Consider the following 57,671-nt stretch of genomic DNA (forward strand, 5'->3'; position numbering starts at 1 on the left):
TTGTGGCGGTCGAACACCTGATCGAAATCGAAAGTCATGCGGGGTCTCGTGAAGGCGGGATTGGATATGGCGCCATCATAATCGCCTGGCGGGTTGTTCGCGATATCAATGCCCAATTCACCGCAAATCCCCTGTGGGAGCGGGCTTGCTCGCGAGGACGTAGTGTCAGTCGACATCGATGTTGCCTGATGCACCGCTTTCGCGAGCAAGCCCGCTCCCACAGGGGTTCCGTGTCCACAGGGGATGCGCCGACAAAGGGCCGACGGTCGGTTTTCATCCCGGTTTCGACAGGCTTGACTATCGTTCAAGTGTCGGCAGCGCGTCTGCCGCGCCCGTGATTGTCCAGAAAAATCCGGCAAAGCACCGGATCTCCACCTGATCAGGAGTGCACGATGGACCTCAGCCGTCGTCAGTTCTTCAAGGTCGCAGGTATCGGCCTTGCAGGCTCGAGCCTTGGCGCGTTGGGCATGGCCCCCACGGCTGCCTTCGCCGAGCAGGTGCGCCATTTCAAGCTCGCCCATACCCATGAAACCCGCAACACCTGCCCGTATTGCTCGGTCGGTTGCGGGTTGATCATGTACAGCCAGGGCGATGCGGCGAAAAATGTCGCGCAAAGCATCATTCACATCGAAGGTGACGCCGACCACCCGGTCAACCGCGGCACCCTTTGCCCCAAAGGCGCAGGCCTGCTGGACTTCATTCACAGTCCGGGCCGGCTGCAATACCCGCAGGTGCGAAAACCCGGCAGCAACGAGTGGACGCGCATCGGCTGGGATGAAGCGCTGGATCGCGTTGCCGACCTGATGAAGGCCGACCGCGACGCCAACTTCATCGAGAAGAATGCCCAGGGCCAGACGGTCAACCGCTGGCTGACCACGGGGTTCCTCGCGGCATCGGCGGCGTCCAACGAAGCGGGTTACATCACCCACAAGGTCATTCGCAGTCTCGGCATGCTGGGGTTCGATAACCAGGCGCGTGTCTGACACGGCCCGACGGTGGCAAGTCTTGCCCCGACGTACGGCCGTGGTGCCATGACCAATACCTGGACCGATATCGCCAATGCGAATCTGGTTCTGGTGATGGGTGGCAACTCAGCGGAAGCGCACCCTTGCGGTTTCAAATGGGTGACCGAAGCCAAGGCGCACAACAAGGCGCGGCTGATCGTGGTCGATCCGCGTTTCACCCGGACCGCCTCGGTGGCCGACTATTACGCGCCGATCCGCACCGGTACCGACATCGCCTTCATGGGCGGGTTGATCAACTACCTGCTGACCGAGGACAAGATCCAGCACGATTACGTGCGCAACTACACTGACGTGTCGTTCATCGTCAAAGCCGGCTATGGCTTCGAGGATGGCATCTTCAGCGGGTATGACGCGGCCAAGCGCGCCTACACCGACAAGTCTGGCTGGGGTTACGAGCTGGGCGAGGACGGCTTCGCCAAAGTCGACCCGACCCTGCAGGATCCGCGCTGCGTGTTCCAGTTGATGAAGCAGCATTACAGCCGCTACACCATGGAACTGGCGAGCCAGATCTGCGGCATGCCGGTCGACGCAATGAAGAAAATCTGGGAAGAGATCGCCACCTGCTCGCAACCGGGCAAGACCATGACGATCCTCTATGCCCTGGGCTGGACCCAGCACTCGATCGGCTCACAGATCATCCGCAGCGCGGCCATGGTGCAGTTGCTGCTGGGCAACGTCGGCATGCCCGGCGGTGGCGTGAACGCCTTGCGCGGACACTCCAACATCCAGGGGCTGACTGACCTGGGCCTGTTGTCCAACTCGTTGCCGGGTTACCTGACCCTGCCGCTGGACGCCGAGCAGGATTACAAGGCCTACATCGTCAAGCGCACCCAGGTGCCGCTGCGTCCGGGGCAGCTGTCCTACTGGCAGAACTACGGCAAGTTCCACGTCAGCCTGATGAAAGCCTGGTACGGCGCCAACGCCACGGCCGAGAACAACTGGGCTTACGACTACCTGCCCAAGCTCGACATCCCCAACTACGACATCCTCAAGGTCTTCGACCTGATGGGCCAGGGCAAGGTCAACGGTTACATGTGCCAGGGCTTCAACCCCATCGCCGCGCTGCCCGACAAGAACCGGGTGATGGCGGCGCTGGCCAAGCTGAAGTGGCTGGTGGTGATGGACCCGCTGGCCACGGAAACCTCGGAGTTCTGGCAGAAGGTCGGGCCGTACAACGATGTGAACACCGCCAATATTCAAACCGAAGTGATTCGCCTGCCCACCACCTGCTTTGCCGAGGAAGACGGCTCGCTGGTCAATAGCAGCCGCTGGCTGCAATGGCACTGGAAAGGCGCCGATGGTCCTGGCGAAGCCCGCACCGACGTGCAGATCATGACGCAACTGTTCCTGCGCCTGCGCCAGCGTTATCAGGCCAACGGGGGCAAATTCCCCGATCCGCTGCTCAAACTGTCGTGGCCGTACAAGATCCCCGAAGAGCCTTCGCCCGAAGAGATCGCCAAGGAGATCAACGGCTACGCCACCACCGACTTCACCGATGCCACGGGTGCGGCAATCAAGGGCAATTCGCAACTGGCCGCCTTCAGCCAGCTCAAGGACGACGGCAGCACAGCATCCGGCTGCTGGATTTTCTGCGGCAGCTGGACCGAAACCGGCAACCAGATGGCCCGCCGGGACAACAATGACCCGTACGGCATGCACCAGCATCAAGGTTGGGCCTGGGCCTGGCCGGCCAACCGGCGGATTCTCTACAACCGCGCCTCGGCCGACCCGCAGGGCAAGCCCTGGGACGAGAAAAAACGCCTGGTGTGGTGGAACGGCAAGGCCTGGGGCGGCACCGACGTGCCGGACTACAAGGCCGACGTGGCGCCGGAAGCGGGGATGAACCCGTTCATCATGAACCCCGAGGGGGTGGCGCGGTTCTTTGCCGTCGACAAGATGAACGAGGGGCCATTCCCCGAGCACTATGAACCGTTCGAGACGCCGATCGGCATCAACCCGCTGCATCCGCAGAACAAGAAAGCCACCAGCAACCCGGCGGCGCGGATCTTCGAGTCGGTGTGGGATTCCCTCGGTGTGGCCAAGGACTATCCGTACGCGGCCACCAGCTATCGGCTGACCGAGCATTTCCACTTCTGGAGCAAGCATTGCCGGCTCAACGCGATTGCCCAGCCCGAGCAGTTCGTCGAAATCGGCGAGGTGCTGGCCAAGGAAAAAGGCATCGTCGCCGGAGACCGGGTGCGGGTCAGCAGCAAGCGCGGCTTCATCGAAGCGGTGGCGGTGGTGACCAAGCGGATCCGGCCGTTGCAAGTCAACAACCAGGTGGTGCACCAGATCGGCATCCCGCTGCACTGGGGCTTCACCGGCCTGACGCGTCACGGTTACCTGACCAACACCCTGGTGCCGTTCCTCGGCGATGGCAACACCCAGACCCCGGAATCCAAGTCATTCCTGGTCAACGTGGAGAAAATCTGAATGGCCAGCCAAGACATCATTGCCCGCTCGGCCACCACCACCGTGCCGTCTTCGGTGCGCAATCTGGAGGAAGTGGCGAAGCTGATCGACACCACCAAATGCATTGGCTGCAAGGCCTGTCAGGTGGCCTGTTCGGAATGGAACGAACTGCGCGACGAGGTGGGGCACAACCACGGCACCTACGACAATCCGCAGGACCTGACGGCGCAAACCTGGACGTTGATGCGCTTCACCGAGCACGAAACCGACGCCGGCAACCTGGAATGGCTGATCCGCAAGGACGGCTGCATGCACTGCGCCGAACCCGGTTGCCTGGCCGCGTGCCCCAGCCCCGGGGCGATCATCAAGCACGCCAACGGCATCGTCGATTTCAATCAGGACCATTGCATCGGTTGCGGCTACTGCATCACCGGTTGCCCATTCAACATCCCGCGCATTTCGCAGAAGGACCACAAGGCCTACAAATGCACGCTGTGTTCGGACCGGGTGGCCGTGGGGCTGGAGCCGGCCTGTGTGAAAACCTGCCCGACCGGCGCCATCGTGTTCGGCTCCAAGGAAGACATGAAGGAACACGCCGCCGAGCGCATCGTCGACCTCAAGAGCCGCGGTTTCGACAACGCCGGGCTGTATGACCCCGCAGGCGTCGGCGGCACTCACGTGATGTACGTGCTGCACCATGCCGACACGCCGAAGCTCTACGCCGGGCTGGCAGCCGACCCGACCATCAGCCCGCTGGTGGGCCTGTGGAAAGGTGTGAGCAAACCCTTGGCGCTGCTGGCCATGGGCGCGGCGGTGCTGGCCGGGTTCTTTCACTACGTGCGGGTGGGGCCGCAGATTGTCGAGGAAGACGAACTGCCCCATGGCCCGGATCCGTCGGTGCATGAAGTCGATCCTTCGGTGCATACCTATGATCCCCAGCGGGAGAAACGGCCATGATCCGCAAAGAGATCCTTCGCTACACCGCCAACCAGCGCACCAATCACTGGCTGGTGGCGATTCTGTTCTTCATGGCCGGGCTGTCGGGGCTGGCGCTGTTTCATCCGGCGCTGTTCTGGCTGAGCAACCTGTTCGGCGGTGGGCCCTGGACGCGCATCCTGCATCCGTTCATGGGCGTGCTGATGTTCCTGCTCTTTCTCGGCCTGGTTTTCCGTTTCTGGCGCGCCAACTACTTCATCGCCAACGATCGCCTGTGGCTCAAGCGCATCGACCGGGTGATGAAAAACGAAGAGGAAGGCGTGCCTGCCATCGGCAAATACAACCCGGGGCAGAAACTGCTGTTCTGGACTTTACTGCTGTGCATGCTGGTGTTGCTGTTCAGTGGTCTGGTGATCTGGCGGGCATATTTCAGCGCGTACTTCGGCATCACGGCGATTCGCTGGGCGATGCTGCTGCATGCGCTGGCGGGCTTCGTGCTGATCCTGAGCATCATCGTGCACATTTACGCGGGCATCTGGATCAAGGGTTCGGTGAGCGCAATGATGCACGGCTGGGTCAGTCGCGCCTGGGCCAAAAAGCACCACGAACTGTGGTATCGCGAGGTGACCGGCGACAACACCCGAGACAAGACTCCCCAGCGACCGATCACGAAAAAGGGCTGACATTTGCCAACCATTCTCGAACCCGGACAAATCGAAGCAGCGGCCGGTTCGCCGCCGTTTCTGCACCTGCCGCCGCACAACCTGTTCACCCTGCGCGCCGAGCGCCTCGACCAGCTGGCCGAAGGGCATCCGCTGGCCGATTACCTGCGCCTGCTGGCCGGGTTGTGCCGGGCGCAACAGCAGGTGATGGACAATCCGCCGTCCAGCGAACCGCTCGATCGCCAGCGCATCGAGTTGTGCCTGGAGCACGGCCTGCCGCCGTTCGCCGCCGACAGCCTGAGCCGTGAAGACGATTGGCAAGCGTTTCTCGATGCGCTGTTGCAGTGCTATGTCGTTCCCGACCAGCCTGCAGTGGTCGAGGCGTTGGACACGCTGCGTCAGGCCAGCACCGGACAACGCCGGGTGTGGGCGGTGGCGTTGCTCAGCGGGCAATATTCCATGGTGCCGGCGGCGCTGGTGCCGTTCCTTGGCGCGGCCCTGCAAAGCGCCTGGAGCCATTGGCTGCTGAGCACGCCGGATCTGCATTTGACGGCGGGCGCCAGCCTCAGCCAGTGCCCGGCCTGTGGATCGCCCGCCATGGCCGGGGTGATTCGTCATCGCGGCAAACACAACGGCCTGCGTTATCTGGTCTGCTCGTTGTGTGCCTGTGAGTGGCACGTGGTGCGGGTCAAGTGCGTGTATTGCGAGCAGAGCAAGGGCCTTGAGTACTTGAGCCTTGAGGATGATCGTCACGCCGCCAACCAGGCACCGTTGCGAGCGGAAATCTGTCCGGGCTGCAACGTCTACCTCAAGCTTGTGTACCTGGAGAACGATGCCCATGCCGAAGCCCTGTCGGCGGACCTCGCCAGCCTGATGCTGGACATGCGCCTGGCCCAGGACGGTTATCAGCGGCTGGCGCCCAATCTGTTGCTGGCGCCGGGAGACGAATGAGCACAGGGTCTACACTCTGGCGCGACGGTCATTCGTATTCTGGAGCGCCTGATGCCCGCAAACCTTGCCAGCCAAACCCCGCGTCTGCCTTCCATCGACAGTCTGCTTCGTCACCCGGCGTGCCAGCCTTTGGCCGAGCGTTATGGGCGCGAAGCCTTGCTCGCCGCGCTGCGGCAACTGCTCGATGAATTGCGCGAAAGCGTGCAACGGGGGCAGGTGCAAGCCGTCGAAGTCAGCCCCGAGGTGTTGTCAGGAAGGGTAGGCGAGCGGTTGGCTTTCCAGCACCGCAGCCACGTACGGCGTGTGTTCAACCTCACCGGCACCGTGCTGCACACCAACCTGGGCCGCGCCCTGCTGCCGGAAGAAGCCATTGAGGCCGTGCAAATGGCGGCGCGGTATCCGCTGAACCTGGAGTTCGATCTGCACAGCGGCAAGCGCGGTGACCGCGACGATCTGATCGAAGGCTTGATCCGCGAGCTGACCGGCGCCGAGGCGGTGACCGTGGTCAACAACAATGCCGCCGCCGTGCTGCTGACCCTCAACAGCCTGGGAGCGCGCAAGGAAGGCATCATTTCCCGGGGCGAGCTGATCGAAATCGGCGGGGCGTTTCGTATACCCGACATCATGGCCCGCGCCGGGGTGAAGCTGCACGAGGTCGGGACCACCAATCGCACCCATGCCAAGGATTACGAAGCAGCCATTGGCCCGCGCAGCGGTCTGGTGATGCGGGTGCATGCGAGCAACTACAACATTCAGGGGTTCACCACTAGTGTGCCTACGGCGGAGTTGGCGCAACTGGCGCATGACCATGGCTTGCCGCTGCTTGAGGATCTTGGCAGCGGCAGCCTGCTGGATCTCACGCGTTGGGGGTTGCCTGCTGAGCCTACGGTTCGCCAGGCCCTGCTGGATGGCGCGGACATCGTGACTTTCAGTGGCGACAAGTTGCTTGGCGGGCCCCAGGCCGGGTTGATTGTCGGGCGCAAGGAACTGATCGCGAAGATCAAGAAGAACCCGCTGAAACGCGCGCTGCGGGTCGACAAGCTGACCTTGGCCGCGCTTGAGGCGGTGCTGGGGCTGTATCGCAATCCGGATCTTCTGGCCGAGCGTCTACCAAGCTTGCGCCTGTTGACGCGGCCTCAGGAGGAAATCCTCGCTCAGGCGGAGCGTCTGCAACCGTCGCTGGCGCGGGTGCTGGGCGCGGCCTGGAGCGTCAGCGCAATGCCGGCGCTGGGGATGATTGGCAGCGGCAGCCAGCCGGTGGCGCGGTTGCCGAGTGCGGCGCTGTGTTTACGGCCATTGACTTCGAAACGTCTGCGCGGGCGTTGTCTGCTGGGGCTGGAAGAGGCGCTGCGTGGTTTGCCGATCCCGGTGCTGGGGCGCATCGATGACGACGCCTTGTGGCTGGACTTGCGCCAGCTGGACGACGAGGCGGCGTGGCTGGCGCAGCTGGATCAACTGCAAGGGGAGGAGCGGGCAGGGTGATTGTCGGCACTGCAGGGCACATCGACCACGGCAAGACCGCGTTGCTCCAGGCCCTGACCGGGCAGGCCGGAGACCGGCGCCGGGAAGAACGCGAGCGGGGCATGACCATCGATCTTGGCTACCTATATGCCGAGTTGGCCCCGGGTGCGGGACTCACGGGGTTTATCGACGTTCCGGGTCACGAGCGCTTCACCCACAACATGCTGGCCGGGGCGCAGGGCATTGATCTGGTGTTGCTGGTGGTTGCGGCCGATGACGGTGTGATGCCGCAGACTCGCGAGCATCTGGCGATTGTCGAGTTGCTGGGTATTCCACGGGCGTTGGTGGCTATCAGCAAATGCGACCGGGTGGAGCCGTCCAGGGTGCAGCAAGTGCGGGAGCAGATCAGCGCATTGTTGGCACCCGGTCCCCATGCCGACGCGCCTTTGATGGCCTTGTCGAGCCTGACCGGGGAGGGCGTCGACGCCTTGCGTCAGGCCTTGCTGGCGGCTCAGCGTGAGGTGCGGCAACGCAGTCTCGACGGCGGCTTTCGCCTATGGATCGACCGGGCCTTCAGTGTGGCGGGGGCGGGGATAGTGGTCACCGGTACGGCGCTGTCGGGGCAGGTGGCGGTGGGCGATACGCTGCAGCTTGGGCCGTCGGGCAAAACCGTGCGGATCAGAGGACTGCACGCGCAGAATCAGGCTGCGCAAACCGCCATGGCCGGGCAGCGTGTGGCGTTGAATATCAGTGGCGAACGGCTGGCGCTGGAACAGATTCATCGGGGGCAGTGGCTGGCTTCAGAATGGCTGTATGCGCCGACTCAACGGCTGGACATCGATCTGCAACTGCTGGCCAGCGAATCCCGCGCCTTCGAGCACTTTCAACCCGTACACGTGCATGTCGGCACCCAGGGCGTGATCGGTCGCGTGGCCTTGCTGGAGGGCGCGAGCGTGGCGCCGGGCGAGCGCATGTTCGCGCAGTTGCTGCTCAATGGACCGGTGCAGATGGTCAAGGGTGATCCGCTGATCCTGCGTGACCAGAGCGCGCAGCGCACCCTGGGCGGTGGCCGGGTGCTCGACCCGTTCGCGCCGACCCGACAACGTCGCAGTCCGGAGCGGCTGGCGCAATTGCTCGCTCTGAGCAGCAACTTCGACATCGAAGCGATATTGCCGGCGCTGCTGGCCAACAGCGACACCGGGCTCGATCCGCAGCGCCTGGAGCGTCAGTTCAACCGTCCTCGTGCCAGTTGGACGCTGCCTGACAGCGTGCGGCTGATCGAGACGCGCACGGGCCCGGTGCTATTCGACTCGCTACGTTGGCAGGCTCTGAAAGACGAGGTGCTGGAACATCTGGCGCGTTTTCATGAGCAGGAACCGGATCAGGTGGGGCCGGATCGTGATCGCTTGCGGCGCTTCAGCGGTACGGCGCTGGAGCGTGCGACCTTCCTGTGTCTGCTCGATGAGATGCTGGGCGCTGGCCTGATTGCCGCGAGCGGGCCGTGGTTGCATCTGCCAGAGCATCAAGTGCGCCTGAGTGACGAGGAAGAGTCCCTGTGGCAGCGCTTGCAACCGCAGTTCGATGCGGCCGGTTTCAACCCGCCGTGGGTGCGTGACCTGGGGCATGACGAAGCCACGGTGCGGGCGTTGTTGCGCAAGATGGCGCGGTTGGGGTTGCTGCATCAGGTGGTGCGTGACCTGTTCTACACCGATACGGTGATTCGGCGATTGGCGGCTATGCTGTTGCAACTGGCCGAGGATGACCCGGTGATCCAGGTCACCACGTTTCGCGATGCGCTGGGGGTGGGGCGCAAACGCAGCATCCAGATTCTGGAATACTTCGATCGGCTGGGCCTGACCCGGCGCATGGGCGACCGCCGCCAGATTCGCCCGGACAACGCACTGGCGCGGCGAACGGACTGATTTCAAGGAAGGTAATCGCGCCCGGTGGCGCGGCCGGGCTTCAAACCCGGTTGGGGACGGCATCCGTTCCCGGGCAGGTTCGACTCCGGCTACCTTCCGCCAATTTCCCAGGAACACACCGCAGCTCCTGCACAGGGCGCGAGCGCGAGATTTATTCGAACTTTTTCGCGAGCCCGCAACACGCCGTCTATGCTGGGCAAACCGACTCTCTATCTTTGGATTGATGCCAGGAGACTGCGATGTTGCCCACTCAACTCTCAGAGAAAACCTGGTCCCGCGGGCTGCTCGATGTACTGATCCGCGCCGGGCTGATCGTGGTGCTGGTGCTGTTCTGCTTTGAAATCTTCAGCCCGTTCCGCGACCTGATGTTGTGGTCGGTGATTCTGGCGATCACGCTCTATCCATTGCAGAAAAGGCTGATGGGCCCGATGGGGCAGAAGGAAGGTCGTATTGCGACGCTGATCATCCTGATCTCCATCATCATCCTGATGGTACCGATCTACCTGCTGGGCACGTCGATCGCCGACTCTGTCGATGGCGCCATGACCGTGGTTCGCAACCAAGGCATCCACATTCCACCGCCGCCTGATTCCATCGCCGAAGTGCCATTGGTGGGCAAACCGATCTCGGCAATCTGGCTGCAGGCAGCCACCGACCTGCCGGGCCTGACCGAGAAATACATCCCGCAAATCAAGGGCGTCAGCATGACCCTGCTGGGCAAACTCGCCGGGGTCGGCATGGGCTTCCTGACCTTTATTTTCGCGCTGATCATCGCCGGGATCTTCATGGCCCACGGTGAAGGTGGCAGCCGCGCCGCGGTGCAGATCGCCTCGCGGGTCAGCGGCCCGGAAAGAGGACCGAAAATCGCCGCCCTGTGCACCGCAACCATCCGCGCGGTGGCGCTCGGGGTGGTGGGCATCGCCTTCATCCAGATGCTGCTGGTCGGCCTGGGCTTCGTGTTCAAGGGCATTCCCGGCGCGGGGCTGCTGGCGCTGGCGGTGTTGCTGCTGGGCATCATGCAATTGCCGGTGACGCTGATAACGCTGCCGGTGATCGCCTACGTATTTGCCACAGAAGGCGCCAACACGGCGACCATCGTCTTCGCCATCTACGTGTTCGTGGCAGGGCTGGTGGACAACGTGCTCAAGCCGCTGATGCTGGGGCGTGGCGTCGATGTGCCGATGCCGGTGGTGTTGATCGGCGCCCTGGGCGGCATGGTCACCAGCGGCATCATCGGCCTGTTCATCGGCCCGGTGATACTCGCTCTGGGCTATCAACTGTTCTGGCAGTGGGTGCAGGACCGGCCGCCGGAGGAGAGTGCGCTCTGATCGACTTCAAGGGGCGTCACGGCCAGCGCCGTGCGCCCTGAACCTCAGCTGATCGGCTCGGCGGTGCAACTCGTCTCTTTGCCACCCGGCTTCTGAAACAGAATCACGCCATCGTCCTGCCAGAAGCTGTAAGGCCCCAGGCTGTCCTTGCCGGTGTAACGGTTGCCCATGTCACTGGGCACCTGATTCAGCGTGATCGAACTCTTCGCCCATTTCAGGTACACCGCACCCGGCTGTGTGGTGAAAAAGGTCGCGGCCAGCGGTGCGTTCAGGCCGGGGCAACGATAGGTCATGGGGCCCTCGGTGAGTCGGTCAGGGTCTTTGGTTCGGACGATGGCCGACCCCTGGCGCAACTGGTGCGCGCGCTCGGCATAAGCACTGATCGTGCAGGTCTTGGGATCGCGCTCGGAGGCGCAGTGGTTGCGCTCCTCGAGCCAGAACTGTTGGTCGACCATGACTTTGTCAGGCAGCGGTACCGAGTGTTCATCGGTGAGCGCCAGGCGATAGAGCCGGTTCAGTTCGCGATCCATCATCGCCAGCTGGGAATCGCGGCAGATGAGTTTTTCGATGGAGAGCGTGCTGCTGGTGCAATCGAAGCTGGTCTTGAAACTGGCCGCATCGACGCAGGTACTCGTCGCCATCAAGGCGCCGGCACCCAGCACGCTGGTGAGAAAGGCCGTGACCGATTTCATGTTGGCTTCACCCGAATCATGACGTGACGCCCGATTGACGTGGGAAGTATCGATCCGTGAAACAGACATTGATTGGCATAGGTGTACGGAGTGTAAGCCAGCGCCGCAAACTTGCCACATGGGCTGACGGCTGGGTACGGTGACGGCTTTGCCGCCCGATCCGGTTTGCGCCAACAGAGGTGCCATGAACGAACAACACAGCATCCGCCTGGCTGTTGCCGATGATGAAAGCGCCATACGCGCTTGCGCCGAACATGCTTACGCGCCGTATGTAGCGGTGATCGGACGCAAGCCAGCGCCCATGACGGCTGATTACGGGGCGCAGATTTCGGCCGGTCATGTCTACGTTTATGTGGGAGAACAGCAGCAATTGCAGGGGTTCATCGTGTTCTTTGCGGTGGACCGATACATGCTGCTCGAAAACGTGGCCGTCACCGAGGCCGGGCGCGGGAAGGGGATCGGCAAGGCGTTGATCCGGTTCTGCGAGGATCAGGCCATTCGTATGGGCCTGGGCAGTATTCGTCTCTATACCAACGCCCGGATGACCGACAATCTGGCGATCTATCCGCGGTTGGGTTACGTCGAAATCGAACGGCGGTCGGAGGATGGCTTCGACCGCGTCTACTTCGAAAAAAACACCCCACACCTGTAGGAGCGAGCTTGCTCGCGATGCACTCGAGAACGCTGCGGGGTGTCAGGTTTCCAGCGTTATCGTTGACGACCATCGCGAGCAAGCCAGCGCCTACAGGGCTCAGGCGTTGGCGAACCGGGTGTAGCCCTCGGCACCACCGCCGTAGTACGCCTCGAGCGGCGCATCGAACAGCGGCGTATCCGCTTGCAGGCGTTCGACCAGGTCAGGATTGCCAATGAAAGGTTTGCCGAAGGAGATCATGTCCGCATGGTTCGAGTCGGCCGCCTCCACGGCACGCTGGCGGTCATAGCCGTTGTTGGCGATGTAGGCACCACCGAAAGCCGTGCGCAGCGCCTGGACATCAAACAGCTCGGCACCATTGCCGCCATGCAGTTGCCCTTCGACGATATGCAGGTAAGCCAGCCCCATTTCGCCCAGGCGACGGACCAGATAGCCATAGGTCTCCATCAGATTGCTGTCCACCGGGATGTCGCCAATAGCCGTGGACAACGGTGACAGGCGCAACCCCACACGATCCGCTCCCCAGATCTCGGCAACCGCCTGCACGACTTCCAGCGGGAAGCGCGCACGGTTTTCAATGGAGCCACCGTAGCGGTCGTCCCGGTGATTGGTGCTGTCACGCAGGAACTGCTCCAGCAGGTAACCATTGGCGGCGTGCACCTCTACGCCATCGAATCCGGCTTCCTTCGCCAGTCGTGCCGCGTGACGATAGTCCTCCACAATGCCGGTGATTTCCTCGGTCTCCAGAGCGCGCGGCATCGACGGCGGCTGGTTGCCGGCTTCGGTGAAGACATTGCCGCCGGCCTGGATCGCGGACGGTGCCACCGGCGCTGCGCCGTCAGCCTGCAAGCTCACGTGGGACATGCGACCCACATGCCACAGCTGCATCACGATGCGGCCACCGGCCTCGTGCACGGCCTTGGTCACAGGCGCCCAAGCCTCGACATGCGCCTGGGTGTAGATCCCCGGCGTATAGGCATAACCACGACCCTGGCGGGAGATGTTGGTGGCTTCGGTGATGATCAAGCCGGCCGAGGCACGCTGAGCGTAGTACTCGATCGCCAGCGGCGACTGCACGCCGTCCATGCCGGCGCGAGAGCGGGTGAGTGGCGCCATGGCGACGCGATTGCGGACTTCGATTGCGCCAAGACGGGTCGGGGAAAACAGGGTTTCGGTAGACATGGCAGCTCCAGTTTCAATGCATAGGGGTTGGGAAAACCCTGCCGGACCTTCACGTCCGGCAGCTCATCGAGTGAGGCCTAGGATGCGGGCTGCGCTGTCATTCATATAATTTACTTGTTGTATTTCAGTTATATCCTCGTCGATATATCTAGCCGTCAAACCGAGGGTGGGCCGACGTTGTATTCTTCGTCGGTCACCTTTTCCATCCAGACCACGCTCACGCCATCCAGGGCTTCCTGAACGCCGATATGGGTCATGGCGGTGTTCGCGGCCGCGCCATGCCAGTGCTTGTGGCCCGGTGGGCACCAGATGACGTCACCGGCGCGAATCTCCACGATGGGTTCGCCTTCACACTGGGTCCAGCCGCAACCGGCGGTGACGATCAGCGTCTGACCGAGCGGATGGGTATGCCAGGCGCTTCGGGCACCGGGTTCAAAGGTGACGCTGACCACTGACACCCTTGCCGGCTCCGGGGGATTGTTGAGCGGGTCCATGCGGACGGTGCCGGTGAAATAGGCTTCGGGGGCCTTGATCGAGGGTTGTGAACCTACGCGTTTGAGGATCATGGTCAATCAATCCTGTAGTAAGGGGGCGATTGCGGGGGAGGGAGGTTGCCGAAACAATGTGCGCCCGGCATTTGAGATGCGCAACTCACCCGACGCTATGCTTCGACGGGTAGTGGATGTCTGATACGCCGTAACGCACTTACTGGATGTTCTGGAGAACGCTTTCGATGGAAGCCAACCGATTCGGCGACATTGCCGCCTTTGTCGCGGCCGTGAAGGCGGGCAGTTTCACCGCGGCGGCGGATTCGCTTGGCCTGACTCGTTCGGCTGTGGGCAAAAGCATCGTTCGCCTGGAAAGCCGCATGGGCGCGCGGCTGCTCAATCGCACCACCCGCAAACTGAGCCTGACCGATGAGGGGCAGGTCGCCTATGAGCGCTGGCGACAGATTCTCGAGGATCTGGATGAAGTCGAGGCGACCATGGCCCTGCGTCGTGGTCGGCCCACAGGCACGTTCAAGCTCACCGCGCCGCTTTCGTTTGGCCAGCGCCATATCCTGCCGATTCTCGATGCCTATCTGAAACAGTGGCCCGACCTGCGCGCGGATGTGTGGTTCACCGATCGCTTCGTCGATCTGGTCGAGGAGGGCGTCGACATCGCCATTCGCATCGGCGCGCCGAAAGAAGATTCGCAATTGCTCACCCGCACCGTGGGCTGGCAGCAGTACGCGACTTGCGCTTCGCCAGCGTATCTGGCCCGTTCTGGCGTGCCGAAAACGCCGGATGAACTGGTCGGCCATGACACCATCGCCTTCGGCAGCGGCGAGCGAACCGTCGCCTGGCGTTACCAGACTCCGGCCGGCCTGCATCTGCATGAACTGCCGGGGCGGCTGAATATCGACAGTTCCGAAGCCATGCGCGAAGCGGCGCTGACAGGCATTGGCTTGATTCACCTGCCGACTTACATCACCGGCAACGACCTGCGCGATGGAACCTTGGTCGAAGTGCTCAGGCCTTACCGCGCGCCGCCGGATCCCATCAGGGTGGTGTATCCGAACAAGCGTCATCTATCGCCACGGGTTCGCAGCTTCATCGATCTGATGGTGAGCCACTGGGAAGCGGGCGTGCCTTGGGAAAAATGATTGGATTGGGGAATTCAAGGACCGGGTAATGGTCGCCGGACGCGGTTTATCCGGGCTCGGGATTCAATAAAGATGCAGTCATCGCCACTTGTGAGGACTGCCACCATGACCCACGCCATTCAACGCTCGACCACTTCGCCGACCCCGCATCCGATGCTTGAGCGTCATCCCGGTTTTCAACGTCTGTTCAAGCCGCAGGCGCTGACCATCGGCCTGATCCTGCCTCTGGAAACCCATCCCGGTCGCCCTGCGCCCACCATGCGCGATCACGTCGAAATGGCGCAACGCGCCGAAGCGCTCGGTGTGGGCGCGTTGTGGATGCGCGACATCCCGTTCTACGACCCGAACTACGGCGACGTCGCGCAGATCTTCGAACCCCTCGTCTATATCGGCTACCTCGCCGCGGCCACCCGCAGCATCGTGCTCGGTACCACCGGCATCGTGCTGCCGACTCGCGAGCCGATGTACCTGGCCAAACAGGCGGCATCTTTGGACCAACTGAGCGAAGGCCGCCTGGTGTTGGGGCTGTCCTCGGGCGATCGATACAGTGATTACCCGATGCTGGGGATCGACTTTGAATCTCGTGGCGAGCGTTATCGGGATGCCTATTCGGTGTTTCGCACCTTGCTCGAGCAGCGTTTTCCGACGTTTCGCTCCGAGCGCTTCGGCGGCTCGTCCGGCGGTCTCGATCTGGTGCCGAAGGCGCCGTACGGCCGGGTGCCATCCATCGCGGTCGGCCAGGCGCAGCAGAGCATCGAATGGCTGGCGCAGAACCTCGACGGCTACCTGGCCGGTGTGCAGAGCCCGGAGCGTCTGGCCTCGCTGGGTGAACACTGGCACGGCCTGGTGAATGAAGCCGAGGGACGCGACGCCTTCAAACCCTTGGGGTTGGGGGGTTATCTGGATCTGAGCAGCAACCCGGATCAGCCTTTCCAGCGTATCCAGGGCGGCTTCCGCGCCGGGCGCAACGGCCTGCGAAATTACCTTGCACAGGCGCAATCGGCCGGGGTTTCGCACATCGCGCTCAATCCCAAGGTCAGCCGCCAGCCCTACAGCGAAATCCTCGATGAGCTCGGCGAGTACGTCTTGCCGCACTTTCCATCACACGCGTGAGTCAGCCCACTGTCTGCGGGAGGAATCAGTTCATGTCATCACTTTTCGAATCTTATGACCTGGCCGGTTTGCCTTTGTCTAACCGTATCGTCATGGCCCCCATGACCCGCGCTCGCGCCCACGACACCGTGCCGTCCGCCGATATGGCGACCTATTACGCCCAACGTGCGAGCGCCGGACTGATCATCACCGAGAGTGCCCAAGTCTCCCAGCAGGGACGAGGCTATCTCCACACACCGGGCATCCACACCGACGCCCAGATCGAAGGCTGGAAGCGCGTGACCGATGCGGTACACCGGGCCGGTGGACGCCTATTCATCCAGCTCTGGCATGTGGGGCGTGTTTCTCACGTCTCCTTGCTGGACGGGCATTCGCCGGTATCGGCGGTGGCCGTGACGGCGGCGCAAACCCTGGTTCACGCCTACGACAGCGCTGGGAAGCCAGCCCAGGTTGCCGCCAGCCTGCCTGTGGCGCTGGATGCCAATGGCATTCGCCAGGTCATCGCCGACTTCCGCCAGGCCGCGCTCAATGCCATGGCCGCGGGATTTGATGGCGTGGAAATTCATGCGGGCAACGGGTTTCTGTTCGAGCAGTTCATCAACGGCGGGCTCAATACCCGGGAAGATCGCTATGGCGGCACATTGATCAGCAATCGCCTGCGCCTGCTGCTGGAGACGGTCGATGAAATCAGCGCGCAGATCGGCCATGACCGTGTCGGCGTGCGTGTTTCCCCCTTCGCCCGGCTGGCGGACCTGCACCCGTTCGAAGATGAACAGGCAACCTGGCTGGCACTGGCCGGCGCGCTGTCGCAACGGCGGATCGCCTACCTGCATGCCAGCCATCTGGGGGACCCGGATTTTCACAAAGCCTTTCGGGCGGCGTTCGATGGCAGCTTCGTACTGTCGGGAGGCTTTGGCGCTGAAACGGCGCGGCAGGCGATCGATGAAGGCCTGACGGATTTGGCGGTGTTTGGCCGGCCGTTCATTGCCAATCCTGATCTGGTGAATCGTTTGCGTTTTGGCTGGCCGCTGGCTGAAGCGGGGAGGGAAGCGTTTTATGGGGGTGGGGCGCGGGGGTATGTGGATTATCCGGTGTATTCAGGGGAGGGAGTGGACCCACAGTGGGTGCCTGCCTGACATAGGTGTCTACGATGTGGAATCAGTGGCTGTGAATTGCGTGGAATCATCCACGTTTGTACCGTGCATCGTAACTCGGTAGCTGCAGTGATTATTTATGATTCAATCTGATTCATATTCATGCGCTACGATTAAGAGTCAATCATCGACGCCTTGCGTCATTGGAGTAATGAACATGGCTCCCCCCCTCAAAACCCGCTCGGTAACCGCTCACGTGCCGGTAGAGCTGGCTGAAAAAGTCGACGAATTGGCAGAGCGACTGGAACGTTCAAGGAATTGGATCGTCAAGCAGGCTCTTTGTGCATGGATCGAGCAGGAAGAAGAGCGTGTTCGCCTGACTCGCGAAGCTTTGGCGGATGTAGACAACGGCCGAGTGATCGATCACCAGGCCGTTCAAGCCTGGGCCGATAGCCTCGGTACCGATTCCCCATTGCCGGTGCCTCGCTGATGGAGTTGAAGTGGACCAGCAAGGCGCTATCCGATATCTCCCGTCTGTATGAATTTCTATCCGCTGTGAATCAGACCGCCGCTATTCAGACCGTTCAACAACTCACCGCCGCTCCCAGAGCATTGTTAACGAACCCGCGCATTGGCGAGCGCCTGGAGGAATTTAGTCCACGCGATGTGCGTCGAATTCTGATCGGCCACTATGAATTGCGTTATGAAATTCAGAACTCGACTATCTATCTGCTGTGTCTCTGGCACACGCGTGAGCATCGGTGACTGCTCGTCACGAAGAAGCTCTGCGTCGCATCTGAAGTGCCAGATGGCTGCCATGCCGATTGTTCACCACAGCGAACAATCAATTCAGTTTTCTGCCGTAGTCAGGCCGACAAGCGCTGCTTAATCTGACGGTGAAATTCAAATTCACCACCGCAGCGAGACCTGTTATGACCAATGCCAACGACAACAAAGAAGTTGCTCAGTACATCCACGGTGTCCACGTTACCGGCAGCGGTACCCGCACTCAGCCGGTTTTCAATCCTGCCACCGGTGCGGTCAGCACCCATGTTCGCCTGGGTAGCATCGAAGACGTAGATGCCGCCGTGGCATCCGCAGAGGCGGCATTTGCTGCCTGGTCGAACACTCCGCCTATCCGCCGTGCCCGGGTATTGTTCAAATTTCTGGAGTTGTTGAACCAGCATAAAGATGAACTGGCGCACTTGATCACCGCCGAGCATGGCAAGGTCTTCACCGATGCCCAGGGCGAAGTGGCCCGGGGTATCGATATCGTCGAGTTCTCCTGCGGCATTCCTCAGTTGCTCAAGGGCGACTTCTCCGATCAGGTGTCCACCAACATGGACAACTGGACCCTGCGTCAGCCTCTGGGCGTGGTCGCCGGCATCACGCCGTTCAACTTCCCGGTGATGGTACCGATGTGGATGTTCCCGGTGGCGATCGCCGCCGGTAATACCTTCGTCCTCAAGCCAAGCCCGACCGACCCGAGCGCCAGCCTGTTCATGGCTGACTTGCTGAAGCAGGCCGGCTTGCCTGACGGCGTGTTCAACGTGGTGCAGGGCGACAAAGAGGCTGTAGACGCGCTGTTGGTGCATCCGGATGTCAAAGCGGTTTCCTTCGTCGGCTCCACGCCGATCGCCAACTACATCTACGAAACCGGCGCCCGCCACGGCAAGCGCGTACAAGCCCTGGGCGGCGCGAAGAACCACATGGTGGTCATGCCTGACGCTGACGTCGATCAAGTTGTCGATGCGTTGATCGGCGCGGGTTATGGCTCGGCGGGCGAGCGCTGCATGGCGATTTCGGTGGCGGTGCTGGTGGGCGATGTGGCTGACAAAGTCATTCCGAAATTGGTGGAACGCACCAAGGAACTCAAAGTATTGGATGGCCGCAACCTCGCCGCAGAAATGGGCCCGATCGTTACCCCGGCTGCGCACTCGCGCATCACGGGCTACATCGAAAAGGGTGTCAAGGAAGGCGCGCAACTGTTGGTGGACGGTCGCAACTTCAAGAGCTCCGACGCTGGCGAAGGCTGCGAGGAAGGCTTCTGGATGGGCGGCACGTTGTTCGATAACGTCACCCCGGAAATGACCATCTATAAAGAAGAAATCTTCGGTCCGGTGCTGGCTTGCATGCGCGTCGATGATTTCGCCACCGCGGTGCAGCTGGTCAACGACCATGAATTCGGCAACGGCGTGGCCTGTTTTACCCGCGATGGCAACGTCGCTCGTGAATTCAGCCGTCGCATTCAGGTCGGTATGGTCGGCATCAACGTGCCAATTCCAGTGCCGATGGCCTGGCAGGGTTTCGGTGGCTGGAAGAAGAGCCTGTTTGGTGACATGCATGCTTACGGCGAGGAGGGCGTGCGCTTCTACACCAAGCAGAAATCCATCATGCAACGCTGGCCGGAAAGCATCGGCAAGGGCGCCGAGTTCGCGATGCCGACCGCTAAATAAGGCTGCTGCGTGAACGAGGGGAGCTTTGGATGAGAAATCAGTTGATTGATTAAGACGATCAGTCTATTAGTCGACCCATGACGAACATTCCTGCTACTCCTCGCAAACGCGGTCGACCGGCGAAAGCCGCAGGCGACCATCGAGAAACACGAGAAACCCTTTGCCGTGCGGGCGTTGCCGCCTTGACGGAAAAGGGTTTTTCCGTGACTGGCATTGACGAAATACTCAAATCGGTCGGCGTGCCGAAAGGCTCGTTCTACCACTTCTTTGCCAGCAAGGAAGCGTTCGGTAGCGAGTTGATCACGCTGTACGCGACCTATTTCGTACGCAAGATCGACCGGTTTCTGCTCGATCAAAGCCTGACGCCGCTTCAGCGCATCGCAGCCTTTTGCGAGGACGCGGAAATCGGTATGCAAAGTTTCGATTTCCACAGAGGTTGCCTCGTCGGCAATCTGGGTCAGGAGATGGGCGCATTACCTGAATCCTTTCGCGGACAACTGTCTGGAGTTTTGCTCGATTGGCAGGCCCGGTTCGAGCGCTGCCTGGAGGAAGCCAAGGCCGCCGGTGAAATCGACAGGGATGCCGATTGTGCGCGTCTGGCTGCGTTCTTCTGGATCGGCTGGGAAGGGGCGGTGTTGCGCGCGAAGCTTGAGCAAAACGGCGAAGCCTTACGGCTCTTTGCGGACATTTTTTTAACGAGCCTGAGCGTCAGCGGACGAGAACACTCCAACCATGGCTAAAGTGGAAGTCGAACAACTCTGGACCCACGTGCACTGGCTGGCGATCCTGGAAGAGCAGGGGACCTATACCGCGGCTGCGCTGAGATTGGGAGTCAGCAAGTCGGCCGTGAGTCAGCGCATTGCCGAGCTGGAGAAAGCCACGGGGTTGAGCCTGGTGCAACGCACGACCCGCAGCGTGCGATTGACCGATGCGGGAAATGCGCTGGTCAGTGACGTGCGCAGCGCCTACGAACAAATCGCCCGCAGTTTTTCCGATGTCCGGGATTCGGCAGGTGTCGCCCGAGGCCTGCTGCGACTGACCGCGCCGGTCGCCTTCGCCCGCCAGCAACTGGTGCCGGTACTGGCCGGCTTCTTCCAGGAATACCCCGAAGTCAGGGTTCAACTCGACGTTTCCGATCAGATTTCCTCCATTGCTTCCGAGGGTTTCGACCTGGCCATCCGGCACAGCAATCAGATCCCGGATACCCACGTCGCCTGGAAACTCAGCCCGACCCGTTCCGTGCTGGTCGCCACCCGCAGCTACCTGGAGAAATTCGGTGAGCCTCGGCATCCGGATGATCTGGCACGGCACAGCTGCCTGTTTTACCCGCGAGGCAGCGACACGCCGGCATGGGCCTTCGAGGCAATCGAGGACACGCAGATGGCGGGGAAGCGGCTGACGGTGCCGGTCAAAGGCATCTTCGCCACCAACAACAGTGAAGCGTTGCGTGATGCGGCGCTGACGGATTTGGGCATCGCATTGTTGCCTGACTTCACCGCTCAAGCCGGGCTCAAAAGCGGAGCTCTGGTGCAGGTGTTGCCGGCATGGCGATCGGTGGGTGCGTTCCCGGAGGACATTTATCTGGTGCGTCCTTATTCGGCACATGTACCGAGAGCAGTCAGTGTCTTTGTCGAATATCTGCGTGGGCGGTTCGCGGCAGGGTTCATGTAAGGGCAGGATCATACGTGTAGAGCAGTAACTCTACCAAGTAGATGTTTAGTTGAGCTGTAGTTTTGGCGTGGGGAATTCTCTCTTGGGAGAGGCCTATCAAAAGCTGCCTGCAGTTGCGGATTCGCTCCTGTGTAGGAGCTGTCGAGTGCAACGAGGCTGCGATCTTTTGATTTTAAAAGACAAAGGCAAGATCAAAAGATCGCAGCCTTCGGCAGCTCCTACATGAGGGCTTCCAGAGGGATCCGGCTTGTTGGCATCGCCTTACCGGAATACAGATCAGCGGGCATTATCGATTATCGAGAATGACGGCATTTGAATTCTGCGCACTAACTCCATGCTGAGCACTGCAGATTTCACGCAGCGTCGTGCTCGGTGGTTGATCCTGATGAAGGCTACGCATTGAGCGATAAGCTGATGTTGAAACTACCATTCAAACCTGATGAATCTGCACGGCAACGAAAATCTGTAGCGACGGTACGGGTTCCTGTCGATGGAGCGAAATCCAGGACGACAAACATTGAAAGCCGCGTGTCAGGTAAAAGAGCCATTCGATGATTGGTCGCAAGAGTAAGCGGCAATTCGATCATTGAATGCCATAGGAAAGCCTCGATGAATCAGCAGGCTTCCTGAAGCACGATCCAGGCGTTAAAAAGCACTGCGCAACCGGCCTGATATTGATACATGGTGTTACGTGTAATGTATATTATGTTAAACCAGATGCTATGTTAGAAATGTTCATGAGGCTCGTAAGACACTGATTCGACAAACCCGCTTCTGACGTCCACTCTCTCAACGGGCCATGTACGTTGTGTTCATGGTGAACCATTGTATGAGGTGGCTGCCGATGAAGCTGATTCAGTGCCGTTACGCTTCTGGTCAACGTGTACCGCTGCTCGTGCAGACCGGAGATGCGGCGCCGTTGCCCAAGCTAGTTCCGTTCATCTATGTCCAGCTCAAGCTCAGGCATCGTGCAACTAACACTACCGCAGCGCACCTACGTGCTATCCAGGCTTTCTATGCCTATGCCAGAAGCCGAGATCTGGATATCGATGAGGCCATCTTGGCCTGCCACTTTGAGGCGATTCTGTCTTTACTAGACGGCTACGCCATCTGGCTCCAAAGCGGCCGTCAAGCGGACAATCTGGTCGCGCGAATCGGCAAAGCTGAAACGGTACCTTTTTCGCAGATCGATCCGCGTACCCGTGACCAGTACCTGCGGTTGCTGAAGCAGTACCTGTCCTGGTGCGTCACTCGTTACATCCCGCGCGCCCGTCATAACTCAACCACCCTGGCTCACATCGAAGTTGTATTTGCGGATGTCGCCGACGTCATTGAGCGGCGCTTTGAGAGCCATATCATCAATGTTCGTCCCGACCGCACTCGTTACCGCAGCCTGACAGATACGCAACTCCAGATCATTCGCACATTGATTGTCCCGGGCGCTGCGGAGAATCCGTTTCCAGAACGATTGCAGATGCGCAATTGGCTAATGATTGAATTGCTGTTGGAGACTGGAATACGGCGCGGTGAGCTTCTGAAGCTCTACACCACGGATATCAATCAAGGTTCACAACATGCCTACGTCAGCGTCAATGATCGCGAACATGATCCAGGTGACCCGCGCGCTGAAGAGCCTGCGCTGAAAACACACGGACGAACCGTAGGTATCTCCGCACAGTTGTATGAGGTCTATGAGCGCTATATCCAGAGCGAGCGGCGCCCAATGCGTGATGGCAAACCGATGAAATTGCCGTACCGCTATTTGTTCATCTCGGATCGAGGGCGCCCGCTGTCAATCCGCGCGTTGTCGAACGTCCTTGATCGGCTGTTTCTGACCATTGAACTGGCTCATCCGAAGTTGTTGCCTACACTTTCCGCGCATGACTTTCGCCACACCTTTGCCGACCGCTTTTTGGCTTACCTGGTCGAGAAGCGTGGGCATGACCTGGAGCGCGCCACGGACGAACTCCGACGAGTCTGCGGCTGGTCTGACACTTCGACGATGCCACGCCGTTATGCAAGTCGTTATCTAGCCGAGTCGGCCAACCGCCACAATGCCCAGCGTGCCTCGGCAGCCTGGAGCCGACTTGACAGTTAAGGAGGTTCACCGTGACCAAATCAGCCGATCAAGAACAGGCTTCACCCTCCTCCTCTTTTCCGGCCTACGTGTTCGAGGGCCCGGCTCAGGTTGCGATTCGAACGCGCACTAATGACCAGCCACGTTACGTCGATACCCGATTGAGCGTCTGGACGTGGTACGACGGCGGAAAGGCTATGAAAATCGATTGGGCCGCGCTTCACCTAAATCCTCAACTCATGCACATCGCCAAAGCGTTCGTGGCCTATACACTGGAAAAGTATGCACCGGTAACGGCATTCAAAGCATCCGGGATATTCGGGCGACTAGCTGAGAGCGATATTTCAGCCAAGTTTCCTTGGACGCGACAAGAGCTGGTCACGACCATAAGTACCTGGGCGAAATTTCGCGAGAGCACAATTTTTTTTAGAACGTTTTATCGCTGGGCCCTTAATCGAGGAATATTGGGCTTTGACAAAGAAACATATCTAGCACTTAAAGAAATCAAGACGAGCCGCCTTGATCCGTACGAACGTATATTTCTATCCCAGTCCGGTTTAGCCCTTGACGAAGAGATCCGGCTACTGCAGCGAATTGAGCGCGATATCCAGACCAAAGACTGGAGTGGAGCTCAGCTCAACATGATGCTCCACTTAAGTTTCGAATTAGGCCCTCGTTCGATTCAATTCCATTCGCTTGACATTGCGGATTTTGAGTTCATCGAGACCGCTGATGATGAAAGGTACTACACCCTCTGGTTACCCATGGCCAAAAAGGTCGGTCAACGTAGACCTGAGCGACGGCCCCGCAAAATAACAACCCGACTGGGGGAGAAAATCTCGCAACATGTTTCGGAAATGCGACGCCGCTTTGGCGGCGACTGCGAACCATTGTTTGTAAGTCCTAACGGACGACGCATGTCTGTTACCGAAATCGGTGTGGGCCTCAAACACGAGCTGTGTGAAGCCGGGATAGACAAGCCGAACCAGGTAACCATGTTGCTGCGTCACCACCTCGGGCAAGGATTGGCGGACCAGGGAACTCCGGCAGACATGATTGCCGAATTGCTCGGCCACAACAGCACGGTTGCGGCGCGTGCTTACGTTACGGCAACCCCCAACATTGCCCGGATCAAAGAGAAAGCACTGGGTAAGAGCCCGGCCTATCAACGCATCATGCGCAGCTTATTAACTGGGGAAATCGTGGAACGCCGCGATACGTCGCCGGATAGAGCCATCCGCGGCGTCATCGATACGCAGTACATCGGGGACATTGGTGCCTGCGCCCTCCCAGTTCATACCCACTGCCCCTACAATCCCGTCTATGCCTGCTACACCTGCAAGAAGTTTCACCCCTTTGTTGACGGCCGGCATGAGCAGGTAAAAGAGGCGCTGCAACGAGAAGCCCAACGGTTCATAGACGTTGCAGAACAAGCCGGAGATCTCATTCACAACCGGCCCCTCGCCCAGCATCAGACAACCATCCTGGCAGTAAGCGCTACGATCGAGCGCTGCCGGCAGCACACTGAGGATGCCGAAGATGACGCCGTCTAGCGCAAGGCAGAGTCTCGAAGGCTTCATTAATCAGGAGCAAGCGATTTTTCAGTCATTACCGATTACAACGCCGTGGGAGTCAACTCTGTGGTCGGTCGAGCGCTGGTTGCCGCAACGCCTAAAGCAACAGACCATCACCTTTGAAACACATCGACAATCGCTTGAAAGGTATGGCTATTCTGCTCCTCCTAAAGCCGCCCTCCCCTTGGATTTTCAGGATTTTTGCAAGGCCTTAATCGTGTATCTACAGCGCACCCGGAGTCTGAAGTTTTCGATGGTGGCTGCTTACAATATTGCGATCCGGCGGCTGTATAACCCATTGTTTGAACGTGGCGTATCCGACCCCACACAATTAACGCGAGGCGATTTCGACCGCGTCGTAGGATTTCTCAGCGAGAGTGGCTACAAGAACCTCTACGACGCGATCTCTCATCTTCAAGTGATAGCGAATACGATTGATAATTTGCAATTAACCGAGATCGCCATCCACTTTGAGCACAATGCAAAACCAGAAAAAAGCCGCCACGACTACATTTCATTGCACGATCCTGATCGTGCGGTAAAACAGCGAAAATCTGACGACAGATTGCCCTCTCGCGAGGCTATGGAAGCCTACGCCTTATGCTCGAACCACCCACTCAGCGAGGGCGAAGAAATCTTGCTGCGCGTGATCGATTTATTGATTGCAACCGGTCAACGGGGTAATGAGGTAGCAGTAATCCCCTATGACTGTTGGGTCGAAAGGCCGATCAAAGGGACGACAGGAGAGGTGGTTGTAGATGCGAATGGCAAACCTCTGGTCGAATGCGGAATTAGGTACTTTGCGGAAAAGCAATTTCAATCTCGTGTGCATTGGTTAGCGGAAAGTGATGTTCCATTAGCTAGGCGTGCAGTCGAACGACTGAAAGCGCTGACCCAAGAGCAACGACAGATTGCTATGTGGCAGGAAGCCAATCCTGGGCGCATCTGGGAATACCCACCGCAAAAGGTGGTGACTGAGAATCAGGTTCTGCGGTGGCTTGGTTTTAGTGACGGACAAAGCGCAGCTAGGAATCTTTATTTATACCTCTCGAGAAATGGCATTGATCCATATGACGATGAAACAAACTATAAGCCCAGAGAAGCCAGAAGGAGGCGGTACCTGGCCGGCAAGATTGAACAGTTACTTGCTCCCGCGCTGCGCGGTCATGAGGTGTTGACAGAAAATATTGGAGGCATGCCTCGTGTAGTACTTAGAACCAGCGAAACACTAGCCATCTCGTTTGATGGCCAATTTCGTCTAGGTGGGCGGGAGGCTAATGTATTTCGAGCGATCCCGCGTCGGGTGACCCTCCGGGATATCAATCACGCGCTGGGCAGCGATGACAAATATGCTTCCATTTTTTCGCGTCGTTCATTAACCGAATCCGATGGGACTCCGATTCGGCTAACAAGCCACCAACCTCGACACTGGCGAAACACCATTTACCACCTGACCGGTATGAGCGATGTTCAGCAAGCGTTGGCCCTGGGTCGAAAACGTCTCGACCAGAACGTCTATTACCAGCACACAAGCATTGAAGAAAACACTGATGCCCACCAGGATTTCTTGGCGTTCAATAGTCATCACGAGCGCATTGATTTCCTACATGCAGGTATAAGAGATAGACGCATTCAAGGCGCTTTAACCGACAGTTACCATGCACTGTTGGTAAATAAAGGTACGACCACAGCGGAAGCATTCCTTACCGTTCACGCAACAGCGTTGCATGTGACACCCTTTGGCGGTTGTGTTCATGACTTCTCACAGGCACCCTGCCCCAAGCATTTGCAATGTTGGAATAATTGTTCTCACCTGCATTTGCTGGGCACACCTTCTGAGAGGAAGAATCTTCAGCAGCAAGCCGAGCGTTTGTCACAGGCCATACTGATCATGCGAGATGCAGGGGACGGCGAAGCAGGAAGCGATGTCTGGCTGGCAGACCAAGAACACAAACTCAACAATCTGCAGGCCGCTCTTTCTAGCGACGCTGGAGTGAGCCCACAACAGGTGTTTCCGTCTGGGCATCCGGTAACCATTCCTGAAACTAGCAAACGACACAGCTCTGTATCGGATGATTAGAGGTAACCATGGCGCGACGACAATCTTTAAGGGGCGCGGACCTGGATGAAGCAATAGACACCCTCCTCGCCCAGATGATCAGTCTGGGATTGGAACGTGCACCTATTTCGCGAACTGAGGTGCAAAAGCGCTTGGGGCTGACAAGTCGAGCCACCTTGGTGGGCGAGCGCGGTAAGCGGATAGAGTCCGCCCGCGTCGCGCAACTAAGGGAGAGTGGAAAGGATCCTGACAACGAACGCCGACGTAGAAGCCTGGAAGAGCGTATAGCTGGCTTACGGGCAGAGAATGCTGACTTGGTCCGGCAGCGAGATCGACTGTTCGAGGCGTTGTCAGTAATTTCGAGTATCTGCTTGGTGAAGGGACTTGATGTGGAAGAAATATTGGCTCCATTGCGCAGACACTAGACAGAGAGCTTACTCGAAAAGCGCAAAAATACTTTGAAGAGCCAAACAATGGGCTGCTCTTAGCTGTGATCCCCACTGAGGGGTGAATCGATACATACAGAGGCTCATCGACTCAAGGGCTACCTAAACACATGGAAGTGTCAAAAATGACTTCCCGATAAGTCCCATTGAACGCTTGCAAATTGGTATCACCAACGAAATAGGTCGTGCCATTTTCGACCTCGTACAGAAGTCCTTCGAGGCCGTGTTCGGATAGCAATTCAATCTTAACCAATTGCTCCATTCGGTGGTGACCTGACTGATTAATTGTTCCGGAGCTGACGAACTGGACACTCCGAACCACCAACGTTTTCGACTGTTGCGCGAGTAACGAGCAAAGGGCACGTTCACCAACGACCATAAGGATTAAGGGGAAGCGTCGTTTTCCATTTCGCTCCTCAACCAGCACGTTAAACCAGCCAAGCCCCACGTCGTACTCGACACACATCCATGTGCGAAAGGTCTCACCCAAAAAAGGGACTAACGGCACTTCGGCCCACTCATAGGTTCGAAACATCAGCTGCTCTCCGAAAATATCGCTAACGAGTATAGTTAATTTCGGACGTGACGGGCTTCATCATTCCTTTTGCGAGTCAGGCAAATGGAACTGAAGGAAGCATTTGGGGTAGCCCTGCGCCAGGCGCGTTTGGAAAAAGGTTTGGCGCAGGAAGCTCTCGCTCCTAGTCAGGCCTATGTCAGCGAGGTTGAAAATGGCCGGAAAAGCCCCTCTATAGAAAAAGTTGATGAGTTAGCGAGCGTCTTGGGAATTCATCCCGTCACGCTATTCGCCCGTAGTTATCTTGTTGACGGTAGTGACCTGACTGATCTCTTGAAACGCGTTACTCAAGAGCTTCACGAACTCCAATGAATAAGCAGCTTCCTTTTTGAGATCTCGCTCAGCGTCGTCGACTCACTCAGTCTAGGGCGTGGGCGAGATATAAATTACGGTGCTGAGAATTTGGAGCTAGGGCTTACTACTCGTTTATCGCCCGCCACATCCTCTCCTTGAAAACCCCAAGATTTTTTGGAGCATCCAACGAGGTCAGAATTACGGATAGCCGTGAACCTCTGGGCAAAGGAATTGGTTACAGGATGAGGTACGTTTCGTAGCCAAGACTGCTAGAGTCTACCCGGGGCCTAGAGTGTTGAGAATCTGTTGCATCCGCACAGTATCACTAGCGGCCTGGAGACATGGTTTTTTTGTCCAAGCTTACTACACATCAAATTATGAATTTTCGCATAATTGCGCATAAAGCTAGGTGCCTAGCGCTTGCGGCTAATTTTTTTATTTATAGCGCCGTTTTTCACCAAATATTCTTCATGATGCTTATGATCAAGTCGATTTCGCCTCGCTCACGAGTCAGCCGCCGGGAATGAGCATGCGCCTAAATGAGATAATGCTCGAAAATTCCTCGACAAAGGATAATCGGGAACTTGGGCGGTAGGGAGTGCGTTGGTACACCATGGCATCTATCACGACAAGTGCTTAGCAAGTCCAAAAACTTGGGCGCCGGCAACTTGCCGTGTTGTTGGAGGGTTTTCCTCTGCTGTGCCTGGTGTCGGACTGACCCTGTTGATCGCCGCAACGATGCCGGTGCTTATTCCAAAGCCTACGAAGCGCGAAAAAATCGCTTTTGGCCGATTGAGACAGGCAGCAATCCGCCACAGATGCTCAATAAGGACTGGAAATTGGTTTTTGGCTTCGCCTGCAAGAGGAAACAGCTCTGTCGATCCTCTGCCCAGGTGTATACATCTGCAACTCAGACACTCCATGCGATTGAACTTCCAAGCCTTCTCGGACCAGTCAAACCGGCATTGGCCAATCGCCCTAGTGTTATTAATAAATTGAGTAGTATCGTTCATCCGACCGCGCTCGGCAGTAATGGGTCATCCAAGCACAGATGATCAAAGGCTGTTCGAGCTGGTTTGTTTGATGACGGATACCCGCTTGGCTCCCGTCACCTTGAGTGATAGGTGCGACAGGCTGCTATTTTCTTCGTGGAAGCACTTGGCCGAATGATCTACGTCCGCAAGTACGGTCGGCGCGTAGCAGGTAGACTCGGCGTGCTGCTCGGTGAAAAACGCTTGCCGCCGGTTAGAACTCGGGCGCCTCAGGCAACGGCGTCATTGACGTACATGATCACGCTTGCTGCACGCTCCCAATTTCCTCGCGAAAGAGCCAAAAGACGCCGACCTCAATTGATGAATATTTGCACGTCGACCCTTGTTTAAAGTGCACCGCAAATTACGATTAACGTAAATTCCCAAAGAAGGACAGCATGGCTGGATTTTTCGTTGAGCAGGCTGAAACCCTTAAACTTCGTCAGCAATCGGACCGCCCAAACAGCGGTTTCAGACCAGGTCAGCTAGGCGCAATGCATGCGACCTTGGCTCACTTCTCGGTTCAAGATGATCCAGCAATCATCTGTTTGCCTACCGGTTATGGAAAGACGTCGCTCATGATGTCGCTACCACTTCTGCTCGGAGCCGGCCGCGTTCTGATAGTCGAGCCATCAAGTGCGCTGCGCAAACAGGTGCATTCACATTTTTCCGCCCTTTCTACTCTCCGGCGCATCGGTGCACTACCTGTAGATGGGCCCCTCCCCTCAGTTCATCTTCATTCGGGTCGCCCCTTGACGCCGGAGGACTGGGAGCAGCTGCGGGACTACGACGTGGTGGTGTCGACCCCAGGCAGTTCGTCTCCAATGGTTGCCCCAGGAGCAGCATCTGACCTGTTCGACTTGGTGATCTTCGATGAGGCGCATCACGCCCCCGCAGATTCCTGGGCGGCCTATTTAGAGCACTACGCCAATGCTCAATTCATCTTCCTTACGGCCACTCCGTTCAGGCGCGATGATCGCGTAATTCCAGGAAAACTGGTCTACCGATACCCCGTAATGAGAGCGGTCTCTGAAGGCGCGTTCGACCCGATCACTTTTCGACAGGCCGTGATCGAAAACGAACTTGATGACGAGCACGTCGATCGTGTGATTGCGCAGACTGCCGTTGCACAGCTGGAAGAAGATCTAGCCAATGGTTTTGACCACAGGCTCTTTGTTCGAGCCGCGACAATTTCATCGGCACAAGCGCTCGTGCCAGTCTATGAGCAGTTGGGTGTCCCTGTGGCCGCCATTAGCAGCAGACTGACTAAGCGTCAGCAGGATGCGATCGAAGAGAAGCTCGTCTCGGGCGAGCTCAAGGCAATCATTTGCGTCGACATGTTCGGCGAAGGTTACGACTTCCCAAAGCTCAAGGTCGCTGCGCTGCACGCGCCTCATAAGTCCTTGGTGCCCACCATCCAATTTATCGGCAGGTTTGCAAGGGTTGATAACACGACTGGCCGCCCTACTTTGATAGCACCGGCGTTCAGGGTTCGCGAAGCGACGGCAACTCTGCTCAAAGAAGGTGTCGACCTAGCTCAAATGATTGATGAAGCCGCTCTCGCCCAGATCCAGGGGGCGGTCGAGGCTCAAGAATTCATCGAGAGCTTACCGGTACGCCGAATTAGCGAATCAGATTACGAGTCAGTGTCCCCTCTTTCCTTCAATCTCTATGCGCACGTCCGCGTCTTCCACTGCAACCGCCAACCGGACTTTGGGCTTCTTGGCGAGAGGGTGGGTAGGCTTCTTCGAATCGTTAAACAGTGGGAAACGCCAGACGGAACGATCTCCCTCGTATTGACAGCGGATGAAGCGCCTCCGAATTGGGCCATTTCAAATACGCTGACTGACATAAGGCACGAAGCCTTCCTGCTCATGTATTTCCCTGAGTCTAATTACTGCTATATCGGATCAACGCTCAGGACAGAAAAGCTGTACCTGTCGATCATGGAGATTGTTTGCCGAGCAGCTAGCCGCGGACTGAGCTACGAGGAAACCAGTCGTGCGCGAGCAGGACTGGAAGGCATGAAGTTCTTTGCTGTTGGCCTACAGAACACCACGTTCAATTCACAGGTCGAAACTTACAGAACCCTGACCGGCCCGCAAGCAGAACGCGCGGTGACAGCAGGTGATAGCCGTGCTTACGCCCAAGGACACTACTTCGGGAGCGGCATGAACGGGCTGATTCGCGAAACCATCGGTGCAAGCAGCAGTTCAAGAATCTGGAGCAACCAGCGTCTTTCAGTCCCCGACTTTGTCGCCTGGGTTCAGACGCTAAACGGGCGCATCAACGGGGATGCTCAATTTAGCGCTTCTCACCTGGACTTAGTCCGCACCACTACAACCCTTCGAGAGTTGCCTGACGCGCTGATTGCCGCAAATTGGCCGCGGCAAGGCCTCAAGTGCAATCCACGAATCCAGTTCCGACCTTCACCGGAGCACCGCCCCCTACTCTCCAGGCTCGTGGAGTGGGATATCCAAGATTTTGACTGCAATACTCAGGCTGGCCAGCTGGATTTTTCCATCGTGCACACAGAGGGACAGATCCGGATGCGGTTCAGTCTCGAAGGTGGCCAACTCATCAATTGCCTGGATCCTGAAGCATCAATCATGGTTGAGTCCAGTTATGACGCGTGGATGCCGTTGGCTGAATGGCTAACCGAGCACCCTCCCATTTTTTATGCCTCCGACAAGTCTTCCTTTGAAGGGATGAACAAAATCGCTGCCCCTCTGCTTCGAACCCTTGCTCTCGCCCCGGGAGATGCCGAGTCGATCGATTGGACAGGATGCGCGATTGAGGTCGAATTCCTGCCCAACAATCAGGAGACTCGAACCTTGGAGCGCCGCGCGCAGCTGGAAGGCAATGCAACAGTACAGGAGCACCTGGAGCAATACCTCCTGACGCTGCCTGATCTGCAGTGTCTGTACTACGACCATCGTTCAGGCGAAGCTGCCGATTACATCTGTGTCACGGCCAATGAAGCCCAAGACGTGAACGTAACCCTTTACCACTGCAAAGGTGCAGGAGGGCCGGCCAATGGCGGGCGTGTCGGTGATGTGTATGAGGTCGCCGGACAGCTAGTGAAGTCCGCTTATTACTGCGAGGTCTCGACATTGGTGCATCACATGGAAGATCGCATGCACCGGCGACACACATCGCCCTCGTATTTTGTCAGAGGAGACAAGGAGGAAACCTTCCGACTGTTAGCGTCGACACCTGCAACGAAGCTTACTTTTACAGTTGTCGGCGTCCAGCCTGGAATACGTCGCACCATGGTGGACGAGCGCCTCAGTGACTTGATGGCCTTCTGCATCGGTTACGCACGCCAAGGTGCGGCCAGAGCTTATTGGCTGGTGAGTGAATAGCGGTGAAGAGATCCTTAAGATAGAGGCTCCCGGAAAGCGCAGCGCTTTCCAGGCAACTCCCTTTAGGATTTACGCTGGTTATACCCCAGCAGCAGACCCGCCAAACTAAGAGCCGCCGAAACCGCATCGATGAAGTTACGAAGACTGGGGTGCCCTTTTGGCGGTTAGCCGGAAAATCCACAAAAATCATCCCTTTCGCAATGATCTGCATGTGGGTGAAACTCCTCGGTTCTGATCCTGCAATTGTGGTGTGGCTAAAATGCAAAGAGCATATCTGGATTGCGAATTTACCTCCCTTGACCCCTACTATGAGCTCATTAGCCTCGCCTTGGTCGTTCCCAATGGCCCAGAGTTCTATGTTGAGATAGAAGACGGCTGGATTCTCAGTGATTGCTCCAACTTCGTTCAAAAAATCGTGCTTCCCCTCCTCGACCTTGATAAGTATGGAAGAACGCAATCGCAAGCTGCGGACGAGCTACAGCAATGGCTAAGTCAGTTCGATGGTCTTGAAATCATCTGTGATGCGCCACAATGGGATTGGCCGTTATTAGTGCGATTGGCAGGTCCAGACGGGTTGCCAAAAGGAGTGGTATCTAGCTCGATCACCTATGCAGTTCAAGCACAGATGGCCGACCTGGTCTTTCCTCACCATGCTCTACAGGATGCAAGATTGATTGCCGATTTTGTGGAGTCGATTCGAAATCGGCAGCTTGGCTAAAAAGCGCTCGAACCAGGATTTGCCTTCAATATTCAGAATCTGAAGTCAGAGGTTTTATGAAAGTCGTGAACCTAATTACGCTGCTTGAGCAGGTAGTAAATGAGGTGAGACTCGCAGGAGCACTGCTGGTTTCAGAGTGGGAAAGACCTGAAGGGCCTCGTGGCTATGGCGACAAAGCAACCGTGGACATCGAGATTGAGCGACAGCTTCGCAAGTCGTTACTCCAGTTGCTTGATTGTGATTTTTGGGGTGAGGAAACTGGGCATGCTTTAACCAACGATCCATGGTGTTGGGTAATCGATCCAAATGACGGCACCGCTGATTTCCTGAAAGGTCTCAAAGGCTCATCAATTTCAGTAGGTTTACTACGCGATGCTCAACCTGTTTTAGGGGTGGTTTACGCGCCTATAACTGATGACCGCGGTGAAGATTGCATTGCGTGGGCGGAGGGACTACCACATTTACTTCGCAACGGTTGCCCCATTGAAGTGGATCTGAGTCAACAAAATTTAACGACTGACCGACTTGTTATGGTCAGCGCTGCCGCGGTAGGTAGGCCTGAAGAAAATAGCGAGTTGTGCTTCCCAGGTACGTTCCATGCCATGCCGAGCATCGCCTACCGACTTGCACGTGTAGCCGCTGGTGATGGGGTCTGCGGTATTTCGCTTTATCCCGTGTCAGCTCATGATGTGGCCGCCGGGCACGCTCTACTTAGAGCGAGTAAAGGTGAGTTGTTCGACCAAGACAGCAACATCATCACTTATAGCACCGACATGACTAAGGTTTCACTCAGATGCTTTGGAGGAGCTCCCGATGCATGTGTTGATCTGTTATGTCGGGATTGGTCGCGGCTTTTGTCTCCTCAGTTGCCCCATGATGTTTGAAAAACAATCAGAAGGGCAGGCAGACGATGCGTTCAGTTGAAGAATGCAATATCCGATAACTGTCAGACTCGCATATTGTATTGAGCCTCTGAGACACTCAACCTACTGCAATCTCTTGCCGTTGACTAGCAGGCACTGCTTCGGCTCGGCGGGTAGCCAGTTCGTATCGATGCGGATCACTGAATGAAGGCTTGAACAAATTGCGCCGGGACCGCTTGACCTTCAGCCTTCAAATTTCGTCAGCTCTGTAGGAAGCGCCCGGCTTTCCTGCAACACTTCAAGCGTCCTCTTACGCTTGTGCCCTTTACGCCGATTGCTGGTTACGAACCAACCATTGAAGCGCAGTTCCGTGATCCATCCAATGAGCTCACGTTACTTATCGTAATGCTGATTTTTGTCTTGTATCTGCGATTGTTCCACCTGATCCGCCGTGACAACTCACGTCCAGCAGAGAATGATCTACTGCGCATTACAACAGGCAGAACCAGTCCGTCTTGCGTTATCCATGGGATGTCGTCACTTCCTGGTTCCACTCTGTCCTTAATGTGTAAGAGGTCTCATAGAGTTGGATCCGAAATCAGACGAAACGCATAGCAATCGCCTCAACGTGGTCTAAATATAACTACAGGCATATCCCGAGTTGTCTCATGGTTTACCTGTATGTGGGCTGATTTCGCACGGTGTCCTGAGGAGTACGGACATATTTGCAGGAGAACTCGAAGAGGGATCATCGAGGGTTCGCAGAGGGAGTTGGCCACCATGACTCAACACCGGGATCCGTTTGATTTTCTCCACGGATTGACGTCAGATCCAGCTGAATTGACACATGGCAGCTGGGTCATCCATTCACCGCTGGCATGGAGCGCGGAGGCTGGAACTCCTGCCGATCCGCACTTACGGCTGCAGTTCGCGGTCGCGGTAGCTCTATTTGGCGCGATCGCATCGCCGGCCTGGTCCGCCGATTGTCCCTTGCCAGCCCCCGTCAACAACACGAGCTGTACTGTGCCCTCCGGTACCACCGTAACCGTCACCACAACAGGTGCTACGGGCCTGAATGACACTGGTACGCTGGGCCAAATCATTGGCGATGGCATTACCGTTAACCTGGGGGCTGCCACCACAACGGGGGCCATGGCATTGCAAGGAGCGGCAATCACCTTCAATGGCAGTACGGTCAGCACCACTTCTATCGGCGCCGCAGCAAACGGCCAGGTCGGATTGCGGGCCTCGGGTGCCGGCAGCAATATCGTCGCAACGGGTGCAACGCTCGACCTGACACCTGCGTCCGGCACTTCCCTGAACCTGCGCGGTGCGGCGGCTGACAGCGGCGGCGTGCTGACGCTGAACGGCACAACGGTGCTGGTCACCGGTGGTGCCAATGGCACGGGTAACTACGGTCTGGCGGCGACCGGAGCGGGAAGCCGGATCAACTTCTCCGGTGGCTCGGTCAGTACCAGTTCCCGGGGTGCCTTCGGCGTACTGGCTGAAAGCGGCGGGACGGTCAGTCTGTCAAACGGTGCCCAGATCAGCAGCGCCGGGGTACAGAACGCAACCACGCTCGCTGGCAGTCATGCGCTTTACTCCACCGGTGGCGGCAGCCAGATCAGCACCACAGGGATCGCGGCCAGTACTTCGGGTACTAACGCATCCGTTGCGCTGGCCGATACCGGTGGCACCCTCCTTCTGACCAGCAGTTCGTTCACCAACTCAGGCGCCAGCAACCTGGATAGCACCCCGAATGCCGGGGTGCGGGCGATCACCGGCGGCAAGATTGTCATGAGCGGCAGCGGCAGCACGATCACTACAACCGGCCTACGTGGCTTCGGTCTTTCGATCGAGGGTTCCGGGTCGCAAGCCCAGGTGGCGGATACTGCGATCCAGACCAGCGGATCTCGTGCGTTCGGTGTTTCCATCAAGGCTGGCGGCTCGGCGCAGATCAACAACAGCAGCGTTCTGCTCAACGGCGCCACCGGGCCTTTTACACCTGCCGTGCAGGTCGAAGGCGTTGGGTCATCGCTAACGTTGACTAACAGCACGGTCACCACGACGACACCCACGGTTGCCGTGGGCGTGGCGGCCCGGGACGGTGCGAACGTCCTTGTCAGTGATACCCGGATCACAACCACAGGTCTGAACTCGGCGGCGCTGACCGCGTTCAGTGCGGTGCCGACACCCGCCTCGGTGACCGCGAACAACATGACCATCATCACCAGCGGCGACGACAACGCCATGGGCGCGATTGCCGACCTGAACGGCACCATCACGCTCAATGGCGGCACCATCACCACCACTGGCAACCAGGTCAGGCAGTCGTCCTTCGCCCATGCCCTTGGCGCGCGCAACCCCGGCGGCACACTGATTGCCAACGGTACCGTGGTCAATACATCGGGGCTCTCCGCGATGGGCGCCTGGTCGGACGATGGCGGCAACACGACCCTCAATGATGTCCGGATAACCACGTCCGGTGTGCTGGGTGTCGGCTTGTACGCGGTGGCCGAACAGGTTGGAACACAGTTCAACGCCAATACCACGGCCAATCGCAATACGGTTCAAACCACTGGCCTGAATGCCTTTGGTGTCGAGGCACAATCACGCAACGACCAGCCGGTCGGCGTGGCCACGGTTACGGTAAACGATACGGCGGTCACTACCCAGGGCACGGGTGCCGTGGGTTTGCGGGCGATACTGGAAAACTATGGTTCTGCACCCACCGGCCGAGGCGAAGCTAATGTGGTAGCCAACCGCAGCACCGTGCAAACCCAGGGTGTCGGTGCCCATGGCGCCTTGTCCCGTGACGCGCCGACCTCGGTGACAATCAACCAAAGTTCGGTTCGGGCCTCCGGTACGGAGGCTCACGGTGCGGTTGCATTGATTGGCGGACGCATCATCGGCACCGATGCAACGGTGACTGCCAGCGGTGCGAATTCGATGGCGCTCTATGCCTTGGGCATCCCCGGCGCGGTCTCCACGGCGGACTTCACCCGCAGCACGCTGACCAATACCAGCGGCTCGATCATTGGTGTTGCCGGCGACGCGAATATCACGCTGATCAATTCGACCGTGACAGGCGCCGGTCAATGGCTGCGGGTGGGAACGCTCAATGACTTTCCCCTGTTGGCCGCTTCGCCACCGCCACTGGGCGGACCTGCTGATTTTCCGGATGAGCTCACTGGCGCGTTGCCGCCGTTACAGCCCCCGCCGATCACGGCCCCTGCCCCGCCAGTCAGCCCCGGGCTGGCCAATGTCACACTGTCGGGCTCGACCGTCGTCGGTTCGGCCTTCACCGCGCCAGGCAGCGTTTCCAACCTGACCCTGACCAACAACAGCCTCTGGCGCATGACCGGCGATTCCAACCTGACCACATTGGTCAACGATCCCAGCCTGATCGACTTCTCCGCGCCGGTGGGTGGTGTGTTCAAGACGCTGACCGTCAATACCTACAGCGGTGATGGCGCGATCGGACTGAACACCTTCCTGGAAGGCGATGGCTCGCCTTCGGACAAGCTGGTGATCGACGGTGGCACCGCCACGGCCCTGGCCACCGGCAACACCGCCCTGCTCATTCACAATGCCCGGGATACCAGCGGAGTTCTGGGACGAGGCGCCCTGACCACCGGCAACGGCATTCTGGTGGTCGATGTACTCAATGGCGGCACCACGTCCGCCGATGCCTTCCGCCTAGGAAATCGTGCGGTTGCCGGCCCCTACGAGTACACCTTGCATCGATCAAGCGTGGATGGCAGTAACAGCGAGGCTTGGTACCTGCGCTCCACCGCAGATTCCCCATCACCGACGCCGACACCGACGCCGACGCCGACGCCGACACCGACGCCGACACCGGATCCGTCACCGGAACCGAACTTCCGTCCGGAAACCTCGCTCTATGGCGCCATTCCGGCCCTGGCCCTGGTCTACAGCCGCGGTCTGATCGACACCCTGCACGAGCGTGTCGCCGAGGAGCGGCGCATGCCCACCGACCCGCTGCCCAAAGAACATGAAGAAACCTACGGGCCATCAATCGGCTGGGGGCGAATGATCTTTCGAAATGGCGAACGCGAGGCCGGCAGTAGCGGTCCATCCGGTAATTCGCCAGCGTACAGCTACGACATGCAGGCGTTCCAGGTCGGCATCGATCTGTATCGCGGTGAAGACACCGATGGCAGCCATGATCAGGCCGGACTGTCCCTGGCGGTCGGTAATATCGATGGTGGCGTCAAGCATTACACCGGCAACGGCGCCGGCGATAACGTGCTTCGCGCCTACAGCCTCGGTGGTTACTGGACGCATTTCAGCCCCGATGGCGGCTATGTGGATGGCGTGCTGCAACTGCATCGCTTCGACATCGAGGCCAAGCCCAACGACCTCGGCAATCTGGACACCCAGGGCTGGGGTTACACCGCGTCGCTAGAGACCGGCTATCCATTCCTGGTCGATGAAGGCGACGACGAACACAAATTCGAAAACCTCTACCTCGAGCCCCAGGCACAGCTGATCTATTCACGCATCAATCTGGATAACAGCGATGACATTGCGGCCGACGTGCGCTTCAAGGACATCGACTCACTGATTGGACGTTTGGGGGTACGCCTGGCCAAGGACTGGTTCCGTGAAAACGACAAGGGCGAAACCCTGCGCACCAATGGCTGGCTGCGCCCCAGCGTCTGGCACGAGTTCAAGGGGCAACCCAAGACCGAGTTCTCCTCGGCCAACGGTTTCGTGCCATTCGAGGCCGATATCGGCGGTAGCTGGTGGGAAGCCAACCTGGGCGTCGATTATCAGGCTGACAAGAAAGTGACGTTCTACATCTCCGCCGGCTATCAGAAGTCCTTCGACGGCGACAGCCACAGCTACGAGGGCATGCTCGGTGTGAAGTACGATTTCTGAGGGGGTATGGCTAACTTGTAGGAGAGTGTTCCCCGGGCGGCATCCGACAAAATGCCCGATGACGCCGAGAGTCGCCGTGGGGTACACCTCAGGCCCAAGGAAGGCATTGAGCTTTCAGCTACCTACTTTTCCAATTGTGCTTGTGGGAATTGCCACTCGCCTTCAAGAATCTGAGTACGGGGACGATAGAGTCGCACCATGTAGTTCCCCCCTTATGTGGTCGGCGGGCAATTCGGTGCTTTGCCATCACAGCCACCAAAGCGAACCGTCACCATCTTTCCTTTCCTAGTGCACACCGTGGATTTCAATTCGATAAAGGAATGACCAAGGACAACCAAGTGTTCCAGCCTTCTGCCCGATTCTTCGCATCGAACTCGTAGTAACCCTTGAGATTGGTATACCAGAGGTCCTTACCGACTTTGAAAAAGTGTCCGGCCTGCGGCCCGATGCCATTGACCCTGGATTTGAAATCGCCAAAGGTTGCACCGCTGCCGCTATCGCCGGTGACCTGACGGAAGACGTAGCCGACAAGACCCAGGTGAGTTTGATCGTTGATGAAATGTGAGGCGCTGAGGTCAAGGTGGGCATCGATACCGTTTTGATAGTCGATATCGGTGTTTTCCCAGTTGTAGGTCAGGCCCGCCACGGCGGAAAACTCGTTTATCTTGTCAAACCAGGTATAGCCACCTCCCGCATCCAGGGCAGCGTGTCCCAAGCCTATGTTGACTAGACGATTGGGATCATAGGCGCCGACCGGAATGTCGCCCATGGTGTAGGCGATGAAATTGTGAACGCCATGGTTCCATTTCATGGTGCCCATCACATAGACGTCGCTGCCGCCTTTTAAGGTGTCGTCGGTACTGCCGGAAAAGGTCCGGCCTCGTGGCCCTGTCAGCGTGAGATCGACACTGCCCTCGGAGCGCGCCACTGCCGCGCCCATTGCCAAAGCAACTTGAGCGCCAAGCAAAGGCTCGGCGAAGGTGTAGCTCGGGAAGGCGAACAGGATGTCCGCTGTCGCATCGAGACCAACGGTGGTCAGCCCGCCGCGGGGAACGGGTTTGCTGGCGTCATCCTTGGCGTTGGCATGGTAGTAGATGAGCGGCAGGCTCAAGCCGGGAGCGGTGGGTACCGCCGCGAGCGTACCGAACTGCCCCGGCAGCCAGAAGCTGATACCGCCGTTATCCGCCTGGGCCAGCATGGCGGGCAACAATGTCATCAAGCCCAGCGCAAGTCTGTTTCCTGTTTTCATAAAAACCCTCGACTCACTTCAAACTAATGGCTGACCGTGCATTGTTTACAGTGGCTTTCTCGTAAAACGCCATTGAGTGGAAAGGTTTTTTCCGTTGGTTGTGCATAAGGTTCTCCTATTCACCCTAACACCGACGGCGCCAACTTCCCCCTCTCCAGATGGGGGGCGCGGTACACCTTGGCCTCCTTTTTAGAATGCGTTTTCCAACACCCAGAACAAAAAACGGAGAACGCAATGAAGATGAATTTTTCCCGGGTCATGGCGCAGGTTGCACAACGCTATTCCCGTCAGGAAGCCTTGGTGAACGTCGAGCGAAATCGGCGTTATCGCTTTGATGAACTGCATCGGCTGACCAACCGCATCGCCAATACCCTGCGTACGCGCCTGCATTTGCAGCGCGGCGACACGGTGCTGTGCATTCTGGAGAACGACAACCTGTCGCTGCTGCATGCTTGGACGGCGTTCAAAGGCGAAGTGGCGATTGCGCATACCAATTTTCGCGATTCGCTCGAAGAACACCGTTGGCAGGTCGAATTTATCGCCCCCAAGGTCATATTCATCGAGACAGCGCTGTTATCGCAGTACAGCGAAATGCTGTGCGCCAGCGGTGCAGTGGTGGTCTGCATGGACGAACCCCCTACCGATTGCGGTTTTGCGCTGTACTTCTGGGCATTGCTGGAGGGCATGTCGGAGGACGAGCCTGACGTCGAATCCGATGTCCATCAGGACACGCTGATCTACCGCTTCACCGGCGGTACCACCGGCAAGAGCAAATGTGCCCGGTACACCATCGATAATTGGCTGGCGGCGCGGGATTCGATGTATGCCGACAGCGAGCAGAGCCAAGCCCTCAACGAACGCACCCGCTACCTGCACATCGCACCCATCAGCCATGGTTCGGGGCTGTCGCTGTTGCCGACGTTGTTCCGTGGCGGCTGCACCGTTACCCAGAATGCCACCGACCTCAAAGCCTGGTGTCGTAATGTCGAAGCGGAACGCATCACTACAGCGCTAATGGTGCCGACGTTGGTGGGTTGGTTGCTCGAGCTGGAAGAGGCATCGCAATACGATTTGTCCAGTCTGCAGACCCTCTATTACGGCGCGGCCCCTATGAGCCCGGTCAAGCTCAGGCAATCCCAAGAGCGTTTCGGCAACATCTTTTTCCAGCTATACGGCGCCACCGAATGCGCCCAGGCAGTCTGCACCCTGACCAAGGCCGATCATCTGAGCGCGGTCGAAACAGGTCGACTGGCCTCCGCGGGGAGGCCTGCCACCGGTATCGAGCTGAAGATCGTCGATGAGTCGGGCAATCGGGTTGCGAACGGCGTGACCGGGGAGATCTGGCTGCGCGGGCGTGGCACCATCAGTGGCTATCACAAAAATCCACAGGGCACGGCCGCTGAATTCAACGACGGTTTCTGGAGGTCCGGGGACCTGGGCTATGTGGACGAAGCTGGCTATGTGTTCATCGTCGATCGCAAGAAAGATGTGATCATCACCGGTGGATTCAATGTCTATGCCGTGGAAGTCGAAGCCACGCTCAATACCCATCCCGCCGTATCCATGTCCGCCGTGGTCGGCATTCCCCATGACAAGTGGGGCGAGGCGGTCCACGCCGAAGTCGTGCTCAAGACGGGTATGGCGGTCGACGAGCAAGAACTGATTGCACTGGTCAAGGAGCGCCTGGGCCGCTTCAAGGCACCCAAGTCGGTGAAGATGGTTGAAGCCCTGCCGGTCAGTGCCGTTGGCAAGGTGCTGCGTCGACAGGTTCGTGAGCGCTACTGGGCGGATCAGTCACGCCGGGTTTCCTGACGGTAGGAGCGAGCTTGCTCGCGAAAAACGTCCAGACAACGCGGGCACTCAGAAAGCCCGCGTTATCGTTGACGACCATCGCGAGCAGGCTCGCTCCTACAGGGGGAACGCGTGCGTATCAATGAGCAAAAAAAAACGGAACCGCCGAAGGCGGTTCCGTTTCGCAAGTATGGCTAGCCGGAAACAGCCGTCAGCGAACCCCTGCCCCCGCCAAGCTATCGGACGACCAGCCATTATCCGCACTGAGCTTGTCCATGACCTGCACGCCCGCCTTGCCTGGCCAGACGTTGATGTAATAGGTACCCGCAATCAGGTCGTAGTGGCCGGCGGTACTGTTGGTGGCAACGGCGTCATACATCTGATGGATATAGCTGAAGCCAGGGCGCCACAGTTGACCGCGGCCGTCGTACTGGTCCACCGCTACGGCGGTCCAGCTGTCCTCATCGATGTAGAAGGTGCGCTTGGAGTAGATGTGACGCATGCCGGGCTTCAGAGTCGCCTCTACGACCCAGACACGGTGACGCTCCCAACGCACCAGGTCCGGATTGATGAACTTCGAGCCAAACACCTGCTCAGGACTTTCGGCGTAGGCGAAGCGGTAGGCGTTATACGGAACATACATCTCCTTCTTGCCGACCAGCTTCCAGTCGAAGCGGTCCATCCGTCCATTGAACAGGTTGATGTCGTCGATGGTAGACATACCCGAGGTACTGGCATTCGGCGTGTCGTAGGCCAGGTCTGGCGCCAGGCGTACACGGCGTTGTCCTGGCAGATACTGATAGGCCTTGCGTCCCCGCTCAGTGGCCGTGTAGTCGAAGGTCATCACCGCTTCACCGGCACGACGTGCAGGGCCGCTGTAGTTGGCACGGGCACGGGTCATCACGATGTCGTCGCCGCTTTTCGACGTATCGTAGTAAGGCATCTCGTAGGTCCAGCGACCCAGGGTCGATGTAACCAGTTTCCCCGCCGCATCCACGTTGTAAGCGCCGTACTTGGGCGCGATCCAAGCCAGGCCCTGGTAACGTGCGAGATGGTTGAACATCACTTCGATGCCGGTCTTGGGAATCGGAAACGGCACACCGGCGTGGGCGCCTTGCAGCGTTTCGTTATTGTTGGTCAGTGTGGCGCTGGTGGCATTCTTCAGCGTGTTGTCCAGCACGAACTGCGGATAGCCTACAGTGCGATGCGTCGGATAAACGTCGACGCGGAAACCCGGAAGCTTCTTGACCAGAGCCTTGGTGCCTTCGGTGAGCTTGTCGCTGTAGGTGTCCACGTTAGTGGCATTGATCGAGAATTGCGGTTTTTCATTGGCGAAGGGGTCGGGACGAATGCCCGAGGCCTTGTCGAAGCCAACGGGCGCTGTATTCAGCCCGCCGGTATAGGCCGGAATGGTGCCATCGGCATTACCGGCCTTCTCGGCACCCACGCTGGTCAAGGTGGTGCCCAGTTGCTTGGCTTCTTGTTCTGATACTGCTGCATGGAGCACGCCTGCATGCGCGGCCAGCAAGCCGAGCGCAATCAGGGTTCTTGTGAGTTTAATCATGTCTCCAACCTCTAGGATGATGGTTTGAGCGTCTTATCAAGCACGCCCTGCCCTTCAAGGAACTGCGGAATATTTTCCCGTCCTGGCAGTGTTTTTTAACCAACACCCCCCTGTCTTCGCCCCCCCCTTATTGGCGCACAAAGGGAGGGGCAGGCCTTTTATCCGGCTGAAAACGCAAACGCCACGCGGCATCGGTATGCGCGTGGCGTTTGTCACAGCAGTGTTGCGGGCGTTATGGCTCAGGCGAATACTCGTAGGATGGTCTCGGCGACGCAGGCAGGTTTGGTGACGCCCTCGATCTCCACGGTCATCTCGTAAGTCACCTGGGCACCGTTGCCTTCCAGCGGTTCGAAAGACAGCACCTTGAAATGCCCGCGCAACCGGCTGTCCACCGGCACTGGCTGTACAAAGCGTACCTTGTTCATGCCGTAGTTCACGCCCATCTTCACATTGCGCAGCTCAAAGGCGTTGGTCATGAAGGTCGGCAGCAGGCTCAGGGTCAGAAAGCCATGGGCAATCGTCTTGCCGAATGGCCCCTGGGCGGCGCGTTCGGGGTCGGTGTGAATCCACTGGTGATCGCCGGTGGCTTCGGCAAAGGTGTTGATACGTTGCTGGTCGATGGCCACCCAGTCGCTGGTGCCCACGACTTCGCCAACGAGGCCTTGCAGTTCGGCCAGTGTTTCGTAGCTTTTCATTGTTGTTGTGCTCTCGATAGTCTGTTCAATAACGGTTCAGGCGCGCAATTGCGCCTGTAGCGCGGCCGCACAAGCGGCCTCGTGGCTGTCGCTGCCGCCCAGGAGCAAGTCCGCGACGATGGCCCGTTTGTAGTAGTGCCCGACCAGGTACTCCTCGGTCACGCCAATGCCGCCGTGCAACTGGATGCCCTGGCCGCAAACGGACTTCGCCGCGCGGCAAATGAGCATCTTGCTGCCCGAAACGGTTTTGTCGCGGGCGACCTCATCATCATTGACCATGGCGGCCAGGGCCGCGTGCAGGCTCGAACGCGCCAGCTCCAGCTCCGCCGCCATATCCGCCATGCGGTGCTGCAAAGCCTGGAAAGTGCCGATGGGCACACCGAACTGTTGGCGCACCTTGAGGTAATCGGCCGTGACTTCGATGGTTTTTTCCATCGCGCCGATCAGCTCTGCGCACTGGGCTACGATGCCGTGGGCTAGGCCTTTCCGTAACCCGGTCAGGCCTTGCCCCGCCTCGCCAAGCAAGGCGTCCGCGCCGACTTCGACACCATCGAAATGCAGCTCCTGCGCCCACGTACCGTCGTGCAATGGCAGCGTCTGGCAGGTCAGGCCTGGGCGATCTGCATCCACCAACAGCAGGCTGATGCCCGGTGTCTGCGGTATCTGCGCCGAAACGATGAATGCCTTCGCACCCACGGCGCCCAGCACCAGAGTCTTGCGCCCGGACAGGCGAAAACCGTGTTCCTGACGCTCAGCCCGCAGGGTGACGGGCAACGGCATGCCCCGTGATTGCGCCTCGCTGTAGGCCAGCGCGATACGGTACGTGCCGTCGGCCAGTTGCGGCAGCAGGCGTGCTTTTTGCGTGTCGCTGCCCGCCGCCAACAGCGTCTGGGCCGCCAGCACACCACACGCCATGAAGGGCTCCAGCACCAGTCCGCGCCCCAGTTCTTGGGCAATGATCACCGTATCCACCAGCGAGCCACCAAGCCCACCGTATTCTTCCGGCAACGCGGCCATCAGCCAGCCGTTAGCGGCGAACAGGTCCCAGTTGTCCGCACTACCGTTTTTGCCAGTCTTGAGCAGAGCGGTACGCGCCTCGAAACTGTAGGCCTTGTCCACATAGCGTCGCAGGCTGTCCTGCAACAGTTGTTGTTCCGAAGTGAATTCGAAATCCATAGCGGTTTCCTGAGATCAGAGTTGGAACAGCATCTTGGCGATAATGCCGCGCTGCACTTCGCTGGTGCCGCCGTAAATCGTCGAGGCGCGCCGCAGGAACATGTCATTGCTGATCCCCCTTGCCAGTGCCTGCTGCGGGAACGACTGTTCCGGGCCTGCCTCATGGGGATGCGGATAGGCAATCGCGCCGTAGTCGCCCAGTGCCTCGATCTGCGCCTCGGTGATGCGCTGCTGCAATTCGGTGGCGCGGATCTTGAGCATCGAACCCAATGTGTGCGACGCCGGATTGTGCTGTTGTTCCAGGCGCGCAACCCGCTGCACCAGCATTTCGATGGCTTGCAGTTCGGCGTCAAGGCGCGCCAGCTTCAGCGCGAATTCCGGGCGTTCGAAAAGCGCCTGCTCGCCCACCCGCAACGTCGTGCCGATCAGCTGCAGCTCGCGCAGGTAGCGTTTGAGTTCAGGTAGATCGGCAACGGTGGCGTGTTCGTTGTTGAGCAAGAACTTGGTGATGCTCCAGCCCTGTCCGTCCACGCCAATCAAGTTGCCGACCGGCACCCGCACGTTGTCGAAGAAGGTTTCATTCAAGTGATGGGCATCGTCGATGCTGCGGATCGGGCGTACGGTAATACCGGGTGTACGCATGTCCACCAGCAAAAAGCTGATCCCCGCTTGCTTCTTCACATCCGGGTTGGTGCGTACCAGCAAGAAGATCCAGTCCGCGTGATGGGCATAGCTGGTCCAGATTTTCTGTCCATTGACCACGTAGTGGTCACCATCGCGCTCGGCACGAGTGCGCAGCGATGCCAGGTCGGAACCGGAGCCCGGCTCGGAAAAACCCTGGCACCACAGGCGCTCGCCATTAAGCACCGGCGGCAGGTGCTCGGCCTTTTGTTCCGGTGTGGCAAACGCGTTGAGCACGGGACCGAGCATCTTGTGCACGAATCCATCTTGCGTTGGCGTGCCGGCAGCGCTGCATTCGTCATCGAACACAAGGATCTGCGGCACCGACCAACCGGTACCGCCGTGCTCCTTGGGCCAGTAAGGCGCACCCCAGCCGCGCGCCGTGAGGAGTTTTTGCCAGCGCATGATCTGTTCTCGCGGCGAGCGGGCGCAGCGCTGTTGCCCCTTCAAATCCGCCGGGACCTGGTCGCGCAGGAAGCTGCGCACTTGCTCGCGGAACGCTTCGAGGCTGGCGTCAGGTTGAAAATCCATTGCGCTTCCCCTGTCAGTCTTTGCGGTACAGGGTGACGACGCAGGCGCCACCGATGCCGACGTTATGTTGCAATGCGATGCGCGCACCCTCGACCTGCCGCTGCTCGGCGCGGCCACGCAGTTGCTGGACCAGCTCGGTGCATTGCGCCAGGCCTGTCGCGCCGATCGGGTGGCCCTTGGATAGCAGGCCGCCGGACGGGTTGACCACGTATTGACCGCCATAGGTGTTGTCGCCATCGTCGACAAACTTCTGCGCCCCGCCTTCCGGGCACAGACCCAGGGACTCATAGGTCAGCAACTCGTTCTGGGCGAAGCAGTCGTGCAGCTCGACGACGTGCACGTCTTCGGCACCGATGCCGGCCATTTCATAGGCTTTGCGCGCTGCGGCACGAGACATCGAGTAACCGGCCACATCACGCATGTCGCCTGATTTGAACGTTTCCGCACCATCGGTGGTCAGTGCCTGGCCGGCGATTGACACGCTGCGATCCAGACCATGCTTCAACGCATAGGCTTCGCTGCACAACACCACCGCGGCCGCACCGCAGGTCGGTGGGCAAGCCATCAGGCGAGTCATGACGCCAGGCCACACCACCTGGTCGGCCATCACTTCTTCAGTGGTGACTACTTTGCGGAACACGGCTTTGGGGTTGTTGGCCGCGTGACGGCTGGCCTTGGCGCGAATCTTGGCAAAGGTTTCCAGCGGAGTGCCGAAGCGCTGCATGTGCTCCACGCCGGCACTGCCGAAAATTCGCAGGGCCGCCGGAATTTGCGCAGCACCGGGAATCGCTTCGTCACATTGATCGAGGAACAGTTCCAGCGGGCTCGGGCGATCCGGGAAAGCACTGCCGATGGCGCCGGGGATCATCTGTTCGAACCCGAAGGCCAGGACGATATCCACCATGCCGCTGGCGATGGCCTGGTTGGCCAGGTACAAGGCCGATGAACCACTGGCGCAGTTGTTATTGACGTTCAACACCGGAATGCCAGTCATGCCGACGTTGTAGAGCACACGCTGGCCACAGGTGGAGTCACCAAACACAAAGCTGGCATACGCCTGCTGCACCGATTCGTAACCGACGCCGGCATCTGCCAGGGCCAGGCGCACGGCTTGCTCACCCATGACCGCATAGGTTTCGCTCTGGCCGGGTTTTACGAAGGGGATCATGCCGACACCCGCAACGACGACTTTCTGCATCATGTCTTACTCCTCAACAGTGGATATCCTGCCGGCTCCTGGGCATTTTCCGGCTTATCGGGCCGGACGGCGGGTTTTGAGTCTCAAGGATAGGCAGCCCCGAAGTCCTGCCGCCCCTCCCCATTTGGGGGTTTATGGCTGTGGCAGTTTCGCGCCCAGGTAGGGCAAGCCTTCCTTGCCGAGAAAGCGTCGTACGGCTTCGGCATGGTAGCGACTGGCCCCGCACAGCGACTGCGCGCAAGCCTCGAACTGGGTCATCGCCTGACGGTCCGTCTCGAACGAGCGATTGAGCAGGGTCTTGGCCAATCCTAGCGCATCGGACGGCGCGTCATCGAACTGGGCGGCGAACTGCAAGGCGCTGTCCAGCAGCTGATCCTGCGAGACGATGACCTGCGCCAAACCAAGCTCCAGCGCTTGCTGTGCATCGACCGCCCGTGCGCAAAAAATCAGCTCCTTGGCCTTCGCCAGCCCGACCAGGCGCGGCAGTACGTACAGCATCGACAGGTCCGGCACCAGCCCCAGGCTCAGGAAGGTAGGTAATAGCCGCACCCGTGGCGTCACGAACATGAAATCCGCGGCCAGGGCCAGGGAAAACCCGGCGCCCACCGCTGCGCCGTCAACTGCCGCGATCACCGGTTTTTGCAGGTCGACCAGACCGGCGAACCATTCATGAAAGCCCAGCACCAGCTTGCGCCCGGCGAACGTGCGATCTTCGCCCTCCTCCAGGCTGCCCAGGTCGAAGCCCGAGCAGAATGAACCGCCGGCGCCGGTCAACACAATCGAGCGAACCGAGTGATCATCCCGCGCTGCCATCAATGCGGCCGGCAGGGCTTCGTTGATGGCGGCCTCAAACGCATTCTTTTTCTGCGGCCGGTTCAGGGTGATCAGCGCGGTCTTGCCGATCTTTTCGTACAGCACTGCACTGTCAGTCACGTCCATTTCCTCCTGATGCGGCATCGGCCGGTGATGCCCGGCCGTGCTCAAGGTTGGGATTGCCCAGCGGGTCAATTACAGGTTGCGGGCGATGATCACCTTCTGGATGTGGCTGGTGCCCTCGTAAATCTTGGTGACCCGTACGTCACGGCAGTAACGCTCCACCGGGAAATCGTTCAGGTAGCCGTAGCCTCCATGGATCTGCAGCGCATCGGAACAGACCTTTTCAGCCATTTCGCTGGCGAACAATTTGGCGATGGACGCTTCCTTGGCGCAGGGCACACCAGCGCAATGCAAGCGCGCGGCGTGCAGCATGTAGTGCTGGGCCACCTCGAACTGAGTGGCCATGTCGGCCAGATCGAACGCCACGCCTTGCAACTTGATGATCGGCGCACCGTAGGCTTCACGCTCGTGTGCGTACTTCACCGCCGCTTCCAGCGCGGCACGGGCGGCACCTACCGCCACGGCGGCAATACCGATGCGACCTTCGGACAGGGTGGCCATCAGGCGTTTGTAGGCAGTGCCTTCCTCGGCCAGCAGGTTTTGCACCGGTACCCGGCAGTTGTCCAACTGGATCGCCGCCACATGGGCCGAACGCTGCCCCATCTTGCTTTCCACACGAGCCACGATGTAGCCCGGCTCCCGTGGGTCGATGATAAACATGCTCGCGCCTTTGCGACCTTCGGGCGTATCCGTGGTGGCGGCGATTGCGAAGGCAATCCCGGCTTCGTTGCCGTTGGAGATGAACTGCTTGCTGCCATTAAGCACGTAGTGGTCGCCCTCGCGACGCGCCGAAGTGCGGAAGGCGGCGGTGTCGGAACCGGCCTGGGGCTCGGTGAGCAGGCCGGCGGCGATGAGCTCGCCGGAAATCATCCCGGCCAGGTACTTCTGCTTCTGCTCTTGGGTGCCGAAGCGATGCAGCATGTCGGTCATGCCGTTGTGGACATGCAGAATGGTCGCAAAGCCGGCGTCAGCGGCGGCGAATTCCTCGATGCACAGGCAGTATTCCGGGAATGACATGCCCGAACCGCCTGCCTCTTCGGGAACTTGCATGCCTAGGAAGCCGAGTTCGGCCACCGCCTTGAGTTCCGCGTGCGGCCAAGCGCCCGTGCGGTCGCGTTCGGCTGCCGTGGTCGCCACGACTTCCTGGGCCACCTTGCGTGCGGCGTCGCGAATCATGATTTCCTGCTCGCTCAGGAATGCTGCAGATGTATCGCTCATGGTCTTCCTCTTGATCCGGGTCAAAAAATCGATGCTGACCTGAGCATGCGGGTTGACCACGCACGTACGCGCCTCCCGTCTCGGGAGGGGGCGCACGCCGCGATCAACGTCCCGTCACTTGAGCATGCCCTGCTGGCGCGCCAGGGTGATTGCCGCATAGCGGCTGGACACACCCAATTTGGCGAGGATGTTTTTCACGTTCCACTTCACGGTGCCAAAAGTGATGTTGAGCGTCAGGGCGATTCGTTTGTTGGACATGGCTTGGGCAACCAGCCCGAGAATCTCCAGTTCACGAGGTGTCAGGCTGGCCCGCGGGCCCTCGTTCGAGTGCCTTGGCGCGCTCACCACTGGCGCGGGCTGCGCCTGAGCCGTTTCATGGCACAGCAATGCGTTCAAATAGTCGCCGACTGAACCGTCGCCGGCGATTTCGTCCTGCCATTGCGCCAGCAACGACAACAGCGCCGGGCCTTCATCGAGCAGGGTCCGAACCAGCCCCATCCGGGCGCAGGCATCCACGGCCTGTTGCAGGTAGGCCCGCGCCGACTCCGGCTGATCGAGCATGGCGTGGGCCTGCGCGCCGAGCAGCCGCGCCCGGACCAATAACCGCCCACGCGCAGACTGTTCGGCGAAGGTGATCACGGTCTGTAGTTGCTCCAGCGTACTGAGCGGATCACGCATTGCCAGAGCCAGCCGCGCTTTGGACATGGCGGTCTGGCAGGCGATTTCATCGCGCGCCTCTGCGTGCGGACGTTGCGATGCTTCCAGGGCCGTCAGGCGAGTCACCAGCTCGCTGGCGCGACGATTTTCTCCTTGCAGCACCAGCACGCGAACTTGCTCGGCCAGCATGAAGGCCAACAACCGGTCCAGGCCCAGTACATGAAAATGCGCGCTTTGGGTTTCGAGAAAGTTCAAGGCCGCTTGCGGCGACTCGCGCTGCAAGGTGATACGCGCACGGCAGATGGAGGCGCGACCCATCACATCAGGCATGGATGAACGCAAGATACCGCTGCGATTGGCCAACACTTGCAGCGCCTCATCGAGCTGATCCAGTTCGTACCAGGCATCGCATAGCGTGGCGGCGCACAGATTGGCCGCCACCGAGCCACGGCCATAAGCCTGCTCGGCGCGAGCGTTGACGCTGGTCCCGATACGTTGTGCCTGTTGCGCATTGCCCTCACTGAGGCTGGTCAGTGCCCGGGTGTTTTCAAAGACCAGCGCCATGTCGTTGTCGCAGTGACTCAGATCAACGGGATGCTGTTCATGAAGCTTTCGGGCGTCGTCCGGGCGCCCCACTGACAGGTAGGCCGTGGCGAGGGCTGACAGACTGATGTAGCGCAGGGAGTGGTTTTCCAGCGGCGTCTGAAGGGTCGGTTCCAGCAACCCGATGACCCGGCGGGGCTCATCCAGTTGCAACGCGATGGCGGCATCGGCCAGCACCAGTTTCGAGGAGATCGCCGGCAGGCGCGACGCCTCGCTGCGGCGTATCTGTTCCAGCCAGCGCTGGGCCTTTTCCGGTCGGGCCGTGAAGGCATACGTCAGGCAGCCCATGATGAACAGTTGCGGATGGGCGAACAAAATGTCCTGGGGCAGGCGTTCGAGCAGGTGCAGCATCGGACTGGTGTAAGCCATGCTCCAGGTCGTCGATGCGGCTTGTTCCATGGCCTTGACGGCATCGTCGCGGTCACCGCCCAGGTTGGCGTGGCGCACGGCCTCCACCAGATAATCATGCTCGGCAAACCACTGGCTGGCGAGGCGATGAAGCGCCTGGACCTTAGCCTCGCCGTGGCACAACAGACGCTGGATGAGAAACTCGCCGAACAGCGGGTGAAAGCGATACCAGGGCGTACTGTCATCGGACTCGATGCGATGAATCAGCAGATTCTCGTCTTCGGCGCGCTTGATCATGTCCCGGACGTGAGCGCTTCCCGTCACGAACTCGCTCAGATCGGCGTTGAAGCGGCGCAGGATCGAGACTTTTTCCATGAACTCCAGCAACTCGGATGGCAAACAGGCCAGCACGTCTTCGGTCAGGTACGCCTGCAGATCCGCCGAGTTGCGCAGGATCGAGCGCAACTGCGAACGCCGCGTCGGGCGCACCCGCAACATGGTTGCAATGGGTTGCAGGCTGGCGGGCCAGCCATTGGTCAAATCATGAATCAACCGTTCCTCGTCGGCCGTCAGCGCCAGGGTGCTGAGGTTCTGCTTGAAGAAGTCCCGGGTCTCGTCCAGATCGAACGGCAACTCGACGGTATCGATCTCGGCGACATGCCCCTGCATGCGCAACCGCCCCAGGCTCAATGGCGGTGTCGTCCGCGAAGCGATGGTGACGTGCAGGTTGGCCGGACAATGGTCGAACAATTTCTGCATCAGGCGATGTGAGGCCGGAGAATCGACATGATGAAAATCGTCGAGCAGCAGGTGCAACTCTCTTTCAATGTTTTGCGCCGCATGGGTGACCAGGGCGATCAAGGCGTTGATCGACTGCTCGCTGCCGTCACTGTTGAGCCAATCCTGTTCGATGCCGATGCCCAGGCGTTGCAAGGCCGCCAGTAAATAGGAAAGGAAGCTGGCGAACTGCCGGTCATCAAGGCTGAACGAAACCCAGGCTACATCCAGCCCTGCTTTCATCAACTCCAGGCGCCACTGGGCCAGAAGAATCGTTTTACCGAACCCCGCCCCTCCGGTAATCAGGCTGGCACTGCACGGTTGCGACTCGCGCAGGCGCGCCAACAGATGCGCGCGCGGGATATGCCGGGCACTCAGGCGCGGCGGCGAGAACTTGGTGGCGACCAACAGATCGCCGGCGTTGATGACATTTGTCTGCATGATTGGGTCTCCGCCCTTTGGCTTATTGCCTGTATGTGCGGCACATCCTGCAACAGACGAAGCGACGCTCGCCCCGTCCGCAAGGGGGGGGGATCGAGTCTGAGGGACTCGCGTAATTTCCAATCCAGACAGAAACGTCAATTGCATGTTGATCGAGGATTGGAGATGAGCGAGTCCGTTTCTTTTGAACTCAAGGGCCAGGTGGGCTGGGTCACCTTGACCCGCCCGAAAGCCATGAACGCCCTTAACCGTGAAATGCTGGAGGCCATGACCGCCCGCCTGAACGCCTGGGAACATGACGATCAGGTCCGCGTCGTGGTCCTGACCGCCACCGGTCCGGCCTTCTGTGCCGGCGCTGACCTCAAGGCCGGCGGCACACCACAGCCTGGCGAGAAAGACCTGCTGGACACCATCGTCACTTTCTTCGACGCGCTGCGTGCCTTTCCCAAGCCAGTAATTGCCGCCGTCAACGGTATGGCCTTGGCCGGTGGTCTGGAAACCGTACTGTGCTGCGATCTGGTGATTGCCGCGCAAAGTGCTCGCTTCGGTGATGCCCACTCCAATTTCGGCGTATTCCCCGGTGGCGGTGGCGCGGCGGTATTGCCCCGCAAGATTCCGGAGAACATCGCCAAATACATGCTGTTCACCGGTGACGCCCTGCCCGCCCAGGACATGAAGAACTACGGCCTGGTCAGCGAAGTGGTTGCTGATGAGGAACTGGTCGATCGCGTCCAGGCCCTGGGCGACAAACTGGCGCAAAAAAGCCCGCTAGTGCTGCGCAAGATGAAAAAAGTGGCCGACGAAGCTGGCGACAAGACCCGCGCCGACGCGTTGCGCCAGGAACTGCTGGAACTGCGTAACCACCAGCGCTCCTACGACATGGCCGAGGGCGTGCGCGCCTTCGCCGAGAAGCGCAAACCGGATTTCAAGGGCTACTGAGTCAGGTGCCCGGCCTTTTTCCTCAACTATTCGAGGCAACCATGGAAAACGTATACATCGTCGGCGTCGGCATGACCGCCTTCGGCCGTCACACCGACAAGACCATCAAGCAACTGACCGCCTGGGCGGTAGAAGATGCACTGAAGGATGCCGATTGCGACCGGAAGTGGGTCCAGGTCGGATTCTTCGGCAACTGCACCCAGGGCCACTTTGATGGCCAGCACATGATCCGTGGTCAAGTGGCACTCTTGCCGCTGGGCCTGGACAGCATCCCGATCTTCAACATCGAAGGGGCTTGCGCCTCTTCGAGCCATGCCTTCAACCTGGCCGTGACCCAGTTGCAGGCCGGTGCTGCCGATGTGGCTTTGGCTGTGGGCGCCGAGAAGATGTTCTACAGCGACAAGGCAAAAATGTTCTCGGCGTTCGAGTCCGCCTGGGACATCGAAACCTTCGAGGAAAACAAGCATTACCTGGCGAGCATGGGCAAGGGCATCGTGCCGCCTGCCGGCTCGCAATCGGAAAAACCTTACAGCCCGTTCATGGACGTCTACGCGGCCCTGGGTCGTGGCGGCCTGATGGAGCGTTATGGCATTACCCAGCGCCAGTTGGCTGCCGTGTCCTCGAAGAACCATGGCCACTCGGTGCACAACGAGCGCTCCCAGTACCGCAATGCCATGAGCATTGAGGAAATCCTCGCCGCCCCGCCGATCACCTACCCGATCACCCTGCCGATGTGCTCGCCGATTTCCGATGGCGCCGCCGCCGTCATCCTCTGCACTGAATCGGCATTCAAGAAATACGGTTTCAACAAGAACCGTGCCGTCAAGGTTCTGGCTAGCGTCGTGCGCTCTGCCTCGGCCCGGGCAGCCGAAGACTTCGACAAAGGTTGCACCCACCTGGCCGGCAAGGCGGCGTTCGAGCAGGCAGGCATCAGCCCGCAAGATGTCGATGTGGCTGAAGTGCATGACGCCACCGCTATCGGCGAGCTGCTGGCGATCGAGGCCCTGGGCCTGTGCGAACCGGGCATGAGCGGTGTGATGGCCGAACGTGGCGACAGCGCCCTGGGTGGCCGGTTGCCGGTCAACCCGTCCGGCGGCCTGGAGTCCAAGGGGCATCCGATCGGCGCCACCGGCATCGGCCAGATCTTCGAGCTGGTCGAGCAACTGCGTGGCAACTGTGGCCCGCGTCAGGTCGAAGGTGCCCGAATCGCCTTGCAAGGCAACGGCGGCGGTCTGTGGCGTGTGGAAGAGTCCACCGAGCACGTCGGCATTTTCGGCCGCGCCTGATCGTTTATGGAGGGCGGCGACTCATTGGAAACCACGCATTTCCTGCGCCGCACTCCACCTACTATGATTTCACCAGAGGAAAATATGATGACCATTCGTTTTGATGATCGCGTTGCTATCGTCACCGGCGCCGGCAACGGCCTTGGCCGCGTTCATGCATTGAACCTGGCGGCGCGCGGCGCCAAGGTTGTGATCAACGACTTCGGCGGTAGCCGCGACGGTTCCGGCAGCTCGTCTGACGCCGCCCTGGCGGTGGTCGAGGAAATCCGCCAGGCCGGTGGCGTCGCCATTGCCAACGGCGCCAACGTGGCCGACTACGAACAGGTCCAGGCCATGGTCAAACAAACGGTCGAAGCCTTCGGTCGCGTCGACATCCTGATCAACAACGCCGGCATCCTGCGCGACAAATCGTTCGCCAAGATGGAAATGGCTGATATCAAGGCAGTGATCGATGTGCACCTGATGGGCTCGATCAACTGCACCAAGGCAGTGTGGGAGCTGATGCGCGAGCAGAACTATGGCCGCATTCTGATGACCACCTCGGCCGCCGGCCTGTTCGGCAACTTCGGCCAGGCCAACTATGGCGCGGCGAAGATGGCGGTGGTGGGCCTGATGAACATGCTCGCCATCGAAGGCCGCAAGAACAACATCCTGGTCAACACCCTGGCGCCAATGGCGGCCACCCGCATGACCGAGGACGTGATGCCGGCCGAACTGCTGGCGGCCAGCCGTCCTGAGCAAGTCACCCCGGGCGCATTGTTCCTGGTCAGCGAAAACGCACCGACCAAGCTGATTCTCGGGGCCGGTGCCGGCGTGTTCTCCGCCGTGCGCATGGAAGAGACCGCTCCGGTGTACATCGGCAACGAGGATCTGACACCGGAAGCCGTTGAGGCGCACATGGCGCAGATCACCGACTGGAGCACTGCCGTGGAGCGTTTCGACGCCAACGCGCAGGTCAAGGAGTTCATTGACACTGCCATGGCGGCCATCAAGGCTCGTCAGGCCTGAGTATTGCCGGGCCCTCGCTCGGGTTAAACTCGCGACGATGATCGCAACGGGCGTGCAGCCACACGCCCGGACGGAGAATGAACAATGACAATAATGAACTTCGCACACACGGTCGGTAACCTGGCCGTGCGGTTCGGCGATCGGGAAGCCCTGGTCAACATCGAGCGCAATCGCCGCTACAACTTCCGTGAACTCCACTCGCTGACCAACCGCGTCGTCAACATGCTGCGCGGGCGTCTTGGGCTTCGCCGCGGGGATGTCTACCTGTGCATCCTGGAAAACGACAACATCTCGCTGTTCCATGCCTGGACGGCGCTCAAGGGCGACGCCGCCGCTGCCTACGCGAACTATCGCGACGCTTTCGAAGAGCATCGCTGGCAAATCGAATTCCTGCGCCCCAAAGTGGTGTTCATCGAGAACGCGTTGATCGATCGTTACTTCGACTCGCTTCACGATCAGGGCATCACCGTCGTCTGCATGGACCCTCCAGAACACCCGCGTGCCGGCCTGTTGTATTTCTGGGACCTGCTCGACGGCGTGCCGGATCACAATCCGGGCGTCGACAACGACACTCAAAAGGACACGCTGGTCTATCGCTTCACCGGCGGCACCACCGGTCAGAGCAAGTGCGTGGCCTATACCATCGAAAACTGGATGGCGTTGCGCGACTCGATGTACCTGGAAGCCGAGCAACCCTATCAGCCGGACACCCGCTTCCTGCACATGGCGCCCATCAGCCATGGCTCCGGACTGGGGCTGCTGCCGACGCTGTACCGCGGCGGCTGTACCCTGACCCAAAACGTCCCGGACCTGGCCCGCCTGTGCCGCAATATCGAAGCAGAAAAGGTCACCATGACCCTGCTCGTGCCGACCATGATCTATCGCCTGCTGGAATTGCCTGAATCACGGGATTATGACCTGTCTTCGCTGCAGACCATGGCCTACGGGGCAGCACCGATGAGCCCGGCCAAGCTGCGCCAGGCACAGGAACGCTTCGGCAATATTTTCATGCAGATCTACGGCGCCACTGAGTGCCTGCATGCCGTGGCGTTGCTCGGCAAGGCCGATCATCTGACCCAGAACGATAAACAACTGTCTTCGGCCGGGCGCATTGCTGTCGGCGCGGAGATCCTGATCGTCGATGACAATGGTCAGGAAGTGCCTTTGGGCACGACGGGTGAGTTGTGGGTGCGTTCCCGGGGCACCATTTCGGGTTACTTCAATAACCCGCAAGGCACGGCGCAGGAATTCCACAATGGTTACTGGAAATCCGGCGACCTGGGTTACATCGATCAGGAGGGCTTTCTGTACCTGGTTGACCGCAAGAAAGACATGATCATCACCGGTGGTTTCAACGTGTACGCCATCGAGGTGGAGGCGGCGCTCAATGCCCACCCTGCGGTGTTGAACTCGGCCGTCGTGGGTATTCCACATGAAGAGTGGGGTGAGGCGGTGCATGCCGAAG

The 57,671-nt window shown here is 59.2% G+C and carries 43 protein-coding genes and 1 tRNA gene (2 of these 44 only partly in view); 30 read left to right on the forward strand and 14 right to left on the reverse strand.

The features are described from left to right. Window positions 1-38: the start of a MalY/PatB family protein gene (locus HNO86_RS07145; protein WP_175376308.1), read on the reverse strand. Its footprint begins 1,108 nt before the window's first position; only the first 38 of its 1,146 coding nucleotides appear in the window; the start codon lies at window positions 36-38; its stop codon lies off the left edge, out of view. A gap of 354 nt (window positions 39-392) precedes the next feature. On the opposite strand from HNO86_RS07145, the gene fdnG reads away from it, so the two are divergent. The 8 genes from fdnG (at window position 393) to HNO86_RS07185 (ending at window position 10,697) form a co-directional block, all read left to right on the forward strand. Next, entirely contained in the window at window positions 393-3,458 is a 3,066-nt protein-coding gene (fdnG, locus tag HNO86_RS07150) for a formate dehydrogenase-N subunit alpha (protein WP_175376309.1), read from the forward strand. Beyond that, window positions 3,459-4,394, forward strand: a complete 936-nt coding sequence (fdxH, locus tag HNO86_RS07155) for a formate dehydrogenase subunit beta (protein ID WP_175376310.1) — start codon at window positions 3,459-3,461, stop codon at window positions 4,392-4,394. Continuing rightward, a complete protein-coding gene (locus HNO86_RS07160) occupies window positions 4,391-5,056 on the forward strand; it encodes a formate dehydrogenase subunit gamma (RefSeq protein ID WP_175376311.1) in 666 nt (221 codons plus the stop codon). Before fdxH ends, HNO86_RS07160 begins: the two co-directional genes overlap by 4 nt. A 3-nt stretch (window positions 5,057-5,059) precedes the next feature. Beyond that, a complete protein-coding gene (fdhE, locus tag HNO86_RS07165) occupies window positions 5,060-5,986 on the forward strand; it encodes a formate dehydrogenase accessory protein FdhE (RefSeq protein ID WP_175376312.1) in 927 nt (308 codons plus the stop codon). 51 nt (window positions 5,987-6,037) lie between these two features. Beyond that, the gene (gene selA, locus HNO86_RS07170) at window positions 6,038-7,468 is read left to right on the forward strand and encodes an L-seryl-tRNA(Sec) selenium transferase (RefSeq protein ID WP_175376313.1); all 1,431 of its coding nucleotides are present in this window, start codon (window positions 6,038-6,040) and stop codon (window positions 7,466-7,468) included. Then, window positions 7,465-9,369, forward strand: coding sequence for a selenocysteine-specific translation elongation factor (gene selB, locus HNO86_RS07175; protein ID WP_175376314.1), 1,905 nt, complete (start codon window positions 7,465-7,467; stop codon window positions 9,367-9,369). Before selA ends, selB begins: the two co-directional genes overlap by 4 nt. A 6-nt stretch (window positions 9,370-9,375) precedes the next feature. Then, window positions 9,376-9,471: transfer RNA gene (locus HNO86_RS07180), tRNA-Sec, on the forward strand. Between the two features lie 137 nt (window positions 9,472-9,608). After that, a complete protein-coding gene (locus tag HNO86_RS07185) occupies window positions 9,609-10,697 on the forward strand; it encodes an AI-2E family transporter (protein ID WP_175376315.1) in 1,089 nt (362 codons plus the stop codon). Between the two features lie 44 nt (window positions 10,698-10,741). On the opposite strand, the gene HNO86_RS07190 is transcribed toward HNO86_RS07185, so the two are convergent. Continuing rightward, window positions 10,742-11,389, reverse strand: coding sequence for an MliC family protein (locus HNO86_RS07190; RefSeq protein WP_175376316.1), 648 nt, complete (start codon window positions 11,387-11,389; stop codon window positions 10,742-10,744). 184 nt (window positions 11,390-11,573) lie between these two features. On the opposite strand from HNO86_RS07190, the gene HNO86_RS07195 reads away from it, so the two are divergent. Further along, window positions 11,574-12,041, forward strand: coding sequence for a GNAT family N-acetyltransferase (locus HNO86_RS07195; RefSeq protein ID WP_175376317.1), 468 nt, complete (start codon window positions 11,574-11,576; stop codon window positions 12,039-12,041). A 99-nt stretch (window positions 12,042-12,140) separates the two neighbouring features. On the opposite strand, the gene HNO86_RS07200 is transcribed toward HNO86_RS07195, so the two are convergent. After that, complete coding sequence (locus HNO86_RS07200; RefSeq protein ID WP_175376318.1) at window positions 12,141-13,223, reverse strand: alkene reductase; 1,083 nt, start codon at window positions 13,221-13,223, stop codon at window positions 12,141-12,143. Window positions 13,224-13,378: 155 nt separating this feature from the next. Beyond that, a complete protein-coding gene (locus tag HNO86_RS07205) occupies window positions 13,379-13,789 on the reverse strand; it encodes a cupin domain-containing protein (protein WP_175376319.1) in 411 nt (136 codons plus the stop codon). A 167-nt stretch (window positions 13,790-13,956) separates the two neighbouring features. On the opposite strand from HNO86_RS07205, the gene HNO86_RS07210 reads away from it, so the two are divergent. The 11 genes from HNO86_RS07210 (at window position 13,957) to HNO86_RS07260 (ending at window position 26,933) form a co-directional block, all read left to right on the forward strand. Beyond that, complete coding sequence (locus tag HNO86_RS07210) at window positions 13,957-14,868, forward strand: LysR family transcriptional regulator (RefSeq protein ID WP_175376320.1); 912 nt, start codon at window positions 13,957-13,959, stop codon at window positions 14,866-14,868. 105 nt (window positions 14,869-14,973) lie between these two features. Next, a complete protein-coding gene (locus HNO86_RS07215) occupies window positions 14,974-15,981 on the forward strand; it encodes an LLM class oxidoreductase (protein WP_175376321.1) in 1,008 nt (335 codons plus the stop codon). Window positions 15,982-16,013: 32 nt separating this feature from the next. Continuing rightward, the gene (locus HNO86_RS07220; protein WP_175376322.1) at window positions 16,014-17,117 is read left to right on the forward strand and encodes an alkene reductase; all 1,104 of its coding nucleotides are present in this window, start codon (window positions 16,014-16,016) and stop codon (window positions 17,115-17,117) included. Between the two features lie 175 nt (window positions 17,118-17,292). Continuing rightward, window positions 17,293-17,565, forward strand: coding sequence for a CopG family ribbon-helix-helix protein (locus HNO86_RS07225; protein WP_175376323.1), 273 nt, complete (start codon window positions 17,293-17,295; stop codon window positions 17,563-17,565). Continuing rightward, complete coding sequence (locus tag HNO86_RS07230) at window positions 17,565-17,840, forward strand: type II toxin-antitoxin system RelE/ParE family toxin (protein ID WP_175376324.1); 276 nt, start codon at window positions 17,565-17,567, stop codon at window positions 17,838-17,840. Before HNO86_RS07225 ends, HNO86_RS07230 begins: the two co-directional genes overlap by 1 nt. A gap of 167 nt (window positions 17,841-18,007) precedes the next feature. Then, the gene (locus HNO86_RS07235) at window positions 18,008-19,531 is read left to right on the forward strand and encodes a CoA-acylating methylmalonate-semialdehyde dehydrogenase (RefSeq protein WP_175376325.1); all 1,524 of its coding nucleotides are present in this window, start codon (window positions 18,008-18,010) and stop codon (window positions 19,529-19,531) included. A gap of 77 nt (window positions 19,532-19,608) precedes the next feature. Further along, on the forward strand, window positions 19,609-20,271 hold the full coding sequence (locus tag HNO86_RS07240; protein WP_175376326.1) for a TetR/AcrR family transcriptional regulator: 663 nt from the start codon (window positions 19,609-19,611) through the stop codon (window positions 20,269-20,271). After that, a complete protein-coding gene (locus tag HNO86_RS07245) occupies window positions 20,264-21,202 on the forward strand; it encodes a LysR family transcriptional regulator (RefSeq protein ID WP_175376327.1) in 939 nt (312 codons plus the stop codon). Before HNO86_RS07240 ends, HNO86_RS07245 begins: the two co-directional genes overlap by 8 nt. An 844-nt stretch (window positions 21,203-22,046) precedes the next feature. Beyond that, window positions 22,047-23,300: a site-specific integrase gene (locus HNO86_RS07250; RefSeq protein WP_175376328.1), complete on the forward strand. Its 1,254-nt coding sequence runs from the start codon at window positions 22,047-22,049 to the stop codon at window positions 23,298-23,300. Window positions 23,301-23,311: 11 nt separating this feature from the next. Beyond that, a complete protein-coding gene (locus tag HNO86_RS07255; protein ID WP_175376329.1) occupies window positions 23,312-24,832 on the forward strand; it encodes a tyrosine-type recombinase/integrase in 1,521 nt (506 codons plus the stop codon). Beyond that, a complete protein-coding gene (locus HNO86_RS07260) occupies window positions 24,819-26,933 on the forward strand; it encodes a hypothetical protein (RefSeq protein ID WP_175376330.1) in 2,115 nt (704 codons plus the stop codon). Before HNO86_RS07255 ends, HNO86_RS07260 begins: the two co-directional genes overlap by 14 nt. A gap of 516 nt (window positions 26,934-27,449) precedes the next feature. Here HNO86_RS07260 and HNO86_RS07265 read toward each other — a convergent pair. Further along, complete coding sequence (locus HNO86_RS07265) at window positions 27,450-27,893, reverse strand: hypothetical protein (protein WP_175376331.1); 444 nt, start codon at window positions 27,891-27,893, stop codon at window positions 27,450-27,452. Between the two features lie 84 nt (window positions 27,894-27,977). On the opposite strand from HNO86_RS07265, the gene HNO86_RS07270 reads away from it, so the two are divergent. The 5 genes from HNO86_RS07270 to HNO86_RS07290 all read left to right on the forward strand — a co-directional run bounded on the left by HNO86_RS07270 (window position 27,978) and on the right by HNO86_RS07290 (window position 39,108). After that, window positions 27,978-28,244 carry a helix-turn-helix domain-containing protein gene (locus tag HNO86_RS07270; protein WP_175376332.1) on the forward strand — a complete coding sequence of 89 codons (267 nt, stop codon included), beginning with the start codon at window positions 27,978-27,980 and terminating at the stop codon, window positions 28,242-28,244. A gap of 1,411 nt (window positions 28,245-29,655) precedes the next feature. Beyond that, window positions 29,656-32,622, forward strand: a complete 2,967-nt coding sequence (locus tag HNO86_RS07275; protein WP_175376333.1) for a DEAD/DEAH box helicase — start codon at window positions 29,656-29,658, stop codon at window positions 32,620-32,622. Window positions 32,623-32,881: 259 nt separating this feature from the next. Then, window positions 32,882-33,340: a 3'-5' exoribonuclease gene (locus tag HNO86_RS07280; protein ID WP_175376334.1), complete on the forward strand. Its 459-nt coding sequence runs from the start codon at window positions 32,882-32,884 to the stop codon at window positions 33,338-33,340. A 56-nt stretch (window positions 33,341-33,396) separates the two neighbouring features. Continuing rightward, a complete protein-coding gene (locus tag HNO86_RS07285) occupies window positions 33,397-34,224 on the forward strand; it encodes an inositol monophosphatase family protein (protein ID WP_175376335.1) in 828 nt (275 codons plus the stop codon). A gap of 1,131 nt (window positions 34,225-35,355) precedes the next feature. Further along, window positions 35,356-39,108 carry an autotransporter outer membrane beta-barrel domain-containing protein gene (locus tag HNO86_RS07290; protein WP_175376336.1) on the forward strand — a complete coding sequence of 1,251 codons (3,753 nt, stop codon included), beginning with the start codon at window positions 35,356-35,358 and terminating at the stop codon, window positions 39,106-39,108. Window positions 39,109-39,412: 304 nt separating this feature from the next. On the opposite strand, the gene HNO86_RS07295 is transcribed toward HNO86_RS07290, so the two are convergent. Next, window positions 39,413-40,357: a transporter gene (locus tag HNO86_RS07295; RefSeq protein ID WP_175376337.1), complete on the reverse strand. Its 945-nt coding sequence runs from the start codon at window positions 40,355-40,357 to the stop codon at window positions 39,413-39,415. A 234-nt stretch (window positions 40,358-40,591) separates the two neighbouring features. Between HNO86_RS07295 and HNO86_RS07300 the strand changes: the two genes are divergently transcribed. After that, on the forward strand, window positions 40,592-42,169 hold the full coding sequence (locus tag HNO86_RS07300; RefSeq protein WP_175376338.1) for an AMP-binding protein: 1,578 nt from the start codon (window positions 40,592-40,594) through the stop codon (window positions 42,167-42,169). A gap of 190 nt (window positions 42,170-42,359) precedes the next feature. On the opposite strand, the gene HNO86_RS07305 is transcribed toward HNO86_RS07300, so the two are convergent. The 8 genes from HNO86_RS07305 to HNO86_RS07340 form a co-directional block, all read right to left on the reverse strand. Then, window positions 42,360-43,712: a DUF1329 domain-containing protein gene (locus tag HNO86_RS07305; protein WP_110962879.1), complete on the reverse strand. Its 1,353-nt coding sequence runs from the start codon at window positions 43,710-43,712 to the stop codon at window positions 42,360-42,362. Window positions 43,713-43,951: 239 nt separating this feature from the next. Beyond that, complete coding sequence (locus tag HNO86_RS07310; protein WP_110962880.1) at window positions 43,952-44,407, reverse strand: MaoC family dehydratase; 456 nt, start codon at window positions 44,405-44,407, stop codon at window positions 43,952-43,954. 36 nt (window positions 44,408-44,443) lie between these two features. Next, entirely contained in the window at window positions 44,444-45,583 is a 1,140-nt protein-coding gene (locus tag HNO86_RS07315; RefSeq protein ID WP_175376339.1) for an acyl-CoA dehydrogenase family protein, read from the reverse strand. A 15-nt stretch (window positions 45,584-45,598) separates the two neighbouring features. Beyond that, a complete protein-coding gene (locus HNO86_RS07320; protein WP_175376340.1) occupies window positions 45,599-46,795 on the reverse strand; it encodes an acyl-CoA dehydrogenase family protein in 1,197 nt (398 codons plus the stop codon). A gap of 13 nt (window positions 46,796-46,808) precedes the next feature. Further along, window positions 46,809-47,996, reverse strand: a complete 1,188-nt coding sequence (locus tag HNO86_RS07325; protein ID WP_110962883.1) for a lipid-transfer protein — start codon at window positions 47,994-47,996, stop codon at window positions 46,809-46,811. Between the two features lie 129 nt (window positions 47,997-48,125). Beyond that, entirely contained in the window at window positions 48,126-48,926 is an 801-nt protein-coding gene (locus HNO86_RS07330; protein ID WP_372242515.1) for an enoyl-CoA hydratase/isomerase family protein, read from the reverse strand. Window positions 48,927-49,001: 75 nt separating this feature from the next. Continuing rightward, window positions 49,002-50,147, reverse strand: a complete 1,146-nt coding sequence (locus HNO86_RS07335; RefSeq protein ID WP_110967832.1) for an acyl-CoA dehydrogenase family protein — start codon at window positions 50,145-50,147, stop codon at window positions 49,002-49,004. 114 nt (window positions 50,148-50,261) lie between these two features. Beyond that, complete coding sequence (locus HNO86_RS07340) at window positions 50,262-52,973, reverse strand: LuxR C-terminal-related transcriptional regulator (protein ID WP_175376342.1); 2,712 nt, start codon at window positions 52,971-52,973, stop codon at window positions 50,262-50,264. Between the two features lie 165 nt (window positions 52,974-53,138). Between HNO86_RS07340 and HNO86_RS07345 the strand changes: the two genes are divergently transcribed. The 4 genes from HNO86_RS07345 to HNO86_RS07360 form a co-directional block, all read left to right on the forward strand. Further along, on the forward strand, window positions 53,139-53,912 hold the full coding sequence (locus HNO86_RS07345; RefSeq protein WP_110962885.1) for an enoyl-CoA hydratase/isomerase family protein: 774 nt from the start codon (window positions 53,139-53,141) through the stop codon (window positions 53,910-53,912). Window positions 53,913-53,953: 41 nt separating this feature from the next. After that, window positions 53,954-55,198, forward strand: coding sequence for a thiolase family protein (locus HNO86_RS07350; RefSeq protein WP_175376343.1), 1,245 nt, complete (start codon window positions 53,954-53,956; stop codon window positions 55,196-55,198). Window positions 55,199-55,285: 87 nt separating this feature from the next. Further along, on the forward strand, window positions 55,286-56,206 hold the full coding sequence (locus tag HNO86_RS07355; protein ID WP_175376344.1) for an SDR family NAD(P)-dependent oxidoreductase: 921 nt from the start codon (window positions 55,286-55,288) through the stop codon (window positions 56,204-56,206). An 84-nt stretch (window positions 56,207-56,290) separates the two neighbouring features. After that, a protein-coding gene (locus HNO86_RS07360; protein ID WP_256672564.1) for an AMP-binding protein crosses the window boundary here: on the forward strand, window positions 56,291-57,671 show its 5' portion. It continues 191 nt past the right edge of the window; only the first 1,381 of its 1,572 coding nucleotides appear in the window; it begins with the start codon at window positions 56,291-56,293; its stop codon lies off the right edge, out of view.

The organism is Pseudomonas sp. C1C7, assembly GCF_013359595.1.
In the GTDB taxonomy this organism is placed as follows: Bacteria; Pseudomonadota; Gammaproteobacteria; order Pseudomonadales; family Pseudomonadaceae; genus Aquipseudomonas.

Coding starts and splice junctions, on each gene's coding strand:
- HNO86_RS07215 (WP_175376321.1), top strand. CDS start 14,974: ATGACCCACGCCATTCAACGCTCGACCACTTCGCCGACCCCGCATCCG.
- HNO86_RS07290 (WP_175376336.1), top strand. CDS start 35,356: ATGGCATTGCAAGGAGCGGCAATCACCTTCAATGGCAGTACGGTCAGC.
- HNO86_RS07210 (WP_175376320.1), top strand. CDS start 13,957: ATGGAAGCCAACCGATTCGGCGACATTGCCGCCTTTGTCGCGGCCGTG.
- HNO86_RS07315 (WP_175376339.1), bottom strand. CDS start 45,583: ATGGATTTCGAATTCACTTCGGAACAACAACTGTTGCAGGACAGCCTG.
- HNO86_RS07280 (WP_175376334.1), top strand. CDS start 32,882: ATGCAAAGAGCATATCTGGATTGCGAATTTACCTCCCTTGACCCCTAC.
- fdxH (WP_175376310.1), top strand. CDS start 3,459: ATGGCCAGCCAAGACATCATTGCCCGCTCGGCCACCACCACCGTGCCG.
- HNO86_RS07350 (WP_175376343.1), top strand. CDS start 53,954: ATGGAAAACGTATACATCGTCGGCGTCGGCATGACCGCCTTCGGCCGT.
- HNO86_RS07240 (WP_175376326.1), top strand. CDS start 19,609: ATGACGAACATTCCTGCTACTCCTCGCAAACGCGGTCGACCGGCGAAA.
- HNO86_RS07225 (WP_175376323.1), top strand. CDS start 17,293: ATGGCTCCCCCCCTCAAAACCCGCTCGGTAACCGCTCACGTGCCGGTA.
- HNO86_RS07305 (WP_110962879.1), bottom strand. CDS start 43,712: ATGATTAAACTCACAAGAACCCTGATTGCGCTCGGCTTGCTGGCCGCG.
- HNO86_RS07340 (WP_175376342.1), bottom strand. CDS start 52,973: ATGCAGACAAATGTCATCAACGCCGGCGATCTGTTGGTCGCCACCAAG.
- HNO86_RS07355 (WP_175376344.1), top strand. CDS start 55,286: ATGACCATTCGTTTTGATGATCGCGTTGCTATCGTCACCGGCGCCGGC.
- HNO86_RS07190 (WP_175376316.1), bottom strand. CDS start 11,389: ATGAAATCGGTCACGGCCTTTCTCACCAGCGTGCTGGGTGCCGGCGCC.
- HNO86_RS07265 (WP_175376331.1), bottom strand. CDS start 27,893: ATGTTTCGAACCTATGAGTGGGCCGAAGTGCCGTTAGTCCCTTTTTTG.
- HNO86_RS07320 (WP_175376340.1), bottom strand. CDS start 46,795: ATGGATTTTCAACCTGACGCCAGCCTCGAAGCGTTCCGCGAGCAAGTG.
- HNO86_RS07335 (WP_110967832.1), bottom strand. CDS start 50,147: ATGAGCGATACATCTGCAGCATTCCTGAGCGAGCAGGAAATCATGATT.
- HNO86_RS07160 (WP_175376311.1), top strand. CDS start 4,391: ATGATCCGCAAAGAGATCCTTCGCTACACCGCCAACCAGCGCACCAAT.
- HNO86_RS07270 (WP_175376332.1), top strand. CDS start 27,978: ATGGAACTGAAGGAAGCATTTGGGGTAGCCCTGCGCCAGGCGCGTTTG.
- HNO86_RS07285 (WP_175376335.1), top strand. CDS start 33,397: ATGAAAGTCGTGAACCTAATTACGCTGCTTGAGCAGGTAGTAAATGAG.
- HNO86_RS07230 (WP_175376324.1), top strand. CDS start 17,565: ATGGAGTTGAAGTGGACCAGCAAGGCGCTATCCGATATCTCCCGTCTG.
- HNO86_RS07250 (WP_175376328.1), top strand. CDS start 22,047: ATGAAGCTGATTCAGTGCCGTTACGCTTCTGGTCAACGTGTACCGCTG.
- HNO86_RS07345 (WP_110962885.1), top strand. CDS start 53,139: ATGAGCGAGTCCGTTTCTTTTGAACTCAAGGGCCAGGTGGGCTGGGTC.
- HNO86_RS07205 (WP_175376319.1), bottom strand. CDS start 13,789: ATGATCCTCAAACGCGTAGGTTCACAACCCTCGATCAAGGCCCCCGAA.
- HNO86_RS07300 (WP_175376338.1), top strand. CDS start 40,592: ATGAAGATGAATTTTTCCCGGGTCATGGCGCAGGTTGCACAACGCTAT.
- HNO86_RS07325 (WP_110962883.1), bottom strand. CDS start 47,996: ATGATGCAGAAAGTCGTCGTTGCGGGTGTCGGCATGATCCCCTTCGTA.
- HNO86_RS07200 (WP_175376318.1), bottom strand. CDS start 13,223: ATGTCTACCGAAACCCTGTTTTCCCCGACCCGTCTTGGCGCAATCGAA.
- HNO86_RS07295 (WP_175376337.1), bottom strand. CDS start 40,357: ATGAAAACAGGAAACAGACTTGCGCTGGGCTTGATGACATTGTTGCCC.
- HNO86_RS07185 (WP_175376315.1), top strand. CDS start 9,609: ATGTTGCCCACTCAACTCTCAGAGAAAACCTGGTCCCGCGGGCTGCTC.
- HNO86_RS07310 (WP_110962880.1), bottom strand. CDS start 44,407: ATGAAAAGCTACGAAACACTGGCCGAACTGCAAGGCCTCGTTGGCGAA.
- HNO86_RS07235 (WP_175376325.1), top strand. CDS start 18,008: ATGACCAATGCCAACGACAACAAAGAAGTTGCTCAGTACATCCACGGT.
- HNO86_RS07260 (WP_175376330.1), top strand. CDS start 24,819: ATGACGCCGTCTAGCGCAAGGCAGAGTCTCGAAGGCTTCATTAATCAG.
- HNO86_RS07195 (WP_175376317.1), top strand. CDS start 11,574: ATGAACGAACAACACAGCATCCGCCTGGCTGTTGCCGATGATGAAAGC.
- HNO86_RS07275 (WP_175376333.1), top strand. CDS start 29,656: ATGGCTGGATTTTTCGTTGAGCAGGCTGAAACCCTTAAACTTCGTCAG.
- HNO86_RS07245 (WP_175376327.1), top strand. CDS start 20,264: ATGGCTAAAGTGGAAGTCGAACAACTCTGGACCCACGTGCACTGGCTG.
- HNO86_RS07220 (WP_175376322.1), top strand. CDS start 16,014: ATGTCATCACTTTTCGAATCTTATGACCTGGCCGGTTTGCCTTTGTCT.
- selA (WP_175376313.1), top strand. CDS start 6,038: ATGCCCGCAAACCTTGCCAGCCAAACCCCGCGTCTGCCTTCCATCGAC.